The following is a 53935-nucleotide window of genomic DNA, read 5'->3' as shown; positions in this document are numbered from 1 at the left end:
GGTTTCGGGCACCACCATTGGCGCAGCAGCTCGGGGTCAGTCCAGGCCCGCCACAAGGCCGCGCGCGGTGCAGCCAGCACGCGGCTGATGACCAGATCGGTGTCAGGGTTGTTGCCTGCGTCTACGGCCATGGGCCTGCTCCTGTTGGTGATGCGTTTCGACGAATTCGACCATGCGGTCGGTGCGCGCTTCCCACGTCGCGCGCTGTTCGGCCAGCCACTGCTCGCCCTGGCGCAGCCGCGCCGGCACCAGTTCGCAGGTGCGCACGCGCCCTTGCTTGTAGCTGCGCACCACGCCGCTGCGCTCCAGCACGGCCAGGTGTTTCATCAGCGAGGGCAAGGCCATCTGGAAGGGCTCTGCCAGCATCGACACCGTGCACGGCCCCTGCCCCAGCGCGGCCACGATCGCGCAACGGGTCGGGTCGGCCAACGCCTGGAAGACCTCTTGAATGGCTGGAGAATACTTACCCATAAGGCTAAGCAATACGCCGATCCGAGTACTAATGCAAGCAGGCGCGGCCGGGTGATGATTTTTCACGTGGTCTTGCCATGCCGAAGCGAATGCTCCGCGCACCCGCCCCCGCTTGGAGCACCTGATGAAAGCCTCTTTCCTGCTGGCCGCCGTCCTGCTGGTCGGCCTGCCCCTGGCGGTCAACGCCACCACCCCGCAGCAACAGCGCATGGCCGAATGCTCGGCCAAGAACAAGGGCTTGAAAGGCGATGCCTACAAGACCGCGCAGAGTTCCTGCCTCAGTGGCCACGCCGCCGACGCCAAGCCGGCCAATGCGCAGCAGGAACGCATGCGCAAGTGCAACGCTGACGCGGGCGCCAGGAAGCTGGCCGGTGATGCGCGCAAGACCTTCATGAGCAGCTGCCTGAAGGTGTCTTGACGCCTGTCTCTGGCAGGGCGCCATCCACGCATGGCGTGGATCTGATGCGTCACGGGAAGGCCGGGCATCGCCCGGCCTTTTCATCAACCGAGGGCGCGCGCCTTCAGCTCGCCCTGCTCATGCAGGGTCACGAAACGCCCCTTGTCATCACGCCCCAGTTGCGCCAGCGCCACCTGCGGGTCATGGGTGAAGAACAGCCGCACGTTGCGTGCCAGCTTGTCTTCAAGGAACTGCCGCTTCTCGTCGATAAGCAGCTCGGCGTTGCGGTCGTAGCCCATGGTGATCGGCACGTGCACCCATGAGCGCCCTGGAATCAGGTCGGCACAGAACACCACGCCACCGTGCGCACCCTCGCCTGCATGCGCGTGACCGACGATCTCGGCCAGCATCAGCCCCGGCGTATGCCCGTCGCTGTAGCTGAAGCGCACGCTGTGGCCGAGTACCTTCGAGTACTCCCCATCCACCACTTCCAGCCGGCCACTTGCCTGCAGCAGGCCGGGCAGTTCCGGAATGAAGCTGGCCCGGTCACGCGGGTGCGGATGCACGGCGCGCTGCCAATGCTGTGCGCCGACCACATAGGTTGCGTTGGGGAACAGCAACTCGGGCTCACGCCCTTCGCTCCATGCCGCCAGCAGGCCGCCGGCATGATCGAAGTGCAGGTGGCTGAGCACCACGACATCGATGTCCTCGTGTTCGAAGCCGGCTTCGCGCAACGAATCGATCAGCACGTGCTGGCTTTCCTGCACGCCATAGCGCTCACGCATGCGCGGATCGAAGAACGCCCCGATACCGGTTTCAAACAGCACCGTCTTGCCTTCCAGCGGGCTGGCCAGCAGCGCACGGCAGGCCAGCTCGATGCGATTGAGCTCGTCCGGTGCCGCCCATTTTTCCCACAACGCACGCGGTGCGTTGCCGAACATCGCGCCGCCATCAAGGCGCTGCGAATTTCCACGAATAGACCAGAGTTTCATGCGTCGATTATCGGCGCCTGCTCGTTAAATAATCGCTAGAAAGGAAACTGAAAACCCCGCCGGCAAAGGCGGGGTTTCGATAATCAGCCGGATTGCCGGCCAGCAGCCGCCACAACCGGATCAGCGTGCCGGCACGACCTGGGCACTGCCCACCGGGTTGCGTGGGTCGCTACCGCCGTACAGCTTGTTCGCCTTGCGGTCCCATTCCACGGTCTGCAGGTTGCCCCACACATGGCTGGAACCGCGGCCGCCTGCGGCGACGTCACCCGGCAGGTCGATCTTGTGGCCCATCGCCTGCAACTGCTTCACGGTCGCCGCGTCGAACGCATCGTCCTCGGCTTCGATCAGGTCCGGCAGCCACTGGTGGTGATAGCGCGGCAGCGCCGCCACCTGCTGCGCATCCAGGCCGGCGTCGTAACCAAGGATCCCCAGCAGCACCATGGTGATGATGCGGCTGCCACCCGGCGTGCCCAGCACCACCACCTTGTCGGCGTTCTCCATGAAGGTCGGCGTCATCGAGCTGAGCATGCGCTTGCCCGCCTTCGGCGCATTGGCCTCATAGCCCATCACGCCGAACGCATTGGGCGTGCCCGGCTTCAGCGCGAAGTCGTCCATCTCGTTGTTCAGCAGCACACCGGTGCCCTTGGGAATCAGCCCCGAGCCATACAGCAGGTTGACGGTCTGGGTGGCGCCGACACGGTTGCCATCACGGTCGATGATCGAGAAGTGCGTGGTCTCGTCGTCTTCCAGCGGCGTCGGGTTGCCCGACAACAGGTCGCTGGGCGTGGCCTTCTCCGGATGGATGGTGGCCCGCAGGCCCTGTGCGTAGTCCTTGCTGGTCAGCACCTTCTGCGGGATCTGCACGAAGTCCGGGTCGCCGAGGAAGAAGGTTCGGTCGCGGTAGGCGCGACGCATCGACTCCACCACCAGGTGGGTGCGATGCGCCGGATCCATCTTCCTGATGTCCCAACCTTCCAGGATCTGCAGCATGCTGGCCAGCGCGATACCACCGGACGACGGCGGCGGCGCGGTGGTGATCTTCCAGCCGTTGTAGTTGAACACGATCGGTTCGCGCTGCTTCACGCGGTAGCCGGCCAGCTCTTCAGCGGTCCACTTGCCGCCGGCCTGCCTCACGCCGTCCAGCAACAGCTTTCCGGTCTGGCCCTTGTAGAAGCCATCGAAGCCGCCTGCGGCCAGCCGCTCCAGCGTCTGCGCCAGTTCCGGCTGCTTGAACAGGTCACCGCTGGCGATCGGCTTGCCGTTGCGCAGGTAGACCTCGCGCGTGCCGGGGTAGCGCTCCATCACTTCGCGGCGCGAGGCATAGCCCTTGGCCATGCGCTCGTACACCGGAAAGCCTTCACGGGCGACACGGATCGCCGGCTGCAGCGAAGCCGACAGCGGCAGCTTGCCGTGCCTGGCCGACAGTTCGACCAGCGCTGCGGGCAGGCCCGGGATACCGGCTGACCAGGCGCCATTGACCGAGCGGTCGCGGTCGAGGTTGCCCTGCTTGTCAAGGAAGGCCTGCGGGGTTGCCGAGGCCGGCGCGGTCTCGCGCGCATCCAGCATCAGGTCCTTGCCAGTGGCAGCGTCATGCAACAGGAAGAAGCCACCTCCGCCCAGCCCAGAGCTGATCGGCTCCACCACCGCCAGCGTGGACGACACCGCCACGGCGGCGTCGAAGGCGTTGCCGCCCTGCGCCAGGATGTCGATGCCGGCCTGGGTGGCCAGCGCGTGGCCGCTGGCAATGGCCGCGCCATCGGGGCGTTCGGCACGGGCCGGGCTGTCGGCCCAGGCGATCGGACTCAGCAGCAGGCCGAGCAGCAACAGGGGGCGGACGATCAACGTCTTCATTCGGATGGGGGCTCCGCATAGAGTTCGGGGTGATCGTGCTGCAGCTGGCGCAGCTTGGCCAGCAGCTGGTCTTCCGTTTCCACGATCTCCGGATCCGGATCGATGCACTCGACCGGGCAGACGACCACGCACTGTGGTTCGTCGAAATGACCCACGCATTCGGTGCAGCGCGCAGGGTCGATCACGTAGATGGTTTCACCCATCGCAATGGCCTGGTTCGGGCAGGCCGGCTCGCATACGTCGCAGTTGACGCAGAGCTCATTGATTTTCAGCGACACGGCGATACTCCTCGCCCGCGCCCTGGGACAAAGGACCGGCCAGCGCGGGCGCGCGGGCCGGTCAGGTCATCGGCGGCGTCTTTGCGGTGCGCCGCCCGGGCCATGCCGGAGCATGGCCGCCATGGCTCGGTATTACTTGGCTTCGACAAAAATGTACTCGGCACCGGTCGGCTGGATCGCAGCCTGCACGCGGGCGTTGTCGGCCGACTGGCCGATGAAGACGACGCGCACGCCCTTCATCGAATCCGGCGACACGTCCTTGAACACGGCCTGGATCATGTCAGCCATCTTGCCCGAGGCCGACGAGCCGAAGGCCAGCATGTTGCCCGGCTGCACGCCACGGGCCACGGCCTGGGTGGCGCTTTCGGTCTGGCGCTCGTACTTGGCCTGGAAGTCCGGGTCCGATTCCGGCGAGAGGTAGTACAGGAACGGGCTGTTGGTGATGTTGCCCATGTTCTGGATGGCCACTTCCTGCAGGTACTTCTTCCAGCCTGCATCGTCGTCCTTGGACGGAGCGACCAGGGCCTGCTTGGCCTCGTCGACCGGAGCGGCCTCTTCCTTCTTGCAGGCGGTGAAGGCCAGGGCCAACGAAGCGATCAGCATCGCGCGCGTGGTGGTGTTCATGGGTTTCCTCCCGGAATGGTGCGTGGTGTTGTACGTAAGGGGGTGCGGGTACAGCGGGCTTACGACTGTGCCGACTTCGCTTCGCGGACCTTGCGCAGGGCTTCGAGCACCGCGGCCGGCACGAAACCGGACACGTCGCCGCCCAGGCGCGCGATCTCGCGGACCAGCGAGGACGAAATGAAGCTGTGCTGCTCGGCCGGGGTCAGGAACAGGGTCTCGACCTCGGGGATCAGGTGGCGGTTCATGCTGGCCATCTGGAACTCGTACTCGAAATCGGACACCGCGCGCAGGCCGCGCAGCAGCACCCCGCCCTGGACCGAACGTACGAAATGGGCCAGCAGGGTATCGAAGCCGATGACTTCGACATTGCCGTGGTGGGCCAGGGCGCCACGCGCCAGTTGCACGCGCTGCTCCAGCGGCAGCGCCGGGCCCTTGGACGGGCTCTGCGCCACGCCGACCACGACCTTTTCAAACAGCGGCGCGGCGCGGCTCACCAGGTCGATATGACCATTGGTGATCGGGTCGAACGTGCCGGGATAGACGGCGATGCGGCGGTTGGCCACGGTCATGGGCGGATGCAGATGTTCAGATGAGGTCAAAGTGTAGCAGTGGCGCGGCGGTACAGGGCAAAGCGCACCTCGCGGGTGCCGCCCTCGCGGTGCAGCAGCCAGTCCGGCGGCAGCACCGGCACGTGGCCGGCCGGCGATTCCAGGTACAGCCAGGCATCGGCGGCCAGGTGCCGGGGCAGCTGGGCCAGCACGTCCTGCCACAGGCCATCGGCAAACGGCGGGTCGATGAAGACCAGGTCGGCCTGCTGCGCGGGCGCGCCCTGCAGCCAGCGCAGGGCATCGGCCTGCACGACGGTGATCTGGTCGCTGGCCTGCAGCTTGGCCACCGCGGCGGTCAGGTTGCGGCCCAGCTGCGCATCGCGCTCGACCAGGGTGGCATGCGCGGCACCGCGCGAGACCGCCTCCAGGCCCAGTGCGCCACTGCCGGCGAACAGGTCCAGCACCCGCGCACCGCCGAGCCTGGGCATCAGCCAGTTGAACAGGGTCTCGCGCACGCGATCGCCGCTGGGCCGAAGCCCCGGCAGGGTCGGCACCGGCAGGCGGGTATTGCGCCAGCGCCCGCCGATGATGCGGACCTGGCCGTCATTGCCCCCACGGCCGCTCATCGGCGCCCCCGGCGGAGGTTGTTCGAGAAATTCAGCATGAGCGGGATTGTAGTTCGGCCGGGCGGCGCCCGGGGACGCGCCAACGCATGCGCGCTGTCGCTCCCACGCTTCGCTGCGCGAAACGCGGGCCCCACTTACCATCTTCCACACCCCCGCCGCTTCGCGGCCGCCCCCTAACTCAGGAGGCTCTACCCCAGACGCGATCCGATGCCCGACATACAGGTGGGGTCAGATCCGTTTTCCTGCGGAAAACGGATCTGACCCCATTTGATGTATCGATATCTGACAGATGTGTCGACCAAGGTCGACACCTACCAACAGCCGCGTGAACCTGTCAGAGGCGGGGCACTGTGGGTTCGCGGGGTGTGAGCCGCATGGATGCGGCGACCAAGGCTACATGGACGTACTTGCGCCGTCCCCGCGAACCCACAGCGCCCCGCCATCCCACGGAATGCCGCTCTGGCTCTGGCTTTGGCAGTTGCAGTTGCACTGAGCGGGTGCCGGGCGCAGCCCGGCCGACCAACCCCTTGATTTCGGGACAATCAGCCATACCCCTTGGCGAGGCCGCACGCGCTGGCGCGGCATTGCACACGGAGCCTTATCGATGACCGAGACCCCCCAGACCGAAACCCTTGGCTTCCAGACCGAAGTCAAGCAGCTGCTGCAGCTGATGATCCACTCGCTGTATTCCAACAAGGAGATCTTCCTGCGCGAGCTGGTCTCCAACGCCGCCGACGCCGCCGACAAGCTGCGCTTCGAGGCCCTGACCCAGCCGGCCCTGCTGGAAGGCGACAGCGAACTGCGCGTGCGCGTCAGCTTCGACCCTGCCGCCCACACCATCACCATCGAAGACAACGGCATCGGCATGAGCCGTGCCGAAGCCATCGCCCACCTGGGCACCATCGCCAAGTCCGGCACCGGCGACTTCCTGCGCCAGCTGTCCGGCGACCAGAAGAAGGATTCGCAGCTGATCGGCCAGTTCGGCGTGGGTTTCTACAGCGCCTTCATCGTCGCCGACGAAGTGGAAGTGACCTCGCGCCGCGCCGGCCTGGCTGCAGGCGAAGGCGTGCGCTGGACCTCGCGCGGCGAAGGCGATTTCGAAGTGGCCACCGTCGACAAGGCCGAACGCGGTACCCGCATCGTGCTGCACCTGAAGGACGGCGAGCACGATTTCGCCGATGGCTGGCGCCTGCGCAGCATCCTCAAGAAGTACTCGGACCACATCGGCCTGCCGATCCAGATGCCCAAGGAGGGCGGCGAAGAAGGCGCAGCGGTCGAGTGGGAAACGGTCAACCGCGCCAGCGCACTGTGGACCCGTCCGCGCACTGAAATCAGCGATGCCGAGTACACCGAGTTCTACAAGCACGTCGCGCACGACCACAGCGACCCGCTGGCGTGGAGCCACAACAAGGTCGAGGGCAAGCTGGAGTACACCTCGCTGCTGTACGTGCCCGGCCGCGCGCCGTTCGACCTGTACCACCGCGATGCGCCCAAGGGCTTGAAGTTGTACGTGCAGCGCGTGTTCGTGATGGACCAGGCCGAGCAGTTCCTGCCGCTGTACCTGCGCTTCATCAAGGGCGTGGTCGATTCCAACGACCTGTCGCTGAACGTCTCGCGCGAGATCCTGCAGTCTGGTCCGGTCATCGATTCGATGAAGTCGGCGCTGACCAAGCGCTCGCTGGACATGCTGGAGAAGCTGGCCGCCGACAAGCCGGAGCAGTACGCCACGTTCTGGAAGGAATTCGGCCAGGTGCTGAAGGAAGGCCCGGCCGAGGACTACAACAACCGCGAGAAGGTGGCCGGCCTGCTGCGCTTCGCCTCCACCCGTGGCGACGGCGATGCACAGAGCGTGTCGCTGGCCGATTACCTCGGCCGCATGGCCGAAGGCCAGGACAAGATCTATTACCTGACCGGCGAAAGCTACAGCCAGGTACGCAACAGCCCGCACCTGGAAGTGTTCCGCAAGAAGGGCGTGGAAGTGCTGCTGCTGACCGACCGCATCGACGAGTGGCTGATGGGCTACCTGACCGATTTCGACGGCAAGGGCTTCGTCGACATCGCCCGTGGCGACCTCGACCTGGGCGCGCTGGAAAGCGAAGCGGACAAGCAGGAACAGGAAGCGGCGGCCAAGGACAAGCAGGGCCTGGTCGAGCGCCTGAAGACGGTGCTGGGCGATGACGTGGCCGAAGTGCGCGTCTCGCACCGCCTGACCGATTCGCCGGCGGTGCTGGCCATCGGCGAACAGGACCTGGGCCTGCAGATGCGCCAGATCCTGGAAGCCAGCGGGCAGAAGGTGCCGGAGAGCAAGCCGGTCCTGGAGATCAACCCGGGCCACCCGCTGATCGCCAAGCTGGATGCCGAAGCCGATGGCGCGCGCTTCGACGACCTCGGCCGGGTGCTGTTCGACCAGGCCGCACTGGCCGCGGGTGACAGCCTGAAGGATCCGGGTGCCTACGTGGCGCGCCTGAACAAGCTGCTGCTGGAACTGTCGGCCTGATCGAGGCAGTGGTCGCCGGGCATGGCCCGGCGCTGCTTTGGCAGGTGCCAACCTTGGTTGGCACTGCTGCCCTGGCAGAGACCAACCTTGGTTGGCGCCCCAAAAGCGTGCCAACCAAGGTTGGCACCCACCAGGAGTGGCGGTTGGCAGCTGCCGAGGGGGTTCAGGCTTCCCGATCCAGCAGCGAGCCCAGCATCTGGTCCTGGCGGCGGATCACCGCAGCATTGGCGGCGAAGGCGACCACCTCTGCTTTCGCGGCCAACAGATCCCCCAATGGCGCACCAGGATCGGTGCCGGCGGGGAACGCCGCGGCCTGTACCCCGCCCTGCTCCGCAGTACCGCGCTGCAACTGCAGGCGCTGGGCATCCGGGGTCGCCAGGTTGGCCACGTTGTGCGCGGCCACCTGCACGCCCTGCTGGGCCGCACGCATCCCGCTGAGGGCAATTCCCATCACGTTGTTCATGGCGGTCTCCGGGCCGCCGTGCGCAGCCCTCCGGACCGGTTAACGGCCGGCAGGCCGCGATGTTGAGTCCACATCGGCCCGACAGGCCCGAGTGGTAGCATATCCCCCTGATTTCAGCGCCTTTTGCCAATGCTCAGTTTTTTCCGCCGCAAGAAGCCCCAGGATGCCCCCGCAGCGGAGGCTCCCAAGACCCAGCACTACTCGGCTGAAGAGCTGGCGGCGGCATTCCCGTCCGCAGCCCCGGTCGAAGAAGCCCCGGCCGCTCCGGTAGCCGCTCCGAACACGTCCGAGGCTGCCACGCCCGCGCCGACGCCTGCACCGGCGCCCGTCGCAGTGCCCGAAGCGCCGGCCGCCGCACCGGCACCGCCGGCTGCGGAACGCGTCATCGCTGCGGAGGACTTCGAAGCCGAGGCCCTGGCTGCGGCCGCCGTGCTCGCACCGCTGGCCCCGGTCATCCCGGCCGAAGCGCCGGCCACTCCTGCGACTGACCTGCCGGTGCTGGTCGATGCCGCCCCGGCCCCGGCCGGCAAGCCTGGCTGGCGCGAACGCCTGCGCAACAGCGTCATCGCACGCAGCTTCGGCGGCCTGTTCTCGCGCAACCCCAAGCTCGACGACGACCTGCTGGACGAGCTGGAAACCGCACTGATCACCGCCGACGTCGGCGTAGGTGCCACCACCGACCTGGTCGAGGGCCTGCGCAAGCGCATGAAGTCGCGCGAATTCGCTGACGCCAATGCGCTGCTGGCCGCGCTGCGCGCCGAGCTGATCGCGATCCTGCAGCCGGTGGCCAAGCCGCTGGTGATCGACCGCACTGCCAAGCCTTTCGTGGTACTGACCGTCGGCGTCAACGGCGTCGGCAAGACCACCACCATCGGCAAGCTGGCCAAGCGCTTCAAGGACGAAGGCCACAGCCTGATGCTGGCCGCCGGCGATACCTTCCGTGCCGCCGCCGTGGCCCAGCTGCAGGCCTGGGGCGAGCGCAACGGCGTGGCCGTGGTTGCGCAGGGGCAGAACGCCGATGCTGCTTCGGTGGCATTCGATGCGTTGCAGGCCGGCAAGGCCCGTGGCACCTCGGTGCTGATCGCCGACACCGCAGGCCGCCTGCACACCCAGTCCGGCCTGATGAACGAGCTGGGCAAGATCCGCCGCGTGCTCGGCAAGATCGACCCCACCGCACCCCACGAAGTGCTGATGGTGATCGACGGCACCACCGGCCAGAACGCGCTGTCGCAGCTGCGCCAGTTCAATGCCGCAGTGAACGTGACCGGCCTGGTGGTGACCAAGCTGGACGGCACTGCCAAGGGCGGCGTGGTGTTCGCGCTGGCCCGCGAGTTCGGCATTCCGATCCGCTTCGCCGGCATTGGCGAGCGCCCGGAAGATCTGCGCGTGTTCGACCCGGAAGCCTTCGTCGACGCCCTGCTGCCCGAAGCGCTGGGTGCCTGATACACCGCGCAGCCACGCATGGCGTGGCTCTACTGCACCCTGGTAGAGCCACCCCACCGGTGGCTGCCTCTCTGGAACGCCAATGCCCCGCCAGCCGCACGCCAGCGCCGAGACTGCAGAACGCGATGGTTTCGTCGCCCGCCTGCTGCACTGGTTCGACGACCACGGCCGTCACGACCTGCCCTGGCAGCACCCGCGCAGCCCCTACCGGGTCTGGCTGTCGGAAATCATGCTGCAGCAGACCCAGGTGACCACGGTCATCCCGTACTTCCAGCGGTTCCTGCAGCACTTCCCGACCCTGCCCGACCTTGCCGCCGCCAGCAATGACGCGGTGATGGCGCAGTGGGCCGGGCTCGGCTACTACGCCCGTGCACGCAACCTGCATGCCGCTGCAAAGCGCTGCGTGGAAATGCACGACGGCGATCTGCCACGTGACTTCGATGCATTGCATGCGCTGCCTGGAATCGGCCGCAGCACCGCCGGCGCGATCCTCAGCCAGGCCTGGAATGACCCGTTCGCGATCCTCGATGGCAACGTCAAGCGCGTGCTCAGCCGCTACCACGGCATCGAGGGCTTCCCCGGCCTGCCCGCCATTGAAAAGCGGCTGTGGGCGATCGCCGAGGCACACGTGGCACAGGTGCCGGAGGGGCGCATGGCCGATTACACCCAGGCACAGATGGACCTGGGCGCGACCGTGTGCAGCCGCGCCAAACCCGCCTGCGTGATCTGCCCGCTGCAGGATGACTGCGTGGCCCGGCGCGAAGGCCGCACTGCCGAACTGCCGACGCCCAAGCCCAGCAAGACCCTGCCCGAACGTGAAGCAGTGGCGCTGCTGCTGCGCGACGCACAGCAGCGCGTGCTTCTGCAGAAGCGACCGGACAGCGGCATCTGGGCGCAGCTGTGGACGCTGCCGCAGGCCGAGGCCGGCAGCGAGCTGCAGGACTGGTTCGACGCGCACGTTGAAGGCTCTCTGGAAGACGCCGAGGAGCTGCCGTTGCTGCAGCACACCTTCAGCCACTACAAACTGCACCTGCAGGTACTGTCGCGGCAGGTACACGGCCTGCGCGTGGAAGAACCCACGCTGCGCTGGGTGGCCGCCGACGAACTGCCCGCGCTGGGCCTGCCGGCACCGATCCGCAAACTGCTCGACGGCGCCACGATCAAGGCGCCGAAACGAAAATCCACGAAAACCCGCAACCACGAGTGAGCGCCATGCCCCGAAACGTCTTCTGCCAGTACGAACAACGCGATGCCGAGGGCCTGGACTTCGTGCCCTACCCCGGCGAGCTGGGCCAGCGCATCTTCAACAACATCGGCAAGCAGGCCTGGGCCGCATGGCTGGCGCACCAGACCATGCTGATCAACGAGAACCGTCTGTCACCGCGCACGCCCGAACATCGTGCGTTCCTCGAGGGCGAGCTGGTCAAGTTCCTGTTCGAGAAGGACGCGGAAAAGCCTGCCGGCTTCACCCCTGAAGCCTGACAACAAAAAGGGGTACGGAGAGGATCAAGCCGCTTGTGCCGCAAACGACTTGATGCTCTCCGTCCCCTTTTCTGATCATTTCGCCGGTGCGGCACCTTCCTCGCGCTCCTGCACCTGCGCCTGGCGCAGTTCCTGCTCGGAGGCACGCAGTGCCTTCACGTCCAGCCTGCGGATGCTGTTGATGAAGCACGGCAGGCGCGGGCCGCCGGTGGGGTCGCGCACCAGCACCTTGTCGAAGCGCGCCGAAACCCGGTTCATCCGACTGGTCAGGCCGATGGCGGTGGCATACGGCAAATCCTGGCACGGACCATTCAGCTCCAGCAGATAGGCTTCGCTGGGGCGCGTCCACACCGCCAGCGCGCTGTCACCCAGCTCGGTCCAGCCATTGAGGCTGCCGAAGAACTGCATGTCGCTCTGCGGCGCGCCCGCGTGGGCACGGTACAGATCCAGTTTCTCGGTACTGCTGAGCCGGCCGGTCGTCGCGCAGGCGGCCAGCGCCAGGCAGAGTCCGGCGATCAGGATCGGGGTCTTCATGGCGATCTCCTCGGGGAACCTGCTGCGATCATGCGCCGACCGACGTGCGGCCGGCGCGATGGCGGGTAAACCCGTTCAGGCGCCGGGAGGCGGCCGTTGCCGGCCGCTCAGACGTCGGCGTGGGCCAGTGCGTGCAGGCGACCTTCGCGCAGCTCCAGCACGCGATCGAGGCGGCGCGCCAAGCTGCGGTCGTGGGTGACCAGCACCAGGCTGGTATGGCGCGCGCGGTTGAGTTCCAGCATCAGCTCGAACACGGTCGCAGCGGTGCGGTCATCCAGGTTGCCGGTTGGCTCATCACCCAGCACGCAGGCCGGATGGTTCACCAGCGCACGCGCAACGGCCGCACGCTGGCGCTCACCGCCGGACAGCTCGCCCGGCTTGTGGTCCAGGCGATGGCCGAGGCCGACCGCTTCCAGCAGCGTGGTGGCCCGGCTGCTCGCCTCGGCCACGGCGGTGCCGGCCAGCAGCACCGGCATCATCACGTTTTCCAGCGCAGTGAACTCGGGAAGCAGATGGTGGAACTGGTACACAAAGCCCAGCGCCTGGTTGCGCAGCAGGCCGCGCGCGGTATCGGACAGCGCCGACATGCGCTGGCCGGTCACGTAGACCTCACCCGCAGTCGGAATGTCGAGGCCACCCAGCAGATGCAGCAGCGTGCTCTTGCCGGCACCGGACGCACCGATGATCGCCACCGTTTCGCCGGCGGTCACGGTCAGGTCCAGGCCGTCGAACACCGGGGTCTGCATGCGCCCCTCGGCGTAGGTCTTGCCCAGTGCTTCGGCGCGGATCACTTCATCGCCGCGGTTGAAGACCTTATTCATAACGCAGGGCCTCCGCCGGCTGGGTGCGTGCTGCCCGCCAGGCGGGATACAGGGTGGCCAGGAAACTCATCAGCAGTGCGACCACGGTGATCGCCACCACGTCGCCGGTCTGCATGTCGGTCGGCAGGCCGGTGATGTAGTAGACGTCCTCCGGCAACAGCTTGACGTTGAACACGCTCTCGATGGCGCCGAGAATCCGCTCCAGGTTGAGGGTCAGGGTGATGCCGCCGATCAGGCCGGCCAGCGTGCCGAAGATGCCGATCAGCGAACCCTGCACCATGAACACCTGCATCACCCCGCCCGGGGTCAGGCCCAGCGTGCGCAGGATGGCGATGTCGGCCTGCTTGTCGGTCACCAGCATCACCTGCGAGGACACCAGGTTGAAGGCACCCATGGCGATGATCAGCGACAGCAGGATGCCCATCACCACCTTTTCCATGCGCAGCGAGTGGTAGAGGTTGGCGTTCTGCTGGGTCCAGTCACTCACCCGGTACGCACCGCCGAGGCTCTGCGCCAGGTCCACGCCCACTTCCAGCGAGCGGTCCATGTCGTGCAGTTTCAGCCGCACGCCGGTGGCACCGTCGCTGCGCAGCACGCGCTCCAGGTCCTGCATGTTGGCAAAGCCCACGCCGCGGTCGACCTCGTTGTAGCCGGCCTCGAAGATGCCACTGACGGTGAAGCGTTTCATCCGCGGCACTGCGCCGGCAGGCGTGCCCTGCACCTCGGCGAAGGTCACCAGCACCTGGTCGCCCACGTCCACGCCCAGCCAGATCGCCAGCTCCTTGCCCAGCAGCAGGTTGAAGCTGCCTGGCTTGAGGCTGTCATAGCTGCCCTTGGTGACCTTCTTGTCGATCACCGACACCTTCGGCTCCAGCGCCGGATCGATGCCCTGGATGATCGCGCCCTGCACGCGCGGGCCGCTGATCATCGACTGGATCTCGATGTACGGCGCGGCACCGGCCACGCGCGGGTCCTTGCCGGCGATGTCGACCACGCGCATCCAGTCCGGCATCGGCTCGCCGTCGCGGCTGATGGTGGTGTGCGCGGTCATCTGCAGCAGGCGGCTGCGGATTTCCTTCTGGAAACCGCTCATCACGGCCAGGGTGGTGATCAGCACCGTAACCCCGAGCGCGATGCCCAGGATCGATGCCATCGAGATGAAGGAGATGAAGCCGTTGCGGCGCTTGGCGCGCAGGTAGCGCAGGCCGATGGCCACGGGAATGGGTTTGAACATGCAGGCACGCCGGTCAATTCAGCTTATGGTGCCATCGTACGGGGCCGACGGGAAACGGCGCGTGCGGCCACGGCCAGTCGCAGTTCACGTCGCTGCCCCGAATCCAGCACATCGGGCCAGAACAGCAGGCGTTGGCGGCGCCGACCCTGATGCCAGTGCAACAGCAGCCATGGCCCGCGCACCACCAGCCGGGGTGCCTCGACATCCTGCCCGGCCACCCGCAGCGGCTCGGGAAGCGGAGGCAGGAGCACCGGCACGCGCGGCCTGCGTTGGCGCCAGGCCAGTTCGGCCAGGCCTACGCACCAGGCCAGTACCACCGCGGGGACCAGCAGCCTTGGCGGCAGGTCAGAGGCGCGCAGCAGCCAGGGCGCGGCCAGCAGCACCGCCAGCTGGGCGGCGGCCTGCAGCCGCGAGGGGCGCCACTCAAGACTTGAGGGCGAGGATCTTCTGCATGAGGGGGATCGCGTGCGCATGCGGGCAGGCCTCATAGCCCATGAACCAGCGCCACAACTTATCGTCCTCGCAGTCGAGCAGGAACAGGAAAACCTCGCGTTCTTCGGTCGGCGCAGTGCTCCACTCGTGGTCCAGGTAACGGCCGAACAGCTGGTCCAGCTCGCGCATGCCGCGGCGGCAGCGCCAGCGCAGCTTCTTCAGCAGAACGTCTTCTTCCATCGTGCTTCTCCAGATACAGCAAAGCCACGCATGGCGTGGCTCTACTGGGATGGCACAGCCACGCATGGCGTGGCTCCACCAGGTACAGCCAGGCCCGATCAGGCGCGGCGTTCCATCATCAGCTTCTTGATCTCGGCGATCGCCAGCGCCGGGTTCAGGCCCTTCGGGCAGGTCCGGGCGCAGTTCATGATGGTGTGGCAGCGGTACAGCTTGAACGGATCCTCCAGATCGTCCAGGCGCGCACCGGTGTCCTCATCGCGCGAGTCGATGATCCAGCGGTAGGCCTGCAGCAGGATCGCCGGGCCCAGGTAACGCTCGCCGTTCCACCAGTAGCTCGGGCAGCTGGTCGAGCAGCAGGCGCACAGGATGCACTCGTACAGGCCGTCCAGCTTCTTGCGGTCTTCCGGCGACTGCAGGCGCTCACGGTCCGGCGGTGCCGGGGTCTGGGTGCGGATCCACGGCTTGATCGAGGCGTACTGCGCGTAGAAGTGGGTCAGGTCCGGAACCAGGTCCTTGACCACGTTCATGTGCGGCAGCGGGTAGATCGGCACTTCCTTCTTGCCGCAGTCCGAGATGGCTCGGGTGCAGGCCAGGGTGTTGGTGCCGTCGATGTTCATCGCGCACGAACCACAGATACCTTCGCGGCACGAGCGGCGGAAGGTCAGGGTCGGGTCGATCTCGTTCTTGATCTTGATCAGGGCGTCCAGGACCATCGGGCCACAGGCGTCCAGATCGACTTCATAGGTATCGGTGCGCGGGTTGCTGTCGTCGTCCGGACTCCAGCGGTAGATCTTGAAGGTGCGCACGTTGTTGCCGCCGTTCTTGACGGGGAAGTGCTTGCCCTTCGTGATCTTGGAATTCTTGGGGAGTGAAAACTCGGCCATGGCTGCTCTCGTTGGCTCAGGCGGCCCGCGCCCGTGGGCGCGGATTGCATGGTAGGCGGGGTCGGATCAGTACACGCGCGGCTTCGGCGGCACCACGGACACGTCGTCGGTCAACGTGTACATGTGCACCGGACGGTAGTCGAAGCTGCACTTGCCCTTCTCGTCGACGCTGACCAGGGTGTGCTTCTGCCAGTTGACGTCGTCGCGGTCCGGGAAGTCCTCGTGCGCATGCGCGCCGCGGCTTTCCTTGCGCTGTTCGGCCGAGTTGATCGTCGCCACCGCGTTGAGCAGCAGGTTGTTCAGCTCGTAGGTCTCGATCAGGTCCGAGTTCCACACCAGCGAACGGTCGGAGACCTTCACGTCCTGGAACGAGTCGAAGATCTTGTCCATCTTCTCGCAGCCTTCCTTCAGCGTCTGGCTGGTGCGGAAGACCGCCGCGTCGGCCTGCATGGTGCGCTGCATGCGATCGCGGATGACCGAGGTCGGGGTATCGCCGTTGGCGTGGCGCAGCTTGTCCAGCAGGCCCAGCGCCTTGTCGCAGGCGTCGGCCGGCAGCGGCTTGTGCGATGCGCCCGGCTTGATGGTCTCGGCGCAGCGGTTGGCCACCGCACGACCGAACACCACCAGGTCCAGCAGCGAGTTCGAACCCAGGCGGTTGGCGCCGTGCACGGATACGCAGGCGGCTTCGCCGATGGCGTACAGGCCCGGCACGACCGCATTGTCGTTGTCGCCGACCTTCTGCACCACTTCACCGTGATAGTTGGTCGGGATGCCGCCCATGTTGTAGTGCACGGTCGGGATGACCGGGATCGGCTGCTTGTGCACGTCGACGCCAGCGAAGATGCGGGCGCTCTCGGCGATGCCCGGCAGCTTCTCGTCGATCACGCCCGGGCCGAGGTGGGTCAGGTCGAGCAGGATGTGATCCTTGTGCTCGCCGACGCCGCGGCCTTCGCGGATCTCGATGGTCATCGAACGGCTGACCACGTCGCGCGAGGCCAGGTCCTTGTAGTGCGGTGCGTAGCGCTCCATGAAGCGCTCGCCGCTGCTGTTGCGCAGGATGCCGCCTTCACCGCGGACACCCTCGGTGATCAGGCAGCCGGCGCCGTAGATGCCGGTCGGGTGGAACTGCACGAACTCCATGTCCTGCATGGCGATGCCGGCACGCATGGCCAGGCCGCCACCGTCGCCGGTGCAGGTGTGCGCCGAGGTGGCACTGAAGTAGGCACGCCCGTAACCGCCGGTGGCGAGCACCACGCCCTGGGCGCGGAACAGATGCAGGGTGCCATCGGACATGTCCAGGGCCAGCACGCCGCGGCAGGCACCTTCCTCGTCGAAGATCAGGTCGAGCGCGAAGTACTCGATCATGAAGCGCGCATCGTGCTTCAGCGACTGCTGGTACAGGGTGTGCAGCATCGCGTGGCCGGTACGGTCGGCCGCCGCGCAGGTACGCTGCGCCGCCGGGCCTTCGCCGTACTTGGTGGTCATGCCACCGAACGGACGCTGGTAGATCTTGCCTTCGGCGGTGCGCGAGAACGGCACGCCGTAGTGCTCGAGCTCGATGATGGCCGGGATGGCCTCACGGCACATGTATTCGATGGCGTCCTGGTCACCCAGCCAGTCCGAACCCTTGATGGTGTCGAAGAAGTGGTAGCGCCAGTCGTCCTCACCCATGTTGGCGAGTGCGGCCGAGATGCCGCCCTGGGCGGCAACGGTGTGCGAACGGGTCGGGAAGACCTTGGTCAGGCACACGGTCTGCAGGCCCTTGGCGGCCAGGCCGAACGTGGCGCGCAGGCCGGCGCCGCCGGCGCCGACCACGACCATGTCGTACTTGTGTTCGGTGATCTTGTAAGCGGACATCTAATCTGGATTCCTGTGTTGGTGCCTGGGCTCAGGCAACGCCGAGGGCGATGCGACCCACCGCAAACACACTGACGATCATGCCGAGCACGGCGACGAACTTCACCGCGGTCTGCAGCACCAGGGCCAGCAGCGATTCGTGGATGTAGTCTTCCAGCACGACCTGCATGCCGAGCTGCGCGTGCCAGAACATGGCGATCAGCAGGCCGATCAGCGGCACCGCATTCCACGGCTTGGCCACGGCAGCGGCGGCAGTCGCGTAATCCGAGCCAAGCAGGCCCAGCACGAAGACCAGGAACCAGATGCCCAGCACCACCAGGGCGGCGGCGGTCAGGCGCTGGTGCACGAAGTGCTCGGTGCCGGTCTTGGCCGAACCGAGGCCGCGCACGTTCTTCAACGGGGTACGGAACTTGCTCACGCGGCACCTCCGAACATCACATAGGCCCACACCAGCAGGGTGATCACCAGGCTGCCGATGACCGAAAGCCAGCTGCTGCGGATGAAGGCGGGGATGCTGAAGCCGATGGCGAAGTCCTGCACCACGTGGCGGATGCCATTGCACAGGTGATAGGCGAACGACCATGTCCACGCGAACAGGAACACGCGGCCATACCAGGCCCCGGCATGGCCGGTGAAGCAGTTCCAGGACTCGGGCCCCATCATCAGGGCCAGCAGGCCGGCAGCGATGATGAGGGCACCAACAGACAGAAAGACGCCAGTGGCTCGATGCAGGATCGAGGTGGCCATCTGAATCTGCCAGCGATACACCTGAAGGTGCGGGGAAAGTGGGCGTTGTCTGGTCGCCATTCGCTGGGCTCGTTGTCTCGGCTGGGCGGCACGTGGCCGCGTTGGCTCAATGCTGATCAGAAATCGATGCAGCGTCCGTTTTTCTCCCAATCGCCATACCGCACCGGATCGAGTCCGCCGCGGCCGCCGAATTCCTCTGCTTTTTCCTGTTCCACGGGCACGGGTGCCGCAGGGACCAGCGGGGCTTCAGATTCGTCGTCGGGAGTGGGGGTTGTTTGGCCTATCATGTTCGGTCTCGCAACGCACAAATTTTAGACCTCGTTCACGTGCCTGACAACCTGCCCCCTGCTTTCGTCGGATATCCGCGCCTGTCCGGCCACCAGCTGCTGAGCCTGCAAGGCCCGGATGCGGCCGTCTTCGCCCACGCCCAGTTCAGCAGCGATGTCACCGCCCTGCCCCCGCAGCACTGGCAATGGAGTGCCTGGCTGAGCGCCAAGGGCCGCACCCTGGCGGTGTTCCAGCTGCTTCGGCTGGCGCAAGACCATGTGATGCTGGTGCTGGCCGACGGCGACGCCGATGCAATTGCGTCGCAACTGCAGCGCTTCGTGTTCCGCCGCAAGGTGAAGGTACTGCTGCGCAACGACCTGGCCGTGGCCGGCGCGTTCACCGCACCCGAGGCCGCCAGCGGCGCCGCGATTGCGCAGACCTCAGGTGACGGTTGGGAGCTGGACCTGGGCAGCGATGCCCTGCCGCGCACCCTGTGCATTGGTGCTGCCGACGCCTTCGCCGGCAGCAGCGAAGCCGATGAGGCCACCTTCGCCCTGGCCTGGCGCCAGGCCGACCTGCGCTACGGCCTGCCGCGACTGGAAGAAAGCCAGCGCGAAGTGTGGACCCCGCAGCAGCTGGGCCTGGACCGCCTGAACGGCTACAGCGTGAAGAAGGGCTGCTATCCCGGCCAGGAAATCGTCGCCCGCACCCACTTCCTCGGGAAAGCCAAGCGTGCGGTGCAGCTGCTGCATACCGCCACACCGGCACAGGCCGGCGACGGCGTCCAGCAGGACGGCGCGGCGCTGGGCACGATCGCCTGCGTGGCCGGTGACCTGGCACTGGCGGTGCTGCCGCTGGAAGCCAGCGATGCTGATCTGCAGGTGGATGATGCGGTGGCGCAGCGCATGCCGCTGCTGGATGGCCTGGCGCGCTGAATCTGTCGGGTTCTCATCCACGCATGGCGTGGATCTAACTCAACCCGGTGGGGCGGACCGTTGGTCCGCACGCCTCCGGCGAAGAAGTGATAGTGCCGGCCGCTGGCCGGCACTACCCGTTACAGGCGCACGCCGCTCTCGGCGTTGAAGAAATGCAGGCCCTGCGGCTGGATCGCCACGCGGATGTCCTGGCCCACCGCGGGCAGCGCCTGCGGCGCCACGCGCATGGTCAGCGCGTGCTGGCCACTGCTCAGGTTGACGAAGATCTCGTTGCCGACCGGCTCGATGCCTTCGATGCGTGCGACGAACGCGTGCGCGTCATCGGCGCCCGCCGGCTGCAGGTGTTCCGGGCGCACACCCACCGCGATCGGCTTCTGCAGCCACGCCGGATCGATCTTGGCCTGGCCCAGCGGTGCACGCCACTCGCCGTCGACCACGGTCACGCCACCAGCATCGCCCTGCAGCGTGCCGCGCAGCACGTTCATCGCCGGGCTGCCGAGGAAGCCGGCCACGAACAGGTTGGCCGGGCGGTCGTACAGCGCCATCGGCGTATCGATCTGCTGGATGACGCCATCCTTCAGCACCACGATGCGCTGGCCCAGGGTCATCGCTTCGACCTGGTCGTGCGTCACGTAGATCATGGTGGTGCCGAGCTTGCGGTGCAGCTGCGCGATCTCGGTGCGCACGCTGTGGCGCAGCTTGGCGTCGAGGTTGGACAGCGGCTCGTCGAGCAGGAACACCGCCGGCTCGCGCACCAGTGCGCGGCCCAGCGCAACACGCTGGCGCTGGCCGCCGGACATCGCCTTGGGCAGCTTGTCCATCATCTCGGTCAGGCCCAGCGTCTGCGCCGCCTCAGCGATGCGCCTGTCGATGGTCGCCTTGTCATGACCACGCAGCTTCAACCCGAAGGCCAGGTTCTCGGCCACGGTCATGTGCGGGTACAGCGCGTAGCTCTGGAACACCATCGCGATGTCGCGATCCTTCGGCGCCACGTCGTTGACCACGCGATCACCGATGGTCAGCGTGCCGCCGCTGATCTCCTCCAGGCCAGCCACCATCCGCAGCAGGGTCGACTTGCCACAGCCGGATGGACCGACCAGCACCATCAGTTCGCCATCGGCGACTTCGAAGCTGGCGTCCTTCACCGCGACCTGGCCGTTGTCATAGACCTTGCGCACACCCTGCAACTGCACTTTTGCCATATCACCTATCCGGTCCGCCCGAAGCCGGGCTGTCTTTTGGGACTGCCTCGGCCCTCCCGATGGCAGTGATGATTGCGCGCCTGCCGCATGACGGCGAGCACTGCAATCGAATACAGTTGCCCATTCTGCCATGTAAACGTTTTCACGTGGCACTATCCGATGATCGGTGCGCACCGATCTGCGTCGGCGGTTGAACGAAGGTTCCGCCGAGGCAGTGGTTTCGAATGGAACCGTCTTCCGGCACCCCGGAAAACGCCCCTGACGAACCTCGGACAGGCAGTTGCGCGGATGTCCCCCGAACCCAGCCATGAAGCGATTGACAACGATGTCACCCGGATCTGAAACTCGAGCGATGCACGACACCCTCTTCCTGTTCGGTGCCACAGGTGATCTGGCCCAGCGCTACCTGTTCCCTTCGCTGCTTCGCCTGCTTGGCGACGGCCTGCTGCCGGAGGATTTCCGCATCCGCGCGCTGGCCCTGTCCGGGCATGACACCGAAGCCTTCCATGACATCCTGCGGCCGCGACTGCAACAGGCCATGCCGATGGCCACGCAGGAAGACATCGGCGCCCTGCTGCGCCGCATCGACTACCGTTCGGTGGACCTGCGCGACGTCGACTCGGTGGCCGCCGCGGTCGCCGACCTGGTGCACCGCAAGTGCGTCAGCTACCTGGCCATTCCGCCGGGCCTATACATCTCCACCTGCGAAGGCCTGGCCAAGGGCGGCGCCCTCGCCGCACCGGCACGCCTGATGCTGGAAAAGCCGATCGGCAGCGACAGCGAGAGCGCCGAGGAAATCATCAGCACCATCGGCCAGTGGATCGACGAGGACCGCGTGTTCCGCCTCGACCATTACCTGGGCAAGGCAGCGGTGCAGAACCTGATCGCGCTGCGCTTCGGCAACACGCTGCTGGAAGCGGTGTGGAACCGCAACTACATCGAATCGGTGCACATCCTGGTGGCCGAAAGCGAAGGCGTGGATGGCCGCGATGCCTATTACGCCCGCTCCGGCGCGCTGCGCGACATGGTGCAGAGCCACATCCTCCAGCTGCTGTGCATGGTGGCGATGGAACCGCCGGCCTCGCTGGAAGCCGATCGCATCCGCGACGAGAAGGTCAAGGTGCTGCGCGCCCTGCGCCCGCTCGATGCCAAGCACGCCGCGCGTGACAGCATCCGTGGCCGCTACACCGCTGGCACCATCAATGGCCAGCCCGCGCAGGCCTACCAGCCACCGGAAGGCAGCGACGTGGAAACCTTCGCCGGTGTCACCGCGCACATCGACAACTGGCGCTGGAGCGGCGTGCCGTTCCACCTGGTCACCGGCAAGCGCCTGCCCGAACGCACCACCCGCGTGGTGGTCACGCTGAAGCCGGTCACCCACTGGCTGTTCGAACGCCCGCAGCGCGCGCAGGCCGCACCGAACCGCCTGGTGTTCCAGCTGCAGCCGCAGGAGAACATCGAACTGGGCTTGATGAGCAGCCTGGCCGGCCCGGAATGGGGCGCGCTGGAACTGCACCCGCTGGAACTGGAACTGTCGGTGCCGACCGGCCTGCACCGCCGCATCGCCTACGAACGCCTGTTCCTGGATGCCTTCAACGGCAACCACACGCTGTTCGTGCGCGACGACGAAGTGCGTGCCGCCTGGGCGTGGATCGACAGCGTCGCCGACGCCTGGAAGGACGCCAAGCTGCCGCTGGAGCCCTACCCCGCTGGCCAGTGGGGTCCGGCCAACGCGGGCGAGTTCCTGCCGCAGGGCGTGGATGCGCCGGACAGCGGAGCGTCGGCATGAGTGCCAGCTCGCAGCCGGTGCTGGTCGCCGACATCGGTGGCACCAACGCCCGCTTCGCCCTGGCCGACACCTCCCAGGACGCGCCACTGCAGAAGGACAGCATCCGTGAGTACGCGGTGGCGGAGTTCCCGTCGCTGGGTGATGCCGCGCGCCACCATCTGGAACAGATCGGCGCCACGGCCAGCCGCGGCGTGTTCGCAGTGGCCGGTCGCGTGGATGGTGACGAAGCACGCATCACCAACCATCCGTGGGTGATCTCGCGCAGCCGCACCGCCGCCATGCTCGGCTTCGACGAACTGCACCTGATCAATGACTTCGCCGCACAGGCGATGGCCATTTCACTGCTGCAGCCCGAGGACGTGGTCCAGGTCGGCGGTGCCGCCTGGGTCCCGGGCAAGCCGGGCCAGCCGCGCAACTACGCGGTGATCGGCCCCGGTACCGGCCTGGGTGTCGGTGGCCTGATCCTGCGTCACGGCCGCTGCTATCCGCTGGAAACAGAGGGCGGCCATGTCAGCTTCCCGCCGGGGACCCCGGAGGAGATCCGCATCCTGGAGATCCTGTCCGAGCAGTTCGGTCGCGTTTCCAACGAGCGCCTGATCTGCGGCCCCGGCCTGGTCAACATCCATCGTGCGGTATGCGAAATGGCCGGTATCGACCCGGGCCAGCTGCAGCCGGTGGACGTGACGGCCCGAGCACTGCATGGCGACCCGCAGGCGATGCGCACCGTCGACGTGTTCTGCGCTGTGTTCGGCGCGATCGCCGGTGACCTGGTGCTGACCCAGGGCGCCTGGGACGGCGTGTTCCTGACCGGCGGACTGACCCCGAAGATGCTCGATTCGCTGCAGCACTCCGGTTTCCGCCAGCGCTTCGAACATAAGGGCCGCTTCTCTTCGATCATGGCGCGCGTGCCATCGTTGGCGGTGATGCATCCCCACGCTGGATTGCTGGGCGCCGCCGCCTATGCCGCCGACGCCGAACGTGACGCACCAGGAGTTGCCGCATGAGCCCCACCACTTTCCACGACGACCGCATCGAGTTCATCCAGCACGGCGATGCCGATGGCTGGATCGAGGCGGTGGCCGCCGAGATGGCGCAGACCCTCAACCACGACATCAACGAAGTGGGCCGCGCCCGCATCCTGTTGTCTGGCGGCACCACGCCGGCACCGGTCTACCAGGCGCTGGCCGAACTGGACGTGCACTGGGACCGCGTGGAAGTGAGCCTGGCCGATGAGCGCTGGCTGTCGCCGCAGGATCGCGACAGCAACGCCTGGCTGGTGCGCGAACACCTGCTCAAGCGCGCCGAAGGTGCGCATTTCGATCCGCTGGTGCGCATCGGCAAGCCACTGCCCGAGTGCGTGTACACCGCCAACCTGCAGGCCCAGCACAGCCAGCCGCCGAGCCTGGTGGCACTGGGCATGGGCAACGACGGCCACACCGCCTCGCTGTTCCCGGGCTCGAAGGACCTGGCCCGTGCACTGGAAAGCACCCTGCCCTACGCGGCGCTGGATGCCACCGGCTGCCCAGGCGCGAACCAGTGGCCGCTGCGCATCACCCTGACCCCGCACGGCCTGCGCCAGTGCCGCCAGCGCCTGCTGCTGCTGCGCGGCAAGCAGAAGCTGCAGGTGCTGCGCCAGGCGCTGGACAGCAACGATGCCCAGCAGTACCCGATCCTCAATGCGATCAACCTGGACGGCGCGCGCCTGCGCGTCCACTGGGCTGATTGATGTCGGCGGCGGCGCCGTGCCGCCGCTTGCCTCTCGCCACCTCGAACGCCGGTAGCCAATGAGCCTCCATCCGCAACTGCAAGCCATCACTGAGCGCGTCATCCGCCGCAGCGCCGCTTCGCGCGCCGCTTACCTGGCCGCGATCGACGCCTCCCTGCGTGAGGGCCCGTTCCGCAGCCGCCTGAGCTGCGGCAACCTCGCCCACGGATTCGCCGCCTGCGGCGGCACCGACAAGAGCCGCCTGCGCGGCGGCGTGACGCCGAATCTCGGCATCATCACTGCCTACAACGACATGCTGTCGGCGCATCAGCCGTTCGAGACCTATCCCGAGCAGATCCGCGAGATCGCCCGCGAGCTGGGCGCCACCGCACAGGTGGCCGGCGGCGTGCCGGCGATGTGCGACGGCGTCACCCAGGGCCGCGGCGGCATGGAACTGTCACTGTTCTCGCGCGATGTGATCGCGCAGGCCACCGCGATCGGGCTCAGCCACGACATGTTCGACACCACCGTCTACCTCGGCGTGTGCGACAAGATCGTGCCGGGCCTGCTGATCGGTGCGCTGGCCTTCGGCCATCTGCCGGCGGTGTTCGTGCCGGCCGGCCCGATGACCCCGGGTATCCCGAACAAGCAGAAAGCCGAAGTGCGCGAGCGCTACGCTGCCGGCGAAGCCACCCGCGAGGAACTGCTGGAAGCGGAGTCCGCGTCGTACCACGGCGCCGGCACCTGCACCTTCTACGGAACCGCCAATTCCAACCAGGTACTGCTGGAAGCAATGGGCGTGCAGCTGCCGGGCGCATCGTTCGTCAATCCGGGTACGCCGCTGCGCGATGCCCTCACCCGCGAAGCCACCGAGCGAGCGCTCGACATCACCGCACTCGGCGACGACTTCCGCCCGTTGGGCCGGATCATCGACGAGCGCGCGATCATCAACGCGGTCATCGCGCTGATGGCTACCGGCGGTTCGACCAACCACACCATCCACTGGATCGCGGTGGCGCGTGCGGCCGGCATCGTGCTGACCTGGGACGACTTCGACGAACTGTCGCAGCTGGTTCCGCTGCTGGCCCGCGTCTATCCGAACGGCGACGCCGACGTGAATCGTTTCGCGGCCGCCGGCGGCCCGGCCTTCGTGTTCGGCGAGCTGATCAGGGCCGGCCTGATGCATGGCGACCTGGTCAGCGTCGCTCGTGGCGGCATGGCCGATTACGCGCGCGAACCGCAGCTGCGCGACGGCCAGCTGGTCTACCTGCCCGGCCTGGAACGCAGCGCCGATGACGAGGTGGTGCGCGGCGTCGACAATCCGTTCGAGCACCAGGGCGGCCTGCGCCTGCTGCGCGGCAACCTGGGCAAGTCGCTGATCAAGCTGTCGGCGGTGAAGCCGCAATTCCGCACGATCGAAGCACCGGCGGTGGTCGTCGATGCACCGCAGGTGCTGAACAAGCTGCACGCCGGTGGGCTGCTGCCCGATCATTTCGTGGCGGTGGTGCGTTACCAGGGCCCGCGCGCGAACGGCATGCCGGAACTGCATTCGCTGGCGCCGCTGCTGGGCCTGCTGCAAAACCAGGGCCGGCGCGTGGCGCTGGTCACCGACGGTCGCCTGTCCGGTGCCTCGGGCAAGATTCCGGCAGCGATCCATGTGACGCCGGAAGCGGCGCGCGGCGGTCCGCTGGCCAAGGTCCGCGAGGGTGACATGATCCGCCTTGATGGCGAGGCCGGTACGCTGGAAGTGCTGGTGGACGCGGCCGAATGGGCCGCACGCCCGCTGGCGCCGAACACCGCGCCTGCCGCGCATGACCTGGGCCGCAACCTGTTCGCGATCAACCGTCGCGTGGTTGGCCCGGCCGACCAGGGTGCGATTTCGATTTCGTGCGGGCCTGCGGCAGCCGATGGCGGGCCGTGGGAGTACGACGCGGAGTATGAGCTGGGGCACGATGCCGCTGCGGCGGCGGCGCCGCATGAGGCGAAGGACGCCTGAGGGTTGAAGAGCGTTACGGGCTTGTTGCGGCGGTGAGTCTGCTGGCGGCGGCGGAGGGCAGGCCGTCGCCAGGACACGCCGTAAATGCATCCCTGTAGGCTCGGTCGCGCCATCCATGGCGCGAACGGTCCTGACGACGGCCTGCCCTCCGCCGTATCACACTCTCCGGCGCATCAACGCCGCGAAGTGATCACTGAAAAGCACAACAAGAGCGAAAGCAAAGGCAGAAGCAGAGCTATGGGTATCGAACAACATCAGGTGAAGGCGGCGGAGCTGTTGCGTGCGGCGGGCATCCTGCCGGTGGTGACGATTCATACGCTGGACCAGGCGCGTGCGGTCAGTGCGGCGCTGCTGGAAGGTGGCCTGCCGGCCATCGAGCTGACGCTGCGTACGCCGGTGGCGATGGAAGCGCTGTCGATGCTCAAGCGCGAGCTGCCGGATGTGGTGGTGGGCGCGGGCACGGTGCTGACCGTGGAGCAGATGCAGCAGTCCATCGATGCGGGTGCGGACTTCCTGGTGACTCCGGGTACGCCGCCGGCGCTGGCCGATGCGCTGGCCGCCGCCCCGCTGCCGGTGGTGCCGGGCGCGGCCACGCCGACCGAGCTGCTGTCGCTGTATGCGCGCGGCTTCCGCGTCTGCAAGCTGTTCCCGGCCACGGCCGTGGGTGGCCTGGCGATGATCAAGGGATTGGCCGGCCCGATCGCCGACCTCAAGCTGTGCCCGACCGGCGGCATCACCGAAAACACCGCCGCCGAGTACCTCGAGCAGAAGAACGTGGTCTGCATCGGCGGTTCGTGGATGGTGCCGGGCAACTGGATCGCCAACGGCGAATGGGACAAGGTGCGCGCCAGCGCCGCCGACGCCGCCAAGATCATCAAGCGCGTGCGCGGCCACTGAGCCGATGCAGGTGTAGAGCCGAGCCCATGCCCGGCTCCGCGACACGGGGTCAGAGCCCTTTCCCGCAGGGAAAGGGATCCGATCCCAGGCTATGAGCGCGCACAGCGCGCGACCCGCTCCTGCTCTTCCTTCTTCATTCCGCGGTGGACGCACGGAACCTGTCCGTGGCCCTGCGGAGGGATTGCGCAGGGGCGTAAGCGCCATGGATGGCGCGCCCGAGCCTCCAGGGATGGATTCACGGCGTCCCCTGCGCAATCCCTCCGCAGGGCCAACCCCACGAATCCTGCCGCACACCGCGGGGGGCTCAGCCGTTGGCCGAACCCCTTACAGCGGCCGCGCCGGATCCACCAGTCCGTACTGGCTGGCCATGCGTGCCAGCGCGATGTTGTCGTGGATCCCCATCTTCTCGAACAGCCGCGCCTTGTGCGTGTTCACCGTCTTCGCGCTCAGGCTCAGGCGCCGGGCGATGTCCTCCTGGCGCAGGCCCTGGGTCAGCAGCAACGCCACTTCCAGCTCGCGCGGCGACAGGCTGTCGAACGGCGAACCGTTGCCTTCCACCGTCGACAAGGCCAGGTTCTGCGCGATGCTGGTGCCCAGGTAGCGCCGGCCCATGGCCACGTCGCGCACCGCGCGCAGCAGCTCCTGTGCATCACAGCCCTTGCCGATGTAGCCGGCAGCCCCCGCTTCCAGCAACCGCTTCGGCAGCGGCCCGTCTTCCAGCACCGACACGATCACCACGCGGGTGTTGCGGTGACTGCGGACGATGCGCTCGGTCACTTCCATGCCGCTCACGCCGGGCAGGTGCAGGTCGCACAGCACCACGTCCGGCAGCAGCTGGCGGACGTCGCGCAGCGCATCTTCGCCGGTCTCGGCTTCGCCCACCACCTCGATGTCGGTCTCCCCCGACAGGATCATCTTCATCCCCGTGCGGACCAGTGCGTGGTCATCCACCAGGTAGACTCGAATCGTCATTCACGTACCTCTTCGAATGCGGCCATTGCAGGTCAAGCTAGGCAGGGCGCCGGTCCCCCTGCAAGCGCGTTCGAGATGCGACGCAGGCATTCTGCCTTGCGCATCACAGTACCGCGCATTGTGCTTGCCCCCTGTCTTGCAGAACCTGCTGCAACGAAACAACTGAACTATTACGTAGACGCCCCGGAGGGGTCATCCACGTCAATCCCCCTGTGATGATGCTTCGCTGGCCGTCGCTGGCGGCGAATCATGACGTCGCCAAGGATGCCGGCGACTGAACATGACCAGATAGCACCCTACCACCCAAACCAGCGCGGCACACCATCCGGCCAGGATGTCGGAGGGATAATGCACGCCCAGATAGACCCGTGAGACGCTGACCAGCAGGCTGAACGAGGGCGCCAGCAGCAGCACCGGCCAGCGCCAGCGGGTGTTCCAGGCCAGCAGGACCAGGGTCACGGCCAGGGTCATCGAACCCATCGCGTGACCGCTGGGAAAGCTGAACGTCGACTCCGGCGCGATCGACTCCCACAGGCTGGGGCGCTGGCGCTGGAAGAACTGCTTGCTGCCCATGTTCAGCAACGCCGAGCCGACGAAGCTGACCGCCACGAACGTGGCCTCGCGCCAACGCCGGTAGCCCAGCAGCACGCCAATGATCAGCACATCGGCCGGAATCAGGAACCATTCGTAGCCCAGTTTGGAAATGAGCACGAAGAAGCGGTCCAACAGGGGCGAATGCAGGCCATGCATCTGCCACAGCAGCGGCGCATCGAAATGGAACGATTCAAACTCGTGCACCTCGTCGGCCAGGGCGACGAAACCGGCCAACGGCAGCAGCACGCCACCGAACAGCAGCACCAGGCGCCAGGCATTGAGGGCCATCCAGTGGCGGAAACCGGAAGCGGACTCCGGCGCAGCGAGGATCGCGGGCTTATCCGGCGCTTCGGACATATTTGTGTTCGACGTAATCGTCGATCAGGGCGACGAACTCCTGGGCGATGTTCTCGCCACGCAGGGTCACCTTCTTCTCGCCATCGACGAACACGGGCGCAGCCGGGGTTTCGCCGGTGCCCGGCAACGAAATACCGATGTTGGCGTGCCGCGACTCACCCGGCCCGTTGACGATGCAGCCCATCACCGCCAGCGTCATGTTTTCCGCACCCGGGTGGTGGATCTTCCACAGCGGCATCTTCTCGCGCACGTGGTTCTGCACCACCTTGGCCAGTTCCTGGAAGAACTCGGAGGTAGTGCGGCCGCACCCCGGACAGGCCGTGACCAGCGGCGTGAAGGCGCGCTGGCCGGTGGTCTGCAGCAGTTCCTGGGCGACGATCACTTCCTGCGTGCGCGACTGGCCCGGTTCCGGGGTCAGCGAGATGCGGATGGTGTCACCGATGCCTTCCTGCAGCAGCACGCTCAGTGCTGCCGACGAGGCAACGATGCCCTTGCTGCCGATACCGGCCTCGGTCAGGCCCAGGTGCAGGGCAAAGTCGGAACGCTGGGCCAGGTCACGGTACACCGCGATCAGCTCCTGCACGCCACTGACCTTGGCCGACAGCACGATACGATCACGCGGCAGGCCGAGCTCCACCGCCTGCTCGGCCGAATCCAGCGCCGAGCGGATCAGCGCCTCGCGCAGCACGCGACCGGCATCCCAGGGCTGCTCGCGCAGGTTGTTCTCGTCCATCAGCTTCGCTGCCAGGGCCTGGTCCAGTGAACCCCAGTTGGCACCGATGCGCACCGGCTTGTTGTAGCGGATCGCGAACTCGATCAACTGGGCGAACTGCAGGTCCTTCTTCTTGCCGAAACCGACGTTGCCCGGGTTGATGCGGTACTTGGCCAGCGCCTCGGCACACGCCGGTTCGGCGGTCAGCAGCTGGTGGCCGTTGTAATGGAAGTCGCCGATCAGCGGCACGTCGATGCCCATCATCGCCAGCTTGTCGACGATGCGCGGGATCGCTGCAGCGGCTTCCACGGTGTTGACGGTCAAGCGCACCATTTCCGAACCGGCCCGCCACAGCTCGGCCACCTGCTTCACGCTGGAGGCCACGTCGGACGTGTCGGTGTTGGTCATCGACTGCACCACCACCGGCTTGCCTCCGCCTACGGTGACCCCGCCGATCTGCACGGCATGGGTCTGGCGGCGCGGCCAGGAGGTGGCATCGGAGGGAGGAGTCGGGCGGGTGACGGCGTCGTGCATGGGCGCATTCTACCGCCCGCCCCCGCATTCCGGGTGACTCGCATTCAGCCGGCGGCACGGCTGCGGCCGATTGTCGCAGGCACACCCGCCCGTGAACGCATACGATGAGCGTGAATGACCGGTCCCGACGCCCCGTTTCTCCGTACCCTGTGCAGCCTGCGCTGGCTTGCCGTAGGCGGCCAGGCCGCCACCATCCTGGTTGCCACCTGGGTGCTGGGCCTGCCGTTGCCGCAGCTGCCGCTATGGGCCGGCGTGGCGGTGCTGGCCCTGTTCAACATCTATACCCAGTTGCGTCCGGAAGCGGCCGACACCGCGCCGCTGACCGCGTTCGGCCACATTCTGGTGGACGTGATCATCCTGACCTGGATGGTCGGATGGAGCGGCGGCATGGCCAACCCGTTCAGCTCACTGTTCCTGATCCTGATCGCGCTGGCCGCGTTCGCCCTGCCCCTGCGCTGGGCGCTGGCGGTCGCGCTGGCCTGCCTGCTCGGCTATGCCGCCAGCGGCATCTTCGGGCAGCCACTGCCGGACGGCTATTTCCGCGCGCGGGACCTCAACCGCTGGGGCGTGGTCGCCAACTTCCTGATTTCCGCCGCGGTCGTACTGGCCTTCTCCACCCGGCTGGCGCTTGCCCTGCGCGAGCGCGAACTGGAACTGTCGGCACTGCGCGAGCGCTTCGCCCGCAACGAGGGCATCGTCGCGCTGGCTACCCATGCCGCCTCGGTGGCGCATGAACTGAACACACCGCTGGCGACCATGACCCTGCTGGCCGACGATGTGGCCGAGCGCAGCGAAGAGCCGGAGGTGCGCGAGGACATGGAAACCCTGCGCGAGCTGCTGGTGCAGTGCCGCGAGCGTGTGCTGGCGCTGGCCGCACCGGCCTCGGCCGACGCCCCGGGGCGCAGCCACTCCAGCGCCCAGCAGGTACTGGAGCAATGGCGATTGGTGCGGCCGACCATCGACCTGCATCGCAATGACGATGCACCGTTGCGGCTGCCACTGGACCCAGGCGTGGGACATCTGCTGATGGTCCTGCTCAACAATGCCGCCGATGCCGGCGAACAGGCCGGCCGGCCGCGCGTGGACCTGGACCTGCGCATCGAAGGCGACGACCTGATCGGCGAAGTCCGCGACTACGGCCACGGCTTCGACGCCCGTGCCGCGGTGCTGCCGGGCAGGCTGTTCGGCAGCAGCAAGAGCGAGGGCATGGGCGTCGGCCTGGCCCTGTCCCATGCCACCATCGAACGCCTCGACGGCGAGATGTGGATGCGCCCGGCCCAAGGGGCCGGCAGCCGCGTCGGCTTCCGCCTGCCGCTGGCCCCACGCGAGGACACCCCATGAGCCTTCACCACTCCACCCTGGGCCTGCTGGTCGACGACGACGAGCTGTACCTGCGCACCCTGCAACGCAGCCTGGCCCGCAAGGGGCTTGAAACGCAGACCGCACAGGATGCCGCCAGCGCACTGGCACTGGCCCGGCAGCATCCGCCGGCCTTCGCGCTGATCGACCTGAAACTGGGCAGCGATTCCGGCCTGGCCCTGATCCAGCCGTTGCGCGCGCTGCGCGCGGACATGCGCATCCTGCTGGTGACCGGATACGCCAGCATCGCCACCGCAGTGGAGGCGATCAAGCTCGGGGCCGACGACTACCTGCCCAAGCCGGCCACCGTGCCGATGATCCTGCGCGCACTGGGCGAAGAGGATGACGGCCCGGCAGACGATAGTGAAATGGAAGTACCCGATGCGATGACGCCGATCAGCCGCCTGCAGTGGGAACACATCCAGCAGGCGATGCACGAGACCGGCGGCAATGTCTCGGCGGCGGCGCGCCTGCTCGGCATGCACCGACGTTCGCTGCAACGCAAGCTGGCCAAGCGGCCGAGCCCGGAGCGCGACCCGAGCCGGTGACGCGGTAGTGCCGGCCGCTGGCCGGCACCATAACCTCAGCCCTTCAGCTGCGCCAGGATCTCACGGGTCATCGGATCGGCAATCGCCACATCCTCGCCCTGCAGCGCCGGCAGCAGACCACTGGCCAGCTGCTTGCCCAGCTCGACACCGAACTGGTCGAACGCGTTGATGTTCCAGATCACCGACTGCACGTACACGGCGTGTTCGTACATGGCGATCAGCGCACCCAGCGCCTGCGGGGTCAGCGCGTCGAGCAGGATCAGCGTGCTCGGGCGGCCGCCGGGGTAATCACGGTGCGGATCATCGCTGCTCTGGCCATTGGCCAGCGCCTCGGTCTGCGCCAGCAGGTTGGCCAGCAACGCCTGGTGATTGACGGTGTAGGGATCGTCGTTGTGCACGCAGCCGATGAAGTCGGCCGGAACGATGCTGGTGCCCTGGTGCAGCGCCTGGAAGAAACTGTGCTGCACGTCGGTGCCCGCCCCGCCCCACCACACCGGCACGGTGTCGGTGGTGACCGGCTGGCCATCGCGCTGCACGCGCTTGCCCAGGCTCTCCATCACCAGCTGCTGCAGGTAGGCCGGCAGCAGCGCCAGGCGCTGGTCGTAGGTCATCACCGCGTGCGTGGCATCGCCCAGCAGGTTGCGGTTCCAGATGTCGGTCAGGCCATGCAGTACCGGCAGGTTGCGCTCCAGCGGCGCATCCAGCGCGTGCGCATCCATCTGCGCCGCGCCTTCCAGCAGTTGTTCAAAACGCTCGAAGCCGATCGCCAGCGCGATCGGGAAACCGACCGCCGACCACAACGAATAACGACCGCCGACCCAGTCCCACATCGGCAGTACGCGATCGGCGGCAATCGCGAAGGCCTTGCCGGCGCGTTCCGGATTGGCACTGACCGCGTACAGGCGCTCGCTGCCGCCCAGCCAATCGTGCAGGATCTGGCCGTTGAGCAGGGTTTCCTGGGTACCGAAGGTCTTGGAGATCAGGATACCGGCCGTCTTCGTCGGATCCAGCGTGGCCAGCGTGCGCTGCATGGCGGCGCCGTCCACGTTGGACACGAAATGCACGCGCAGGCGTGCACCGGTGACCGGACGCAGCGCATCGGCGACCAGGCGCGGGCCGAGGTCGGAACCGCCGATGCCGACGCTGACCACATCGGTCACGCCACTGTCTTCCAGCGCGCGCACCAGCACGCCCATGCGCTGGCGGATTTCGCGCGCGGTTGCATAGGCCTCGGCCGCCACCGGTGCGTCCACCACGTCGCCACGCAGCGCGGTATGCAGCGCGGCGCGGCCTTCGGTCAGATTGACCTGCTCGCCGCGGAACAGGCGCATGATCGCACCGCCGACGTCACGCTCGGCAGCCAGCGCCAGCAACGCCTGCAACGCCGCGGCATCGTATTTCTGCCGGGCGAAATTGACATACAACGGACCGACCCGCAGCGCCAGGCCCTGGACGCGGCCGGGTTCGGCGGCGAGCAGGCTGGGAATGCTTGCGCCCTTCAGGCGCTGGGCGTGGGAATGCAGCGAGTCGAATCCGTTGTTCGTTGTCATGCGGCCTGGGTCGGGATCGTGTCGTTGGTGTGGGTGATCTGGTTGTTGCCATCAACGTACACCAGCTTCGGCTTGAAGCTGTCAGCTTCCTGCTCGGTCATGCTGGCGAACGCGGCGATGATGATGATGTCACCGACCTGCACGTGGCGCGCGGCGCCACCGTTGAGCGAGACAACACCGCTGCCGGCTTCGGCGCGGATGGCGTAGGTCGAGAATCGCGCACCGTTGGTCACGTCCCAGATGTGCACCTGCTCGAACTCGCGGATGCCGGTGGCAGCCAGCAGGTTGTCATCGATGGCGATCGAGCCTTCGTAGTTCAGCTCGGAATGGGTGACGGTGGCGCGGTGGATCTTGGTCTTGAGCAGGGACAGGTGCATGGGGGCGCTGCAACGGCAAAGGAAAGAGCGGATTCTAGCACCCGCTTGGCCGTCATCAGGGGGCTGCAGCAGGACGCTGAAGGCCGTTCAGGCGCGTGCGCCCGGCAGCACCGGCGGCGCTGGGCCAGCCGTACCTGCCAACGACAGGCGGAACACCGCATGGAACGCCCAGCCGGCCACCGCACCAAAACCGCCTGCGGCCAGCACTGACAGGCCGTAGCTGATCACGTCGAAAGTGTCGACGTAGCGCAGGCGCTGCAGCAGCGGGCCGCCGTCGTCACCCGGCCAGGTGCAGGCCGCCATGGCCAGCCCGCCCAGGCCGAACCCCACACGGACGAAACCGACCCGGCGCAGGCGCTGCTGAGACTGCAGGATCAGCGCCATCGGCAACAGCACGGCAATGGCATTGCAGACCGCCAGTACGAACATCAGCCCGCCACCGATCAGGGCCGGTACCGGCGTACGCCCGAGGTCCAATGCGAACAGCAGGCCGCCGAACAGCTGCGCCGGCAGCATGCCGGCGGCCAGCACGGCGAGGACCGACGCCTGGGCAAGGCGGGCGGCGTCAGTGGCGGAGGGCACCATGTCCAGTCTCCCGTCCGTGGGATGGTGAGAGGCGCCGCATGCGGGCGCCCCGGAGCCGCATGCGGCTCAGAACTCCAGGTTGTCGATCAGGCGGGTGGTGCCCAGGCGCGCGGCAATCAGCGCCACGCGGCCACCGCCGTCGAAGGTCGGCTCGGCCAGTTCCGGCGTGCGCAGCACGGCATAGTCGACCTGGAAACCAGCGGCCTGCAGCGCAGCGGTGGCATCGGCCTCGATGCGCTCGCGCGCCTGCCCGGCGACGTAGCCCTCGCGCATGCCCAGCAGGGTGCGGTGGATGGTGGTCGCGACCGGGCGCTGTTCGGCGCTCAGGTACTGGTTGCGCGAACTCTTGGCCAGGCCATCGTCGTCCCGCACGATCTCCGCACCGACGATCTGGATCGGGAACGACAGCTCGGCCACCATCTGCTTGATCACGGCAAGCTGCTGGTAGTCCTTGCGGCCGAATACGGCCACGTCCGGCTGCACCTGCAGGAACAGGCGCGCCACCACCGTGCACACGCCATCGAAGTGACCCGGACGGCTGGCGCCTTCCAGCACTTCACTGACACCCGGCGCGTGCATGCGCGTGGTCCTGTCCACGCCCAGCGGATACATCGCCTCCACGCTGGGCAGCCACACGGCATCGCAGCCGACCTGCTCCAGCCCGGCCACGTCGGCCCCGGGCGTGCGCGGGTAGCGGCTGAAATCCTCGTTGGGGCCGAACTGGGTGGGGTTGACGAATATGCTCGCCACCACCTTGTCGGCGTACTGGCGGGCCAGGGTCACCAGCGAATGGTGACCCCCATGCAGGTTGCCCATGGTCGGCACCAGCGCCACGCGCAGGCCCTCGCGCTTCCACTGGGCGATCTGCTCGCGCAGTGCGCCGAGTTCGTTGAAGGTCTGGATCATTGGGCGTAGGCGTGCTGTTCGTCGGGGAAGCTGCCGTCGCGCACCGCGTCGGCATAGGCGCGGGTGGCACCGGCCACCGAACCGCCTTCGGCAAGGAAATCCTTGACGAACTTGGGACGGCGATGCCCGCTGTCCAGGCCCAGGAAATCATGCAGCACCAGCACCTGGCCATCGCACTGCGGGCCGGCACCGATGCCGATGGTCGGCACATCGACCGCGGCGGTCACTTCGGCGGCGACCGGGGTCGGCACGCATTCGAGCACCATGATGCTGGCGCCGGCGGCGGCCACGGCCCTGGCGTCCTCCACCAGCTGGCGCGCGGCATCGCCACGGCCCTGGATCTTGAAGCCCCCCAGGCGCAGCACCGATTGCGGGGTCAGGCCCAGATGCGCGCAGACAGGAATCTCGCGCTCGACCAGGTAGCGGATGATGTCGACCTTGAAGCCGGCACCTTCGATCTTGACCATCTCGGCACCGGCCTGCAGCAGCTGCAGCGAGGCATCCAGCGCGCGCTCCGGGGTGGCATCGGCGCCGAACGGCAGGTCGGCCACCAGCAGCGCACGCTGCAGCACGCGGGCCACGGCGCGGGTGTGGTAGACCATGTCGGCCACTGTCACCGGCAGGGTCGAATCATGGCCCTGCACCACCATGCCCAGCGAATCGCCGATCAGGATCAGGTCGACGCCGTTGGCATCGAAGGTGCGGGCGAAGCCGGCGTCGTAGGCGGTCAACATGACCAGCTTCTGGCCATTGCGCTTGGCCTCGGCCAGGGCGGGAACGGTCCAGGGCTTGCTGTCTGCGTGGGTGCTCATGTGCTGATAACCGGGGGAGATAACCCGGGCATTATCACCCTATCGGCGCGATCCCGCAGGCATCGACCCGCATCACTGCATCCTGCACGCGTCCATGGCCAGGAATTGTCAGTTCCGGCGCGATTTCAGCCAGCGGCACCAGCACGAAGGCACGCTCGTGCAGGTACGGATGCGGCACCCGCAGCCCGGGCTGGTCAAGTTCCTGCGTGCCATACAGCAACAGGTCCAGGTCCAGCGCGCGCGGGCCCCAGTGCACCGCCGGATCGCGCACGCGGCCGAAGCGCTGCTCCAACGCCAGCATGGCCTGCAACAGCTCATCGGCCTGCAATGTGGTTTCGACCGATGCCACCGCGTTGACGAACGGCGGCTGGTCTTCATTGCCCCAGGCCGGCGTGGCATACAGGCGCGACGCCTGGTGCAGACGGGTCGAAGGCAGGCCGTCGAGCGCGGCAATCGCCGCGCCGACGGTGGCGGCCGCGTCGCCGAGGTTGGCGCCGAGGCCGATCCAGGCAAGGGTCATTGCTTACTCGCCCGCTGCACCGGCCGGGGCACCCGGGCGACGGCGGCGGCGGCGGCGCTTGCGCGGCGCCCCGCTCTCGTCTTCGCCATCTTCGCCGTGCATCGCATCCAGCGACGACTCCAGCTCGCGACCGGACTGTGCCTGCGCTTCGCGCCAGAACTCGACATCGGCGGCGTGTTCGGACGAGGCCACCTGGCGCAGGCTGAGGAAATCGAACGCGGCGCGGAAGCGCGGATGGGTCAGGGTGCGGAACACGCGCTTGCGCTGGCGCGAACTGAAGCGCGACTGCAGCAGCCAGATTTCCTGCATCGGCAGCGAGAAGCGGCGCGGCAGCGCGATGGTGCTGAGCTGCTGCACGGTGACGCGGTCGGCGGCGCGGCGCTGCGCTTCTTCCGGTGCCACGCCCTGCTTGAGCAGGGTCGCCTGAGCACGGCAGAACGCCGGCCACAGCAGCAGCGCGAACAGGAACGCCGGCGAGACCGGTTCGTCGTTGGCCACCCGCGCATCGGTATTGGCCAGGCCCTCGACCAGCATGCGGCGCAACGCGCCGGTGCGGTTGGCCTTCAGCGCCCTGGCACTTTCCGGGAACAGGACGTCGAGCAGGCCGTAGCGCTCCAGGCCTTCGAAGCTGGCCACACCGTGCCCGGACAGGAACAGCTTGAGCACTTCCTCGAACAGGCGTGCCGGCGCAGCTTCGTTGAGCAGGCCGGCCAGATGCGGGATCGGCGCGGCGGTGCCCTCTTCGATCTGGAAGCCAAGCTTGGCCGCCAGGCGCACCGCACGCAGCATGCGCACCGGATCCTCGCGGTAACGCTGCTCGGGATCACCGATCAGCTTCATCAGGCGCGCCTGCACGTCCTCGAAGCCACCGGTGTAGTCGCGCACCGAGAAGTCCTCGATGGCGTAGTACAGGGCGTTGCAGGTGAAGTCGCGGCGGATGGCGTCGTCTTCGATGGTGCCGTACACATTGTCGCGCACGAGCATGCCGTTTTCCATCTCGCGGTCGCCGCTGCCGTCATCGCTGTTGGCACGGAAGGTGGCGACTTCGATGACCTCGCGGCCGAAGACAACGTGGGCGAGGCGGAACCGGCGGCCGATCAGGCGGCAGTTGCGGAACAGCTGCTTGACCTGCTCGGGCGTGGCGTCGGTGGCCACGTCGAAATCCTTGGGTTGGCCATTGACCAGCAGATCACGCACCGCGCCGCCGACAAGGTAGGCGCCGAAGCCGGCATCGCGCAGGCGATAAAGCACGCGCAGGGCGTTAGGGCTGATGTCCTTGCGGGAGATCGTGTGCTGGTCGCGCGGGATGACGCGCAGGCTGAACGGTGATGTAGCAGAGGAAATGATGTTGGCGCTTCCGGTTGAAGTTTCGGGATTGCCCAATGGCATCGAGGTGCATATACTAGCGCTCCTGCCTCGGCAGCGACACAGTTACGCTCCCTTCGTCTAGTGGTTAGGACGTGGCCCTCTCAAGGCTAAAACAGGGGTTCGAGTCCCCTAGGGAGCGCCAGTCGCCGCAGCAGGAACCGAAAAAGCCCGCCTTGTGCGGGCTTTTCTGTTTTCCGGGGTTTGCATTGGCATCGGTCGGCCTGGTCGCAGCAGCGCCTTCCTGTTCCTGCGTGGGAGGGGGCGGGCCACCCTGGCCTGGGCACGCAAAAGCCCATCCATGGTGCTCCATGGCGCCATCCTTGGCGCCGTAAGCCCCCTTGGATGGGCTTGCGACGTGTCCTGGATCGGCTGGCCCGCCGCCTCCCCACGAAGAAAGGAGGCGCAGACACACAGGCCGGCCGTCAGCCTTCCATCTGCTCCAGCTCCTTGCCCTTGGTCTCGCGTACGTAGCGCACCACGAAGAAGATCGAGAGGATCGCCGCGACCGTGTAGATGCCATAGGCGCCCGCGAGGCCGATGCCGGCCAGCAGCATCGGGAAGGTCACGGTGATCGCGAAGTTCGAGGTCCATTGCGCGGCACCCGCCACCGCCAGCGCCGGGCCACGGATCTGGTTGGGGAACATCTCGCCCAGCATGACCCACATCACCGGGCCCCAGGACATGTTGAAGAACACCACGTAGACGTTGGCCGCGACCAGCGCCAACCGCCCCATGCCATCGGACAGCTGCAGGCGGCCGTCGGCCAGGCTGCCACTGGCAAAGGCGACCACCATCAGCACCAGCGCCACCGACATGCCGACTGAGCCGACCCACAGCAGCGGCTTGCGCCCGATGCGATCGATCAACAGTACGGTCAGCAGGCAGGCGCCGATGCTCAGCGCGCCGGACAGCACATTGATCAGCAGCGCGTCGCCTTCAGAGAAGCCCACCGCCTGCCACAGCACCGCGCCGTAGTAGAACACCACGTTGATGCCGACCAGCTGCTGGAACATGGCCAGGCCGATGCCCACCCACAGGATCGGGCGCAGCCTGCCGCTGACCGTGTCGCGCAGATCACTGAAGCGCGGCTTGTGCTGGTCCCGGGCCAGGCTGGCTTCGATCTCGGCCTGCTTGGCCGTCGCTGCGGCCTCGCCGTACAGCCGCACCAGCACCGCCCTCGCCTGCCCCTGCCGTCCCTTCAACACCAGGAAACGCGGGCTTTCCGGGATCACCAGCAACAAGAGCAGGAACAGCGCCGACGGCAGCGCCTGCATCCAGAACATCCAGCGCCAGGCCTCATGGCCCAGCCATAGCGGCTCGGTAGACGCCCCGGCGGCACGGGCCAGCAGGTAATTGCTGAGGAAGGCGGCGAACAGGCCGCAGATGATCGCCATCTGCTGCACTGTGGCCAGCCGGCCGCGATACCGCGCCGAGGCAACTTCGGCGATGTAGGCCGGCGACATCACACTGGCCGCACCCACCGCGAAGCCGCCGAGCACGCGTGCGGCGATGAACAGCCACGAGGCGTGAGCGGCGCCGGCGCCCAGCGCCGAGACCAGGAACATCAATGCCGAAGCGATCAGCACACCGCGACGGCCCAGGCGATCGCCCAGCCAGCCGGCGAGGAAGGCACCGATCGCGCAGCCCAGCAGCATCGACGCGACTTCAAAACCGAGCGCTGCCTCGCTGGAGTTGAACGCCTGGCGCAGGCCATCGACCGTGCCATTGATGACACCACTGTCGAAGCCGAACAGGAATCCACCAAGGGTGGCCACACAGCTGACCAGAACAATGAACACCGTGTTTTCACCGCCGCGAGAGACGGTACCGGGCTGGGCTTGGGACATGGATGATCCTGCTGGGAAGGGAGCCCGGCCATCAGGACCGGTTACCCCGCAGCGTCGCACAGGCCCTGCCGTGCCGCCAATGACGGCACGGCCGCGCCTGCCAGACGCCCGATTTCCGCCCCGCACCGACACCGGGGGCCAACCTGTTCTAGAATTGGCGGGTTCAGGAATCGATCCACCCCCAGCCCATGCCCTTTGTCGTCACCGAAAACTGCATCAAGTGCAAACACACCGATTGCGTGGAAGTGTGCCCCGTGGATTGCTTCCACGAAGGCCCGAACTTCCTGGTGATCGACCCGGATGAGTGCATCGACTGCACCCTCTGCGAGCCGGAGTGCCCGGTCAATGCGATCTTCCCGGAGGACGATGTGCCCGCCGGCCAGGAAGGCTTCGTCGCCCTCAATGCCGAGCTGGCGAAGGAATGGCCGGTGCTGACCGTGCGCAAGGACCCACCCGCCGACGCCGGCGAATGGGACGGCAAGCCGGACAAGCTGAAGCTGCTGGAGCGCTGAGAAGCGCCTGGAGTGGCAACGGAAAAGGGCGCCATCGGCGCCCTTTCCTGTTTTCGGCAGGTGCCAACCTTGGTTGGCACAGAAGCGCCGACCAAGGTCGGCCTCTACCCGACCGGCCCTTACTGGGCCAGCTTCGCCTTCAGCGCGGCGATCAGCTTCACCGGCGCTTCGGCGGTGGCCGGCAGGCCACGCGGGTCGACCGCGGAGATGTAGGCACCGGCATCAACAGCGACCACGCGAACCAGGAAGTTGCTGCCTTCGTAGGCCACATCGTACGAGCCCAGCAGCTGAGCACGACTGGCGATGGTCACGCCCGCGATGCCTTCCAGCGCGGTACCCACCTTGGCAAAGGCTTCATCCTTGCCACCGGCAATGGTGAAACCGGTGTTGCCCGCCGCCGGCGCTGCGGCAACCGGGGCTGCCGGCTTGGTGGCCGAAGCCAGTGTCGGCACCTTGTTGTCGGTGGTGGCGTTGGGCAGGTTCAGGTCCGGCGGCACTTCCAGCGGACGCATTTCCGGGGCCAGAGCGTAGTCGCCCTTGACGCCGCGCTTGAAGCAGCCGGTGGTACCGGCGGCGACGGCCACGGCAAGCAGGGCGCAGGACAGCACGCGGACGGTGGAAACGGATTGACGCATGTGAATCTCCTGGGTCAGACCAAGACGGAAGGTCAGTGGCTGGAAAGGGCTTCGAGGGCGGCGATGTCGCCGGCAAGATGGTCGGCCGCCGGATGATGTGCCGCCGACAGCGGCAGCAGCGGCAGGCGCAGGTCATGACCGATGCCGATGCGGCGCAGCAGCGCCTTGACCGGGATCGGGTTGGGTTCGACGCCACAGAAATCATGGAACGGATGCAGGCGCGCATCCCACGACTCGGTGGCTTCGTGGTCCTGCGCGGCGGCCAGTTCGCACATCCGGCGATAGGCGCCTGGAAGAACGTTGGAACCGACCGAGATCAGGCCATCGATACCGGCCCGGATCGAACGCGCGGCGGTGCCGTCGTCACCACTGAGCACCGCGAACTGCGGGCTGCGCAGCGCCAGCAGTGCCTGCACCCGGCCGGTGTCGCCCACCGCTTCCTTGATGCCGACTATGTTGGGATGGCTGGCCAGCTCGGCCACGGTCTCCGGCTGCATGTCGCAGCCGGTGCGGCCGGGCACGTTGTACAGCACGACCGGCAGCCCGCCCTGGTCGGCAACCGCGCGGTAGTGCGCGATCAGGCCGGCCTGGGTCGGCCGCACGTACGGCGGAGTGACCACCAACGCGTGGCTGGCGCCAAGGACAGCGGCACGACGGGTCTGTTCGATGGTCTTGGCAGTACCGGACAGGCCGGTGCCGGCCATGACCGGAATGCGGCCGCCGATGCGTTCGACCGCGCTGGCCAGCAGCAGGTCGTACTCGGCATCGGTCAGGGTCGCCGCTTCGCCGGTCGAGCCAGCCACGACAACGCCATGGACGCCACCCTCCAGTTGCAGGTGCAGCAGGCGCTGCCAACCATCGGGATCGAGGGCGCCGTCGGCCCGGAACGGGGTCGCCAGCGCGGTGATGAGGCCGGAAAGGGACAAGGACGTGCTGCTCTTGGCTGGGAAGGGAAACGCCCGCCACGAAAGGCTGGGGGGCGACCTGAATGTTACTTGCGGCGCGAAAGCACGGGCAAGTATGCTGGACACCGGTGGATCCCCGCCTCTGGCGGGCATTCAGACTAACGCATGCATTACCCGGAATCGCCTTGACCGACACCACCCCGCGCCCCGCGCCGAGCGAAAACCACCTCCTGATCAACGCCTATACGACGCATCCGGAGTCCCCCCTGCTGTCCGTCACCCGCCGCATCGCCGACAGCGGTTGCAACCTGGTGGACGCACGCCTGGCCACGGTCGGCCGCGATGTCTCGGTCACCGCCCTGGCCACCGGCTCCTGGGACTCGGTGGCCAAGCTCGAGGCGATGCTGACCCGGCTGGAACGCGAGGAAGGCCTGAAGCTGGTCTGGTACCGCACTGCCGCCAAGCAGGCGCAGTCCAACCTGCTGCCGTACATCGTTGAAGTGATCGCCGCCGACAAGCCGGGCATCCTGTTCCAGCTGGCCGATTTCTTCGACCGCCAGGGCATCACCATCGAGAACCTGCAGAGCACGCGCTACCGCGCCATGCAGACCGGTGCGGAGATGTTCAGTGCACAGGTCACCATCGGCGTGCCGGCCAACATGCACATCGCCGCGCTGCGCGACGATTTCCTTGAGTTCTGCGACCACCTGAACCTGGACGCGATCATGGACCCGATGAAGTTCTGAATGAATTACTGATTTTTCGCGCGCCTCTCACGGGCGCGTGGCGTTTCATGCAATTGTCTTGGAAAGAACCCAGGCTCGACAGAAGGACCTCATGAACAACGGCGATACCCTGGACAGCACCACCCTTTCCCTGCCACTGGCGCTGTCCGGTGGCGACCAGGCCACTCTCGGCGACTACGCCGGCCACTGGCTGGTGCTGTACTTCTACCCCAAGGACAGCACCCCGGGCTGCACCACCGAGGGCATCGACTTCAACGCGCTGCTGCCGAAGTTCAAGAAGGCCGGCGCGGTCGTGCTGGGCGTCTCGCGCGATTCGGTGAAGTCGCACGACAACTTCTGCGCCAAGCAGGGCTTCAGCTTCCCGCTGGTCAGCGATGGCGACGAAGCGCTGTGCACCGCCTTCGACGTGATCAAGATGAAGAACATGTACGGCAAGCAGGTACGTGGCATCGAACGCAGCACCTTCCTGATTTCCCCCGACAGCCGCATCGTGCAGTCCTGGCGCAAGGTCAAGGTCGCCGGCCATGCCGATGCCGTTCTCGCCGAACTGAAGGCCTCCCAGTCCAAGTGAGTCCCACTGCCTACTGTGTCTGCCATCACCCTGCCCCGCAGCAGGCCGTGGTGGTTTTTCCCTGTCCGTAACCAGGAATCGACGATGACCCGAGGCAAGCGCATCTACGTGCTGGATACCAACGTGCTGATGCACGATCCCACCGCGCTGTTCAAATTCGAGGAGCACGACGTTTACCTGCCCATGCAGGTGATCGAGGAGCTGGACAACGGCAAGAAGGGCACCTCCGAAGCGAGCCGCAACGCCCGCCAGGTGAGCCGCTTCCTCAACGAGCTGGTGCAGGCCTCCGGCCTGGACAACCTTGCCGACGGCATTCCGCTGCAGCGCCCCAATGGGCTGCAGCTGCGCGGCAAGCAGAGCGCCGGCAAGCTGCGCTTCCAGACCAGCCATTTCGACGCCGGCAAGAGCTTCGGCAAGGTGATCCCGGACAACGCCATCCTTGGCGCGATCCTGGCGCTGAAGGAAGAAACCCCGGACCTGCCGGTGGTGTTCGTTTCCAAGGACATCAACCTGCGGATCAAGGCCGCCATCGCCGGCATCGTGTCCGAGGACTACGAGAACGACCGCGCGCTGGACGATTTCAGCCTGCTCTACACCGGTGCCACCGAGCTGCCGGAAGACTTCTGGAAGCGCCACGGCGATGACCTGCGCAGCTGGAGCGACAAGGGCCGCAGCCATTACGAGATCCAGGCGCAGGACGGTGAGGAGTGGTACCCGAACCAGTACGTGTACCTGCCCGGCGAAGATGAAGTCGAGCTGCGCGTCAGCCGTGTGGTCGGCGACGGCAAGGTGGTGCTGTCGCTGGTTGATGATTTCCGTCATGGCAGCCACGCCGTGTGGGGCATCAGTGCACGCAACCGCGAGCAGAACTTCGCGCTCAACGCGCTGATGGATCCGGAGATCGACTTCGTGACCCTGCTGGGTACCGCCGGTACCGGCAAGACCCTGCTGGCGCTGGCCGCCGGCCTGGCGCAGACGATGGACCAGCAGCGCTACCGCGAAATCATCATGACCCGCGCCACGGTCAGCGTCGGCGAGGACATCGGTTTCCTGCCCGGCACCGAAGAAGAGAAGATGACGCCGTGGATGGGCGCATTGACCGACAACCTGGAGGTGCTCACGCACAATCAGGAAGGCGGCACGTGGGGGCGCCAGGCTACCAACGACCTGCTTGCCAGCCGCATCAAGATCCGTTCGATGAACTTCATGCGTGGCCGCACGTTCCTGTCGCGCTACCTGATCCTGGACGAGGCACAGAACCTCACCCCGAAGCAGATGAAGACGCTGATCACCCGTGCCGGCCCAGGCACCAAGATCGTGTGCCTGGGCAACGTCGAGCAGATCGACACTCCCTACCTGACCGAGACCACCTCGGGCCTGACCTACGCGGTGGATCGCTTCAAGAACTGGCCGCATAGTGCGCACATCACCCTGCGCCGTGGCGAACGCTCGCGCCTGGCCGATTACGCTTCGGAGGTGTTGTGAACCGCTGCACCCGCCTGCTGCTGCCCACGGCTGCGATCGCGCTCGCAGCCGCCCTGGGTGCCTGCACCACCACGCGCGGCCCGGCCAGCGTGCCGACCGCCGAGCGTACCGGCCAGTCCTGGGTGGTCACCCGCCCGATCATCGCCGCGCAGGTGCTCGACACCTGCTCGCGACCCAGCCCCGGCCGCGAGGCCGGGCGGGTCAGCGGCTACTGGGCGCCCAGCCGGCAGCAGGTCGACCAGCTGGAAGCGAAACTGTCTTCGCTGGAAGCCCAGGTGCCGAAGGTGCTCGACTTTGACCGCCAGTACGTCGGTATCGAAAGCGCCGGCCAGCGGCTGATCTACATCAACGCCTTCCATCTACCCGACGACAGCGGCATCAATCCAGCACGGGAAGCGATCCGCGTCTGCGATGGCGGCACGCAGTTCTGGGGCGCGGTGTTCGACCCGGCCAGCAACACCTTCAGCGAGCTGCAGTTCAACGGCGGCTTCGGCGGGCCCTGAGGGGCCCCGCCGATGGGAATACGCCTGCCCACCTGGGTCTGGATCGGCGCGGTCGCGCTCTCGTGCGTGGCCGGCATGGTCAACGTGGTCGGCTTCCTCGGTTTCGAGCACCAGGCGGTCAGCCACATGACCGGCAGTACCAGCCAGCTCGGCATGGCACTGGCGCAGGGGGACTGGCGCGCGGTCGGCCACCTGTGGGGCCTGCTGATCGCGTTCTCGCTGGGCGCGATGCTCAGCGGCCTGCTGATCCAGGACAGCACCCTGCAGCTGGGCCGCCGCTACGGCGTGGCGCTGGCGCTGGAATCGGCATTGTTGCTGGTGGCCATTCCGCTGTTCGAACGGCACCAGATCTGGGGCGCACTGGCCGCCGCCATGGCCTGCGGCCTGCAGAATGCTATGGCCACCACCTTCAGCGGCGCGGTGGTGCGCACCACCCACCTCAGCGGCATGTTCACCGATCTCGGCATCGGCCTGGGCCACCTGCTGCGCGGACTGCCGCTGCAGGTCCGACGACTGACCCTCAGCGGCCTGATCATCAGCGGCTTCCTCGCCGGCGGCATGATCGGTGCCTGGCTGTTCATGCGCTGGCAGTACGACGCCCTGCTCGCCCCGGCCCTGCTGACCGGCCTGACCGGGCTGGGCTATGTGCTGTACCAGCAATGGGCGCGTTGGCGGCATTGAATCAAGGACATCCACGCATGGCGTGGATCTACCTTCCCCAGCGGGACCACGGCACAATCGCTGGATGAGCCCGACCACTCCCGTCTCCGCCCTCACCATCGCCGGCTCCGACTCCGGCGGCGGTGCAGGCATCCAGGCCGACCTGAAGGCGTTTGCAGCACATCGCGTGCACGGCCTCTCCGCGATCGCCGCGCTGACTGCACAGAACACCCGAGGCGTCATCGCCGTGCATGTGCCGCCGGTCGATTTCCTGCGCGCGCAACTGGACGCCTGCTTCGATGACTTCGACATCCACGCGGTGAAGCTCGGCATGCTGGCCAACGCCGAGGTGATCAACACCGTCGCCGACGTCCTGGAGCACCATCGTCCGCCGCACGTGGTACTGGACCCGGTGATGGTCGCCACCAGCGGCGCACGCCTGCTGGAAGACAGCGCCCTGCAGGCGATGCGCGAGCGCCTGATCCCACTGGCCACGCTGATCACCCCGAACACGCCGGAAGCAGAGCTGCTGGTTGGACGGAAGATCGGCAACGGCGATGACGCGGAGCGCGCCGCTTCCGCCCTGCTCGACCTGGGCGCCGGTGCGGTGCTGCTGAAAGGTGGCCATCTGCAGGAAGGCAACCGCGTGATCGACCGCTACTTCGACGGCGTCAGCAGCGAAGAATTCATCCACGCCCGCCTGCCACTGGATGCACATGGCACCGGCTGCACGCTGGCCTCGGCCATCGCCGCGCAGCTGTGCAACGGCCTGAGCCTGGCCAACGCCTGCGAAGCCGGCATCGACTATGTTGCACGCGGCCTGCAGCAGGGCTATGCCCCCGGCCGCAGCGAGGTGCTGGTGCTCGATCACTTCGGCGCGGCACCGCACGCATGAGCCTGGCACCGACCCTCCTTGCCGTGCAGTGCGACGATGGCCATCGCTACGAAGTGATCGCGTGCGTGCCTGCACAGCCCATCGCGCGCCTGCTGTGGCTGCCGGCGCTGGGCGTGGCCGCGCGCCACTACCTGCCGCTGGCGCTGGCGCTGGCGGCGAAAGGCGTGGCGGTGTACCTGCATGAGTGGCGGGGCAATGGCAGCAGCTCGCTACGCCCATCGCGCATGCAGGACTGGGGCTATCGCGAAGTACTCGAACAGGATCTGCCGGCCAGCCAGGCGGTCCTTGCCGCGGCGGATGATGAGGCGGGCGCCCTGCCCTGGATCATCGGTGGCCACAGCCTCGGCGGTCAGCTGGCCTGCGTGCATGCCGGCCGCAATGCGCAGCATTTCAACCGGCTGTGGCTGGCGGCCAGCGGCTCACCGTTCTGGCGCGGCTTCCCGCCACCGCGCGGCTGGCTGCTGCCGCTGGTCTACCGCTTCCTGCCGTGGATCGCGCAGCGCCAGGGCGTGCTGCATGGTCGGCGCCTCGGCTTCGGTGGCACCGAAGCGCGCGGACTGATCGCCGACTGGGCGCGCGTGGGCCTGAACAACCACTACGCCGCAGTCGGAATGGACGAAGACCTCGATGCGCAGATGGCGCGCGTGCATGGCAGCGCGCAGGCGGTGCTGATGGAGCACGACTGGTTGGCACCGACCGGATCGATGCAGACGTTGCTGGCGAAGCTGCCGAATGTGGACGCGCAGCTGCGCGTGCTGTCCGCGCAGGAACTGGGCACGCGCGCGGATCATTTCGCCTGGCTGAAGGCCCCGGATGCCGTGGCTGACAGTTTTTTCATTCAGTTGGATGAAAATTTTCACAAAACTGTTGACGATGCGCGCCGACATCCGCATAATTCCGCTCCTGTCGCAGGGCGCCCGTAGCTCAGTTGGATAGAGTACCTGGCTACGAACCAGGCGGTCGGGAGTTCGAATCTCTCCGGGCGCACCACTCGACAGGTTCCCAGCATCCGCCGCTGGGAATGCAGTAAAATTTGGCAACACGTTGATTGTGTACCGCGCGCCCGTAGCTCAGTTGGATAGAGTACCTGGCTACGAACCAGGCGGTCGGGAGTTCGAATCTCTCCGGGCGCACCATACACAGTCAGCACAACAAGTTTATGTAATTGGCGCCCGTAGCTCAGTTGGATAGAGTACCTGGCTACGAACCAGGCGGTCGGGAGTTCGAATCTCTCCGGGCGCACCATTACACCGAAACAGCAGGCCTCGGCCTGCTGTTTTTTTATGTGTGTTTTTCGGCAGGGCTGCGCCCTGCACCCGCAGATGCCTCAAGCCAAGGCAACGGCAGCAGCAAAAGCTGGCATTCCGTGGGTTGGTGGGGCGGTGTAGGAGTGCGGGGACGCCGCAAGTACGTCCCTGTAGGCTTGGCAGCCGCTTGCTCGTGTGCGCAGTCCTGCGCACACGAGCAAGCCGCGGCCAAGCCCCCACGGATGGGTTTACGGCGTCTCCCGCAACCGGACCCACCCCGCCATCCCTCAGGAAACCAGCTTTTGCTGTTGCTGTTGCTGTTGGATCGTAGTGGGTGCAGGGCGCAGCCCTGCCGTACCCCTACCCCCTGGCCATTGACTGCCACCACTGCGACAACAGCCCAGGCCTGCGCAGGCGCTCGCGCCACCAGCGTAGTGCGGCGCCATCCTCACCGGTGCGCCAGGCCAGCCAGAAGGTTTCCTCCGGCTTGTGCTCCTCCACCTCGCGGATCACCAGTTGGCCCCGCGCCACCGCCGCGCGCGCGCACGGCTCGGGAAGGAAGCCGAAGCCCACGCCTTGGCATTGCAGCTTCAGCTTGCTGGCCATGTCCGGCACGGTCAGCATCTCCTGCCCCATCAACAGGCCCACCGTGCGCGGCAGCAGCCGCCGCGCCGAATCAGAAACGGCGATCGCGCAGTGCTCGACCAGCTGCTCGCGACCGAGCACGCCCGGCACGTTGGCCAACGGATGATCCGGCGCGACCGCGAACACGAACTCCACCGTGCCCAGCGGCTCGACCACATAGCCGCCGCCACTGGGTCCCTCGCCCGGTGCACCGACCAGCAGGTCGGCACGGCGGTCCAGCAGAGCCTCCCAGGTGCCGGACAGGGCCTCGCCGATCAGCCGCAGCCGTGTCGGCGCCTCCGCCTCACGAAACGCCGCGATGTCCGGCCCCAGCAGCCAGGTCGGGAACACCGAGTCCACCGCCAGGGTCAGTTCGGTCTCCCAGCCCGACGCCACCCGGCGCACCCGCAGCTCCAGCTCGCGGGCCGCGCGCAGCAGATGCCGCCCCTCGTCCAGCAGGGCGCGTCCGGCCTCGGTCGGTTCGGCACGCGGGCCGACGCGGTCGAACAACTGGACGCCGAGGTCTTCCTCCAGCTTGGCCACGGTGTAGGAGATGGTCGAAGGCACCTTGTGCAGGGCCTTGCCGGCGCCGGCGAACGAGCCGCGGCGGTCGATGGCGTCCAGGATCTGCAGGGCATCGAGGCTGAGCTTGAGCATTCGAATTTTTCGATGATGGCTGTCAAAACTATCCGTTTTTCAAACCCCAGGCGCAAGCGGATACTTCTCTCCAACGGGGAAACACGGCGACTACCAGCCCACCCCGCCCCATCGAAAACATCGAACAAGGAGATTCCATCATGCTGCAGATCCGCAAGAGCGCTACCCGTGGCCTGGCCGAGCATGGCTGGCTGTCCTCGCGCCATACCTTCTCCTTCGCCAACTACTACGACCCCCGCTACGTCAGCTTCGGCCCGCTGCGGGTGATCAACGAAGACAAAGTGATTGGCGGCCAGGGCTTCGGCACCCACAGCCACAGCAACATGGAGATCGTTTCCTATGTGCTGGGCGGCGCGCTGGAGCACAAGGACTCGATGGGCACCGGCTCGGTGCTGCGCTACGGCGACGTGCAGCGCATGAGCGCCGGCAGCGGTGTCAGCCACAGCGAGTTCAACCACTCGGCCGACGAAACCGTGCACTTCCTGCAGATCTGGATCTTCCCCGACACCGAGAACATCACGCCGTCCTACGAGGAGACCCACTTTGCTCCGGAAACCAAGCGCGGCCAACTGCGCCTGATCGCCTCGCCGGACGGTGCCGATGGTTCGCTGCGCATCCACCAGGATGCCCGCATCTTCGCCACCATCCTCGATGGTGGCCAGAAGCTGCACCACGCGCTCGGCAACGGCCGTGGCGCCTATGTGCAGGTAGCCCGCGGCCAGCTGCAGGTCAATGGCATCACCCTGGAAGCCGGTGATGCGCTGCAGGTCAGCGACGAAGCACAGCTGACCCTGGAAAACGGCAATGATGCCGAAGTGCTGGTGTTCGACCTGCCGCTGTAACCGCAACGCCCGCGATGCTGCAGAACATCGCGGGCGCTTCTGTGCAGAACATCACCGGACGTACTGGCCAGCGGCGCCTTCCAGATCACCACCGTCATGCTCATGTACAGGCCTGCGACAGCGGCCAGCGGAATGCCGACCGTGCACCCACTGTCCGTGCGTGGCGTTAATCGCTCGTGACGCAATCGGGTCACTGCAATCGTATGCGTCACCCGATGTCACGCAAGGCACTTGCAGGCCCAGCCTGAAATCGTTTTCATGGATGCTCTCTTGAGCTTCGCATCCGCATGACGCCTTCATCCCCACGTGCCCAGCAGCACGCCACCCGCGCCGCCTTCTTCATTCCCGGATTCGCCACGGCCGCATGGGCGCCGATGGTGCCCTTTGCCAAGGCCAAGGCCGGGCTGTCCGATGCCAGCCTCGGCGCGGTACTGCTGTGCCTCGGCCTGGGCTCGTTGCTGGCGATGCCGCTGGCAGGTGCGTTGACGGGGCGGCTGGGCTGCCGCCGGGTGATGGTGATCACCTGCGCGATGATGCTGTGTGCCCTGCCCTTGCTGGTGCTGGCGCCCTCACCCGTGGCACTGGGTGCGGCGCTTTTCGTATTCGGTGCCGGCGTCGGCGCGCTGGATTGTGCGATGAACATGCAGGCCGTAGCGGTCGAGCGCGACGCCGGGCGCGCGATGATGTCCGGCTTCCACGCCTTCTACAGCATCGGCGGTTTCGTCGGTGCCGGCTGCATGACCGGCCTGCTGATCCTGGGTACGCCGTTGTGGCTGGCCGCGCTGGTTTCGGTGGCGGCACTGCTGCTGGTCGCGGTGCTGTCGGCACCGCACTGGCGCCCGCAACGGATACTGCACGAAGGCCCACTGCTGGCGCTGCCGCACGGCGTGGTGCTGTTCATCGGCGTGCTGGCCTTCGTGGTGTTCCTCGCCGAGGGCTCGATGCTGGACTGGAGCGCGGTGTTCCTCACCGACGTGCGGCAGGTGCCGCGTGACCAGGCTGGTGCCGGCTTCGCGCTGTTCACCCTGGCGATGACCGCGATGCGCCTGCTCGGCGACGGCATCGTCGAGCGCCTCGGCCGGACCCGCACCCTGGTCATCGGTGGCATCACCGCTGCAGCCGGCTTCACCTTGGCCACGCTGGTACCGTCGTTCCCGGTGGCGCTGGCCGGCTACGTACTGGTCGGGCTGGGCTGCGCCAACATCGTGCCGGCGTTGTTCTCGATGGCGGGGCAACAGCGGGTGATGCCGGAGAGCATCGCCATCACCGCGGTGACCACGCTGGGTTACGCCGGCATCCTCGCCGGCCCGGCAGCGATCGGCGCACTGGCACACGCCACCAGCCTCGGCTTCGCCTTCCTGTGCGTGGCCGCGCTGCTGCTGGGCGTCGCGGCGTCTGCGCGCTCGCTGGCAAGACGGGTGGCCTGACAGAAAAAGGGGACGGAGGGGATTAAGTCGTTTCTAGCGCAAGTGTGCGGGAAACGACTTAATCCCCTCCGTCCCCTTTTTCTCAGCTGCGCGCCAGCCACTCGGCCTGGGCAGGCAGCTGTGGGGCCGGGCAGGCACTCTGCGGATGGTGCTCGTCGCGCGCCATCCAGTCATCGACCACCCCCGCCAGCAGGTCCAGCCGCAACGGCAGGGTGATGTGGTCCTCGCCGCGCATTTCGATGTAGTGCGCGCGCGGGTTGGCCTGCGCAAGCTCGCGTCCCTGGCTGACCGGGATATGCTGATCGCGCTGCCCGTGCAGCAGCAGCACGCAGGCGTGGGTATCGGCCAGCGCACGCGCCACGTCCACGCGGTCCAGATCGACGTCGATGCGGCGGCTGGCGGCGGCGATCACCTGGTTGATGTCCTGGCCGCCATAGCGCCAGCGCGCGTACGAGGCCACCGCCTGCGCCTTCAGGCCCTCCGGCTGCAGCCCCATCAGGTGCGGGATCATGGTACGGATCGCCACGCCAGCGTTGGCGAACGATTCCATCGCCACCACGCCTTGCACCTGGTCGCCCAGCTTGTCGGCGGTGAAAACCGCCGTGGCCGCGCCGTAGGACACACCGAACAGGTACAGCGGCCCGGTCACTTCGCCGCGCGCGCGCAGCTCACCGATCACATCGACCACGTCATCGGATTCATAGGTGCCATAGCCGGAGGGGCCGGCACCGGACTGGCCATGGTTGCGCAGGTCGAGGGTGATCACGCGATACCCGGATTCGGCCAGCTGCAGCGACCATGGCAGCATCGAATCACCGTTCATCATCCAGCCATGCAGCAGCACCACGGTGCCGCGCGGCGCCTGCGCTTGGAACGGCTGCGGCACGGCCACGCTCAGGCCGGTATCCAGCGGCAGTCCGTTCTCGTGGCGCTGCGGCAAGTAGTGGTAACGCGCGCCGTAATCGCCGGGATCGAACACACGCCAGAAGATCGGCACCCCATCGCGGCCCGGCGCGAAGCCATTGCGGTTCGGTAGTTCGGCAATGGCCGCGGCGATGCGCGGGCGATCAAGCAGGGTCGACACACCACCTGGCGCAATCAGCCGATCGGCGAGCGAGGTGGAAGCAGCATTCATCGAGGAGGAGCATGCAGCCAGCCACAGGCCGGCGCACGCCAGCAACAACAGCAGCAGGCGCTTCATATGACGTCATAGGGGTGAATCAGGCAGGCCGAGACGTTAACTCCCCGATAGGCCGGTCATCTATCGCGCACGGATGACGACTTGATGACAGCGCAGGAACGATTCAGCTTGGTGTACAAGCCGTATCCGTTCAGTCATTGATCCGGATCAATGAACACGCATGCGGGATTGCCCACAGTGCCGCCATGCGCACCTCGTTCAAGCTCGCCATTGCCCTGGCCGCCACCGTGGCCGCCGCCTACGGCATCGCCCGCAGCACGCCCTACTGGTTCGCACCGCGGCAGATGGCGCAGGTCGACATCCACGACCCGGCACTGATCGCGCAGGGGCAGTACCTGTCGCGCGCGGCCGACTGCGCGGCGTGCCACACCGCGCCGGGCGGCAAGCCGTTCGCCGGTGGCCTGGGCATGCAGACACCGATGGGCACGATCTACTCGACCAACATCACGCCCGATGCGGACACCGGCATCGGTGCCTACGACTACGCCGACTTCGAACGCGCGGTGCGCCGTGGCATCCGCCATGATGGCCAGCCGCTGTATCCGGCGATGCCGTACGCCTCGTACGTGATCGCCAGCGATGCCGAGATCAAGGCGCTGTACGCCTATTTCATGGGTTCGGTGCAGCCGGTGAAACAGGACAACGCCGACAGCACCATTCCATGGCCGGCCAACATGCGCTGGCCACTGGCCTGGTGGCAAATGCTGTTTGCACGCCCGCGCAGCTTCCGCCCGGATCCAGCGCTGGATGCCGGCCAGCAGCGCGGCGCCGA

Annotated in this window: 59 protein-coding genes and 4 tRNA genes (2 of these 63 running past the window's edge); 28 read left to right on the top strand and 35 right to left on the bottom strand. The window is 67.0% G+C overall.

The genetic code is table 11. From position 1 onward, the window contains the following. Positions 1–131 carry the 5' end (the start) of an SRPBCC family protein gene (locus B9Y82_RS06390; protein WP_100471977.1) on the bottom strand. Its footprint begins 349 nt before the window's first position, so 131 of the gene's 480 nt are visible here — the first part of the coding sequence; it begins with the start codon at positions 129–131; its stop codon lies beyond the left edge, outside the window. Then, positions 103–471: an ArsR/SmtB family transcription factor gene (locus B9Y82_RS06385; protein WP_100475183.1), complete on the bottom strand. Its 369-nt coding sequence runs from the start codon at positions 469–471 to the stop codon at positions 103–105. The genes B9Y82_RS06390 and B9Y82_RS06385 overlap by 29 nt, the downstream gene beginning before the upstream one ends. Before the next feature lie 124 nt (positions 472–595). Here B9Y82_RS06385 and B9Y82_RS06380 point away from each other — a divergent pair, with 124 nt between their 5' ends. After that, entirely contained in the window at positions 596–889 is a 294-nt protein-coding gene (locus tag B9Y82_RS06380) for a PsiF family protein (RefSeq protein WP_100471976.1), read from the top strand. An 83-nt stretch (positions 890–972) separates the two neighbouring features. Here the strand turns inward: B9Y82_RS06380 and B9Y82_RS06375 are convergent, their stop codons facing one another. The 6 genes from B9Y82_RS06375 to rsmD all read right to left on the bottom strand — a co-directional run bounded on the left by B9Y82_RS06375 (position 973) and on the right by rsmD (position 5787). After that, the gene (locus B9Y82_RS06375) at positions 973–1860 is read right to left on the bottom strand and encodes an MBL fold metallo-hydrolase (protein ID WP_100471975.1); all 888 of its coding nucleotides are present in this window, start codon (positions 1858–1860) and stop codon (positions 973–975) included. Between the two features lie 120 nt (positions 1861–1980). Then, a complete protein-coding gene (gene ggt, locus B9Y82_RS06370) occupies positions 1981–3711 on the bottom strand; it encodes a gamma-glutamyltransferase (RefSeq protein WP_100471974.1) in 1731 nt (576 codons plus the stop codon). Then, positions 3708–3989 carry a YfhL family 4Fe-4S dicluster ferredoxin gene (locus B9Y82_RS06365; protein WP_004153175.1) on the bottom strand — a complete coding sequence of 94 codons (282 nt, stop codon included), beginning with the start codon at positions 3987–3989 and terminating at the stop codon, positions 3708–3710. Before B9Y82_RS06365 ends, ggt begins: the two co-directional genes overlap by 4 nt. 132 nt (positions 3990–4121) lie before the next feature. Next, positions 4122–4613, bottom strand: coding sequence for a hypothetical protein (locus B9Y82_RS06360; RefSeq protein WP_100471973.1), 492 nt, complete (start codon positions 4611–4613; stop codon positions 4122–4124). A 59-nt stretch (positions 4614–4672) separates the two neighbouring features. Continuing rightward, positions 4673–5182, bottom strand: coding sequence for a pantetheine-phosphate adenylyltransferase (gene coaD, locus B9Y82_RS06355; protein WP_014036814.1), 510 nt, complete (start codon positions 5180–5182; stop codon positions 4673–4675). A 26-nt stretch (positions 5183–5208) separates the two neighbouring features. Further along, positions 5209–5787, bottom strand: a complete 579-nt coding sequence (rsmD, locus tag B9Y82_RS06350; protein ID WP_100471972.1) for a 16S rRNA (guanine(966)-N(2))-methyltransferase RsmD — start codon at positions 5785–5787, stop codon at positions 5209–5211. Between the two features lie 604 nt (positions 5788–6391). Here rsmD and htpG point away from each other — a divergent pair. Beyond that, positions 6392–8284 carry a molecular chaperone HtpG gene (gene htpG / locus B9Y82_RS06345; protein ID WP_100471971.1) on the top strand — a complete coding sequence of 631 codons (1893 nt, stop codon included), beginning with the start codon at positions 6392–6394 and terminating at the stop codon, positions 8282–8284. Between the two features lie 163 nt (positions 8285–8447). Here htpG and B9Y82_RS06340 read toward each other — a convergent pair whose 3' ends face one another. Then, positions 8448–8747 carry a hypothetical protein gene (locus tag B9Y82_RS06340; RefSeq protein WP_100471970.1) on the bottom strand — a complete coding sequence of 100 codons (300 nt, stop codon included), beginning with the start codon at positions 8745–8747 and terminating at the stop codon, positions 8448–8450. 129 nt (positions 8748–8876) lie between these two features. On the opposite strand from B9Y82_RS06340, the gene ftsY reads away from it, so the two are divergent. The 3 genes from ftsY to B9Y82_RS06325 all read left to right on the top strand — a co-directional run bounded on the left by ftsY (position 8877) and on the right by B9Y82_RS06325 (position 11672). Beyond that, the gene (gene ftsY / locus B9Y82_RS06335; RefSeq protein WP_100471969.1) at positions 8877–10190 is read left to right on the top strand and encodes a signal recognition particle-docking protein FtsY; all 1314 of its coding nucleotides are present in this window, start codon (positions 8877–8879) and stop codon (positions 10188–10190) included. An 82-nt stretch (positions 10191–10272) separates the two neighbouring features. Then, on the top strand, positions 10273–11397 hold the full coding sequence (gene mutY / locus B9Y82_RS06330) for an A/G-specific adenine glycosylase (protein WP_100471968.1): 1125 nt from the start codon (positions 10273–10275) through the stop codon (positions 11395–11397). 5 nt (positions 11398–11402) lie between these two features. Continuing rightward, positions 11403–11672, top strand: coding sequence for an oxidative damage protection protein (locus tag B9Y82_RS06325; RefSeq protein ID WP_100471967.1), 270 nt, complete (start codon positions 11403–11405; stop codon positions 11670–11672). 75 nt (positions 11673–11747) lie between these two features. On the opposite strand, the gene B9Y82_RS06320 is transcribed toward B9Y82_RS06325, so the two are convergent. The 10 genes from B9Y82_RS06320 to B9Y82_RS06275 all read right to left on the bottom strand — a co-directional run bounded on the left by B9Y82_RS06320 (position 11748) and on the right by B9Y82_RS06275 (position 18708). Next, positions 11748–12206, bottom strand: a complete 459-nt coding sequence (locus tag B9Y82_RS06320) for a DUF6491 family protein (RefSeq protein ID WP_100471966.1) — start codon at positions 12204–12206, stop codon at positions 11748–11750. 107 nt (positions 12207–12313) lie between these two features. Then, on the bottom strand, positions 12314–13027 hold the full coding sequence (gene lolD, locus B9Y82_RS06315) for a lipoprotein-releasing ABC transporter ATP-binding protein LolD (protein WP_005409083.1): 714 nt from the start codon (positions 13025–13027) through the stop codon (positions 12314–12316). Further along, positions 13020–14261: a lipoprotein-releasing ABC transporter permease subunit gene (locus B9Y82_RS06310; RefSeq protein ID WP_087922239.1), complete on the bottom strand. Its 1242-nt coding sequence runs from the start codon at positions 14259–14261 to the stop codon at positions 13020–13022. Before B9Y82_RS06310 ends, lolD begins: the two co-directional genes overlap by 8 nt. Positions 14262–14284: 23 nt before the next feature. Then, the gene (locus tag B9Y82_RS06305; RefSeq protein ID WP_100471965.1) at positions 14285–14734 is read right to left on the bottom strand and encodes a hypothetical protein; all 450 of its coding nucleotides are present in this window, start codon (positions 14732–14734) and stop codon (positions 14285–14287) included. Next, positions 14685–14933, bottom strand: a complete 249-nt coding sequence (locus B9Y82_RS06300) for a succinate dehydrogenase assembly factor 2 (RefSeq protein WP_100471964.1) — start codon at positions 14931–14933, stop codon at positions 14685–14687. Before B9Y82_RS06300 ends, B9Y82_RS06305 begins: the two co-directional genes overlap by 50 nt. Positions 14934–15031: 98 nt before the next feature. Next, the gene (locus B9Y82_RS06295; RefSeq protein ID WP_100471963.1) at positions 15032–15817 is read right to left on the bottom strand and encodes a succinate dehydrogenase iron-sulfur subunit; all 786 of its coding nucleotides are present in this window, start codon (positions 15815–15817) and stop codon (positions 15032–15034) included. Between the two features lie 66 nt (positions 15818–15883). Continuing rightward, positions 15884–17674, bottom strand: a complete 1791-nt coding sequence (gene sdhA, locus B9Y82_RS06290) for a succinate dehydrogenase flavoprotein subunit (RefSeq protein WP_087922237.1) — start codon at positions 17672–17674, stop codon at positions 15884–15886. 31 nt (positions 17675–17705) lie between these two features. Further along, on the bottom strand, positions 17706–18092 hold the full coding sequence (sdhD, locus tag B9Y82_RS06285) for a succinate dehydrogenase, hydrophobic membrane anchor protein (RefSeq protein ID WP_005409077.1): 387 nt from the start codon (positions 18090–18092) through the stop codon (positions 17706–17708). After that, positions 18089–18481, bottom strand: coding sequence for a succinate dehydrogenase, cytochrome b556 subunit (gene sdhC / locus B9Y82_RS06280; protein ID WP_024958620.1), 393 nt, complete (start codon positions 18479–18481; stop codon positions 18089–18091). Before sdhC ends, sdhD begins: the two co-directional genes overlap by 4 nt. 56 nt (positions 18482–18537) lie before the next feature. After that, a complete protein-coding gene (locus tag B9Y82_RS06275) occupies positions 18538–18708 on the bottom strand; it encodes a DUF1674 domain-containing protein (RefSeq protein WP_005409075.1) in 171 nt (56 codons plus the stop codon). Between the two features lie 39 nt (positions 18709–18747). Between B9Y82_RS06275 and B9Y82_RS06270 the strand changes: the two genes are divergently transcribed. Beyond that, on the top strand, positions 18748–19623 hold the full coding sequence (locus tag B9Y82_RS06270) for a YgfZ/GcvT domain-containing protein (RefSeq protein WP_100471962.1): 876 nt from the start codon (positions 18748–18750) through the stop codon (positions 19621–19623). A 119-nt stretch (positions 19624–19742) separates the two neighbouring features. Here the strand turns inward: B9Y82_RS06270 and B9Y82_RS06265 are convergent, their stop codons facing one another. Next, positions 19743–20825, bottom strand: coding sequence for an ABC transporter ATP-binding protein (locus B9Y82_RS06265; protein WP_100471961.1), 1083 nt, complete (start codon positions 20823–20825; stop codon positions 19743–19745). Positions 20826–21177: 352 nt separating this feature from the next. Here B9Y82_RS06265 and zwf point away from each other — a divergent pair, with 352 nt between their 5' ends. The 5 genes from zwf to B9Y82_RS06240 all read left to right on the top strand — a co-directional run bounded on the left by zwf (position 21178) and on the right by B9Y82_RS06240 (position 27212). Then, positions 21178–22614, top strand: a complete 1437-nt coding sequence (gene zwf, locus B9Y82_RS06260) for a glucose-6-phosphate dehydrogenase (RefSeq protein WP_049423530.1) — start codon at positions 21178–21180, stop codon at positions 22612–22614. Continuing rightward, entirely contained in the window at positions 22611–23618 is a 1008-nt protein-coding gene (gene glk, locus B9Y82_RS06255; protein ID WP_100471960.1) for a glucokinase, read from the top strand. The genes zwf and glk overlap by 4 nt, the downstream gene beginning before the upstream one ends. Continuing rightward, positions 23615–24340, top strand: a complete 726-nt coding sequence (gene pgl, locus B9Y82_RS06250; protein ID WP_100471959.1) for a 6-phosphogluconolactonase — start codon at positions 23615–23617, stop codon at positions 24338–24340. The genes glk and pgl overlap by 4 nt, the downstream gene beginning before the upstream one ends. Before the next feature lie 58 nt (positions 24341–24398). After that, positions 24399–26315 (top strand): phosphogluconate dehydratase, encoded by a 1917-nt coding sequence (gene edd / locus B9Y82_RS06245; protein WP_100471958.1) that lies wholly within the window; start codon positions 24399–24401, stop codon positions 26313–26315. Positions 26316–26552: 237 nt separating this feature from the next. Further along, complete coding sequence (locus B9Y82_RS06240) at positions 26553–27212, top strand: bifunctional 4-hydroxy-2-oxoglutarate aldolase/2-dehydro-3-deoxy-phosphogluconate aldolase (RefSeq protein ID WP_100471957.1); 660 nt, start codon at positions 26553–26555, stop codon at positions 27210–27212. A 324-nt stretch (positions 27213–27536) separates the two neighbouring features. On the opposite strand, the gene B9Y82_RS06235 is transcribed toward B9Y82_RS06240, so the two are convergent. The 3 genes from B9Y82_RS06235 to ispG all read right to left on the bottom strand — a co-directional run bounded on the left by B9Y82_RS06235 (position 27537) and on the right by ispG (position 30381). Continuing rightward, entirely contained in the window at positions 27537–28184 is a 648-nt protein-coding gene (locus B9Y82_RS06235) for a response regulator (RefSeq protein ID WP_005416124.1), read from the bottom strand. Positions 28185–28385: 201 nt separating this feature from the next. After that, positions 28386–29135, bottom strand: a complete 750-nt coding sequence (locus B9Y82_RS06230) for a phosphatase PAP2 family protein (RefSeq protein ID WP_100471956.1) — start codon at positions 29133–29135, stop codon at positions 28386–28388. After that, positions 29116–30381: a flavodoxin-dependent (E)-4-hydroxy-3-methylbut-2-enyl-diphosphate synthase gene (gene ispG / locus B9Y82_RS06225; RefSeq protein WP_087922229.1), complete on the bottom strand. Its 1266-nt coding sequence runs from the start codon at positions 30379–30381 to the stop codon at positions 29116–29118. The genes B9Y82_RS06230 and ispG overlap by 20 nt, the downstream gene beginning before the upstream one ends. Before the next feature lie 114 nt (positions 30382–30495). Here ispG and B9Y82_RS06220 point away from each other — a divergent pair, with 114 nt between their 5' ends. Together B9Y82_RS06220 and B9Y82_RS06215 are read left to right on the top strand one after the other, a co-directional pair. Further along, positions 30496–31722 carry an ATP-binding protein gene (locus B9Y82_RS06220; RefSeq protein ID WP_100471955.1) on the top strand — a complete coding sequence of 409 codons (1227 nt, stop codon included), beginning with the start codon at positions 30496–30498 and terminating at the stop codon, positions 31720–31722. Further along, the gene (locus tag B9Y82_RS06215) at positions 31719–32288 is read left to right on the top strand and encodes a response regulator transcription factor (RefSeq protein WP_100471954.1); all 570 of its coding nucleotides are present in this window, start codon (positions 31719–31721) and stop codon (positions 32286–32288) included. Before B9Y82_RS06220 ends, B9Y82_RS06215 begins: the two co-directional genes overlap by 4 nt. Positions 32289–32323: 35 nt before the next feature. Here B9Y82_RS06215 and pgi read toward each other — a convergent pair whose 3' ends face one another. The 7 genes from pgi to pcnB form a co-directional block, all read right to left on the bottom strand. Next, a complete protein-coding gene (gene pgi, locus B9Y82_RS06210) occupies positions 32324–33838 on the bottom strand; it encodes a glucose-6-phosphate isomerase (protein WP_100471953.1) in 1515 nt (504 codons plus the stop codon). Further along, positions 33835–34215 carry an aspartate 1-decarboxylase gene (gene panD / locus B9Y82_RS06205; protein ID WP_006432456.1) on the bottom strand — a complete coding sequence of 127 codons (381 nt, stop codon included), beginning with the start codon at positions 34213–34215 and terminating at the stop codon, positions 33835–33837. The genes pgi and panD overlap by 4 nt, the downstream gene beginning before the upstream one ends. A gap of 87 nt (positions 34216–34302) precedes the next feature. After that, positions 34303–34800 (bottom strand): hypothetical protein, encoded by a 498-nt coding sequence (locus tag B9Y82_RS06200; RefSeq protein WP_100471952.1) that lies wholly within the window; start codon positions 34798–34800, stop codon positions 34303–34305. A 66-nt stretch (positions 34801–34866) separates the two neighbouring features. Next, positions 34867–35706: a pantoate--beta-alanine ligase gene (panC, locus tag B9Y82_RS06195; protein WP_100471951.1), complete on the bottom strand. Its 840-nt coding sequence runs from the start codon at positions 35704–35706 to the stop codon at positions 34867–34869. Further along, complete coding sequence (gene panB, locus B9Y82_RS06190) at positions 35703–36518, bottom strand: 3-methyl-2-oxobutanoate hydroxymethyltransferase (RefSeq protein ID WP_004153072.1); 816 nt, start codon at positions 36516–36518, stop codon at positions 35703–35705. Before panB ends, panC begins: the two co-directional genes overlap by 4 nt. 34 nt (positions 36519–36552) lie before the next feature. Further along, the gene (gene folK / locus B9Y82_RS06185) at positions 36553–37038 is read right to left on the bottom strand and encodes a 2-amino-4-hydroxy-6-hydroxymethyldihydropteridine diphosphokinase (protein ID WP_100471950.1); all 486 of its coding nucleotides are present in this window, start codon (positions 37036–37038) and stop codon (positions 36553–36555) included. 3 nt (positions 37039–37041) lie between these two features. After that, positions 37042–38421, bottom strand: a complete 1380-nt coding sequence (pcnB, locus tag B9Y82_RS06180; protein WP_100471949.1) for a polynucleotide adenylyltransferase PcnB — start codon at positions 38419–38421, stop codon at positions 37042–37044. 52 nt (positions 38422–38473) lie between these two features. On the opposite strand from pcnB, the gene B9Y82_RS06175 reads away from it, so the two are divergent. Then, positions 38474–38548: transfer RNA gene (locus B9Y82_RS06175), tRNA-Glu, on the top strand. 280 nt (positions 38549–38828) lie between these two features. On the opposite strand, the gene B9Y82_RS06170 is transcribed toward B9Y82_RS06175, so the two are convergent. Further along, a complete protein-coding gene (locus B9Y82_RS06170) occupies positions 38829–40253 on the bottom strand; it encodes a sugar porter family MFS transporter (protein WP_100471948.1) in 1425 nt (474 codons plus the stop codon). 188 nt (positions 40254–40441) lie between these two features. On the opposite strand from B9Y82_RS06170, the gene fdxA reads away from it, so the two are divergent. Further along, positions 40442–40765 carry a ferredoxin FdxA gene (gene fdxA, locus B9Y82_RS06165; protein WP_005409054.1) on the top strand — a complete coding sequence of 108 codons (324 nt, stop codon included), beginning with the start codon at positions 40442–40444 and terminating at the stop codon, positions 40763–40765. Between the two features lie 119 nt (positions 40766–40884). Here the strand turns inward: fdxA and B9Y82_RS06160 are convergent, their stop codons facing one another. Beyond that, a complete protein-coding gene (locus B9Y82_RS06160; RefSeq protein WP_100471947.1) occupies positions 40885–41400 on the bottom strand; it encodes a hypothetical protein in 516 nt (171 codons plus the stop codon). Between the two features lie 32 nt (positions 41401–41432). Next, on the bottom strand, positions 41433–42326 hold the full coding sequence (gene dapA, locus B9Y82_RS06155; RefSeq protein WP_100471946.1) for a 4-hydroxy-tetrahydrodipicolinate synthase: 894 nt from the start codon (positions 42324–42326) through the stop codon (positions 41433–41435). A gap of 164 nt (positions 42327–42490) precedes the next feature. On the opposite strand from dapA, the gene B9Y82_RS06150 reads away from it, so the two are divergent. From B9Y82_RS06150 to B9Y82_RS06105, 10 genes are all read left to right on the top strand, one after another. Next, positions 42491–43051: a glycine cleavage system protein R gene (locus tag B9Y82_RS06150; protein WP_005409051.1), complete on the top strand. Its 561-nt coding sequence runs from the start codon at positions 42491–42493 to the stop codon at positions 43049–43051. 91 nt (positions 43052–43142) lie between these two features. Next, positions 43143–43622, top strand: a complete 480-nt coding sequence (locus tag B9Y82_RS06145; protein WP_100471945.1) for a peroxiredoxin — start codon at positions 43143–43145, stop codon at positions 43620–43622. Between the two features lie 84 nt (positions 43623–43706). Further along, positions 43707–45107 (top strand): PhoH family protein, encoded by a 1401-nt coding sequence (locus B9Y82_RS06140; protein ID WP_005416112.1) that lies wholly within the window; start codon positions 43707–43709, stop codon positions 45105–45107. Continuing rightward, positions 45104–45610, top strand: coding sequence for a hypothetical protein (locus B9Y82_RS06135; protein WP_075674768.1), 507 nt, complete (start codon positions 45104–45106; stop codon positions 45608–45610). Before B9Y82_RS06140 ends, B9Y82_RS06135 begins: the two co-directional genes overlap by 4 nt. Before the next feature lie 12 nt (positions 45611–45622). Further along, positions 45623–46291 carry a YoaK family protein gene (locus B9Y82_RS06130; RefSeq protein ID WP_049447181.1) on the top strand — a complete coding sequence of 223 codons (669 nt, stop codon included), beginning with the start codon at positions 45623–45625 and terminating at the stop codon, positions 46289–46291. Between the two features lie 64 nt (positions 46292–46355). After that, a complete protein-coding gene (gene thiD, locus B9Y82_RS06125) occupies positions 46356–47165 on the top strand; it encodes a bifunctional hydroxymethylpyrimidine kinase/phosphomethylpyrimidine kinase (protein WP_100471944.1) in 810 nt (269 codons plus the stop codon). Beyond that, entirely contained in the window at positions 47162–48088 is a 927-nt protein-coding gene (locus B9Y82_RS06120) for an alpha/beta hydrolase family protein (protein WP_100471943.1), read from the top strand. Before thiD ends, B9Y82_RS06120 begins: the two co-directional genes overlap by 4 nt. Continuing rightward, positions 48079–48155 (top strand) — tRNA-Arg (locus tag B9Y82_RS06115). The genes B9Y82_RS06120 and B9Y82_RS06115 overlap by 10 nt, the downstream gene beginning before the upstream one ends. A 69-nt stretch (positions 48156–48224) precedes the next feature. After that, positions 48225–48301, top strand: a tRNA-Arg gene (locus B9Y82_RS06110). A 32-nt stretch (positions 48302–48333) separates the two neighbouring features. Next, positions 48334–48410, top strand: a tRNA-Arg gene (locus B9Y82_RS06105). Positions 48411–48772: 362 nt separating this feature from the next. On the opposite strand, the gene B9Y82_RS06100 is transcribed toward B9Y82_RS06105, so the two are convergent. After that, positions 48773–49693, bottom strand: coding sequence for a LysR family transcriptional regulator (locus B9Y82_RS06100; RefSeq protein ID WP_100471942.1), 921 nt, complete (start codon positions 49691–49693; stop codon positions 48773–48775). A gap of 140 nt (positions 49694–49833) precedes the next feature. Here B9Y82_RS06100 and B9Y82_RS06095 point away from each other — a divergent pair, with 140 nt between their 5' ends. Both B9Y82_RS06095 and B9Y82_RS06090 read left to right on the top strand, forming a co-directional pair. After that, positions 49834–50535 carry a pirin family protein gene (locus B9Y82_RS06095; RefSeq protein ID WP_049461316.1) on the top strand — a complete coding sequence of 234 codons (702 nt, stop codon included), beginning with the start codon at positions 49834–49836 and terminating at the stop codon, positions 50533–50535. Between the two features lie 287 nt (positions 50536–50822). Then, positions 50823–51962 carry an MFS transporter gene (locus tag B9Y82_RS06090; RefSeq protein WP_100471941.1) on the top strand — a complete coding sequence of 380 codons (1140 nt, stop codon included), beginning with the start codon at positions 50823–50825 and terminating at the stop codon, positions 51960–51962. Positions 51963–52044: 82 nt separating this feature from the next. On the opposite strand, the gene B9Y82_RS06085 is transcribed toward B9Y82_RS06090, so the two are convergent. Further along, positions 52045–53163: an alpha/beta fold hydrolase gene (locus B9Y82_RS06085; RefSeq protein ID WP_100471940.1), complete on the bottom strand. Its 1119-nt coding sequence runs from the start codon at positions 53161–53163 to the stop codon at positions 52045–52047. 185 nt (positions 53164–53348) lie between these two features. Here B9Y82_RS06085 and B9Y82_RS06080 point away from each other — a divergent pair, with 185 nt between their 5' ends. Next, positions 53349–53935, top strand: the 5' portion of a protein-coding gene (locus tag B9Y82_RS06080) for a c-type cytochrome (protein ID WP_100471939.1). Its footprint extends 760 nt past the window's final position; 587 of the gene's 1347 nt are visible here — the first part of the coding sequence; it begins with the start codon at positions 53349–53351; its stop codon lies off the right edge, out of view.

Origin of the sequence: Stenotrophomonas maltophilia (assembly GCF_002799155.1) — a bacterium.
Lineage (GTDB): Bacteria > Pseudomonadota > Gammaproteobacteria > Xanthomonadales > Xanthomonadaceae > Stenotrophomonas > Stenotrophomonas maltophilia_R.
Note: the sequence above shows the minus strand (reverse complement) of the source record. Positions and strands in the feature narration are given on the sequence as shown.

Bases quoted from the DNA above. Each gene is read 5' to 3' on its own strand.
- B9Y82_RS06295 (WP_100471963.1), bottom strand. From the start codon at position 15,817: ATGGCCGAGTTTTCACTCCCCAAGAATTCCAAGATCACGAAGGGCAAG.
- B9Y82_RS06325 (WP_100471967.1), top strand. From the start codon at position 11,403: ATGCCCCGAAACGTCTTCTGCCAGTACGAACAACGCGATGCCGAGGGC.
- B9Y82_RS06200 (WP_100471952.1), bottom strand. From the start codon at position 34,800: ATGGTGCCCTCCGCCACTGACGCCGCCCGCCTTGCCCAGGCGTCGGTC.
- folK (WP_100471950.1), bottom strand. From the start codon at position 37,038: ATGACCCTTGCCTGGATCGGCCTCGGCGCCAACCTCGGCGACGCGGCC.
- B9Y82_RS06300 (WP_100471964.1), bottom strand. From the start codon at position 14,933: ATGGAAGAAGACGTTCTGCTGAAGAAGCTGCGCTGGCGCTGCCGCCGC.
- zwf (WP_049423530.1), top strand. From the start codon at position 21,178: ATGCACGACACCCTCTTCCTGTTCGGTGCCACAGGTGATCTGGCCCAG.
- rsmD (WP_100471972.1), bottom strand. From the start codon at position 5,787: ATGAGCGGCCGTGGGGGCAATGACGGCCAGGTCCGCATCATCGGCGGG.
- B9Y82_RS06380 (WP_100471976.1), top strand. From the start codon at position 596: ATGAAAGCCTCTTTCCTGCTGGCCGCCGTCCTGCTGGTCGGCCTGCCC.
- B9Y82_RS06130 (WP_049447181.1), top strand. From the start codon at position 45,623: ATGGGAATACGCCTGCCCACCTGGGTCTGGATCGGCGCGGTCGCGCTC.
- B9Y82_RS06265 (WP_100471961.1), bottom strand. From the start codon at position 20,825: ATGGCAAAAGTGCAGTTGCAGGGTGTGCGCAAGGTCTATGACAACGGC.
- B9Y82_RS06100 (WP_100471942.1), bottom strand. From the start codon at position 49,693: ATGCTCAAGCTCAGCCTCGATGCCCTGCAGATCCTGGACGCCATCGAC.
- B9Y82_RS06320 (WP_100471966.1), bottom strand. From the start codon at position 12,206: ATGAAGACCCCGATCCTGATCGCCGGACTCTGCCTGGCGCTGGCCGCC.
- ispG (WP_087922229.1), bottom strand. From the start codon at position 30,381: ATGCACGACGCCGTCACCCGCCCGACTCCTCCCTCCGATGCCACCTCC.
- coaD (WP_014036814.1), bottom strand. From the start codon at position 5,182: ATGACCGTGGCCAACCGCCGCATCGCCGTCTATCCCGGCACGTTCGAC.
- thiD (WP_100471944.1), top strand. From the start codon at position 46,356: ATGAGCCCGACCACTCCCGTCTCCGCCCTCACCATCGCCGGCTCCGAC.
- B9Y82_RS06235 (WP_005416124.1), bottom strand. From the start codon at position 28,184: ATGACGATTCGAGTCTACCTGGTGGATGACCACGCACTGGTCCGCACG.
- B9Y82_RS06240 (WP_100471957.1), top strand. From the start codon at position 26,553: ATGGGTATCGAACAACATCAGGTGAAGGCGGCGGAGCTGTTGCGTGCG.
- panB (WP_004153072.1), bottom strand. From the start codon at position 36,518: ATGAGCACCCACGCAGACAGCAAGCCCTGGACCGTTCCCGCCCTGGCC.
- B9Y82_RS06305 (WP_100471965.1), bottom strand. From the start codon at position 14,734: ATGCGCACGCGATCCCCCTCATGCAGAAGATCCTCGCCCTCAAGTCTT.
- B9Y82_RS06140 (WP_005416112.1), top strand. From the start codon at position 43,707: ATGACCCGAGGCAAGCGCATCTACGTGCTGGATACCAACGTGCTGATG.
- mutY (WP_100471968.1), top strand. From the start codon at position 10,273: ATGCCCCGCCAGCCGCACGCCAGCGCCGAGACTGCAGAACGCGATGGT.
- pgi (WP_100471953.1), bottom strand. From the start codon at position 33,838: ATGACAACGAACAACGGATTCGACTCGCTGCATTCCCACGCCCAGCGC.
- edd (WP_100471958.1), top strand. From the start codon at position 24,399: ATGAGCCTCCATCCGCAACTGCAAGCCATCACTGAGCGCGTCATCCGC.
- B9Y82_RS06090 (WP_100471941.1), top strand. From the start codon at position 50,823: ATGACGCCTTCATCCCCACGTGCCCAGCAGCACGCCACCCGCGCCGCC.
- panD (WP_006432456.1), bottom strand. From the start codon at position 34,215: ATGCACCTGTCCCTGCTCAAGACCAAGATCCACCGCGCCACCGTCACC.
- panC (WP_100471951.1), bottom strand. From the start codon at position 35,706: ATGATCCAGACCTTCAACGAACTCGGCGCACTGCGCGAGCAGATCGCC.
- B9Y82_RS06385 (WP_100475183.1), bottom strand. From the start codon at position 471: ATGGGTAAGTATTCTCCAGCCATTCAAGAGGTCTTCCAGGCGTTGGCC.
- lolD (WP_005409083.1), bottom strand. From the start codon at position 13,027: ATGAATAAGGTCTTCAACCGCGGCGATGAAGTGATCCGCGCCGAAGCA.
- B9Y82_RS06220 (WP_100471955.1), top strand. From the start codon at position 30,496: ATGACCGGTCCCGACGCCCCGTTTCTCCGTACCCTGTGCAGCCTGCGC.
- B9Y82_RS06095 (WP_049461316.1), top strand. From the start codon at position 49,834: ATGCTGCAGATCCGCAAGAGCGCTACCCGTGGCCTGGCCGAGCATGGC.
- B9Y82_RS06375 (WP_100471975.1), bottom strand. From the start codon at position 1,860: ATGAAACTCTGGTCTATTCGTGGAAATTCGCAGCGCCTTGATGGCGGC.
- B9Y82_RS06275 (WP_005409075.1), bottom strand. From the start codon at position 18,708: ATGATAGGCCAAACAACCCCCACTCCCGACGACGAATCTGAAGCCCCG.
- B9Y82_RS06120 (WP_100471943.1), top strand. From the start codon at position 47,162: ATGAGCCTGGCACCGACCCTCCTTGCCGTGCAGTGCGACGATGGCCAT.
- B9Y82_RS06160 (WP_100471947.1), bottom strand. From the start codon at position 41,400: ATGCGTCAATCCGTTTCCACCGTCCGCGTGCTGTCCTGCGCCCTGCTT.
- htpG (WP_100471971.1), top strand. From the start codon at position 6,392: ATGACCGAGACCCCCCAGACCGAAACCCTTGGCTTCCAGACCGAAGTC.
- sdhA (WP_087922237.1), bottom strand. From the start codon at position 17,674: ATGTCCGCTTACAAGATCACCGAACACAAGTACGACATGGTCGTGGTC.
- ggt (WP_100471974.1), bottom strand. From the start codon at position 3,711: ATGAAGACGTTGATCGTCCGCCCCCTGTTGCTGCTCGGCCTGCTGCTG.
- glk (WP_100471960.1), top strand. From the start codon at position 22,611: ATGAGTGCCAGCTCGCAGCCGGTGCTGGTCGCCGACATCGGTGGCACC.
- sdhC (WP_024958620.1), bottom strand. From the start codon at position 18,481: ATGGCGACCAGACAACGCCCACTTTCCCCGCACCTTCAGGTGTATCGC.
- B9Y82_RS06360 (WP_100471973.1), bottom strand. From the start codon at position 4,613: ATGAACACCACCACGCGCGCGATGCTGATCGCTTCGTTGGCCCTGGCC.
- B9Y82_RS06230 (WP_100471956.1), bottom strand. From the start codon at position 29,135: ATGTCCGAAGCGCCGGATAAGCCCGCGATCCTCGCTGCGCCGGAGTCC.
- B9Y82_RS06085 (WP_100471940.1), bottom strand. From the start codon at position 53,163: ATGAAGCGCCTGCTGCTGTTGTTGCTGGCGTGCGCCGGCCTGTGGCTG.
- B9Y82_RS06215 (WP_100471954.1), top strand. From the start codon at position 31,719: ATGAGCCTTCACCACTCCACCCTGGGCCTGCTGGTCGACGACGACGAG.
- B9Y82_RS06310 (WP_087922239.1), bottom strand. From the start codon at position 14,261: ATGTTCAAACCCATTCCCGTGGCCATCGGCCTGCGCTACCTGCGCGCC.
- fdxA (WP_005409054.1), top strand. From the start codon at position 40,442: ATGCCCTTTGTCGTCACCGAAAACTGCATCAAGTGCAAACACACCGAT.
- B9Y82_RS06170 (WP_100471948.1), bottom strand. From the start codon at position 40,253: ATGTCCCAAGCCCAGCCCGGTACCGTCTCTCGCGGCGGTGAAAACACG.
- pgl (WP_100471959.1), top strand. From the start codon at position 23,615: ATGAGCCCCACCACTTTCCACGACGACCGCATCGAGTTCATCCAGCAC.
- ftsY (WP_100471969.1), top strand. From the start codon at position 8,877: ATGCTCAGTTTTTTCCGCCGCAAGAAGCCCCAGGATGCCCCCGCAGCG.
- B9Y82_RS06340 (WP_100471970.1), bottom strand. From the start codon at position 8,747: ATGAACAACGTGATGGGAATTGCCCTCAGCGGGATGCGTGCGGCCCAG.
- B9Y82_RS06145 (WP_100471945.1), top strand. From the start codon at position 43,143: ATGAACAACGGCGATACCCTGGACAGCACCACCCTTTCCCTGCCACTG.